Here is a 52,552-nt window from a genome sequence, read left to right as displayed (position 1 = left end):
CGCCACCCAGATCAAGTGGGGCCTGGACTACATGAACTCCCGCTACGGCAGCCCCGTCGGCGCCTGGAACTTCTGGCAGACCCACCACTGGTACTGAGCCGGCGGACACACCCCCGACGCACAGACGCATGCACGCTCGGCCGGAACCCCGGCCGGGCGTTTCGCGTACCCGGCTCCTCGGGAGTTCGTGCCGCCTGATGAACCCGCACATCGACGTCGCCCGGACCCTCCAGGTCGCCGAGGCGGCCGGGGTCGGCGACCCGGCTTGCACCGCGCCGGGTATCGCCGCCCTGCCGCGAGGCCGGCCCACCACCTGACCCCCGCCGGCACGGGCGGCTCAGCCCAGGCGCATCACGATGGTGATGGTCTTGCCGTCGGCCGACGGGCTGATCTCGACTCGTTCGGCGAGGCGTTGGATCAGCGGCCAGCCGAAGCCCCCCGGGTGCTCGGGTTCGGCCGGGCGTGCGAAGGGGGCGTGCGGGTTCGCGTCGCTGACGGCGAGGTGGAGGGCGCCGTCCACCAGGACGGTGCGAAGGCTGGTGATGCCCCCGCCGTGACGGATCGCGTTCGTGATGAGTTCCGAGGTGACCAGGAGGGCGTCCGCGGCCGTGACGCTGTCGAGGCTGACGCCCGCCTGGCCGAGCAGCTCGGCAACCGCGTGACGTGCGGCGGCCGGGGTGACCGCGGCCTGTGCGTGGTCACCCCTTCGGTCCGTCGAGCCGTAAGGGTCATCGGCTGTCGTGGGCAGGTTCATACCGACATCGCCTGCCCTTGGTGGTGACGGACACGTCGCCTTGACGTGCTGCGGTGGAGCGGGGTGCTCAGCATGTCATCGCTGTCTCCAGGCTGTCCGTCATACGGAAGGCGATGCCGGATCCGGTGACCTCGAACAGGCGGCGGACGACCGGCTGAAGGGGGCCGGCGAGAACGAGCGTCAATCCCGCTGCGGCATGGGTCCTCTGGGCTTCGAGCAGGATGTGGAGGATGGAGGAGTCCGCGAAGCAGGTTCCGGACAGGTCGACCACCGTACGACCGGCGCCACTTCTCGCGGCCTCGCCGAGAGCCCGTGCGGCTGCGGGCGCGCTGTCGTCGTCGAGGTCGCCGTGGAGGTGGACCACGGGGATGCCTTCGCGTCTGGTCACGGTGACCACGGGTTCGTTCTCGTCTCCAGTCATCCCGGCATTCTGCTACACCCCCGGACGGGGGTCCGCACCGGACGGGGTATCCGCACCGGCAGCGGGGTGACCGCGGACCCGCAGTCCCCTCACCTTCCACGCACAGCGCGTGCCCGTGGTTGCGGTGGCATCGGGTTCGTGATCCGGGCTCAACGAAGTCGTGCGACAGGGCAGTCGAACGTCGGGCGGGTACGACCGGCCTCCCCGGGAACCCCCTTGTGGAAGCGGGGGGCGGTCATTCGATGCACATCCGGTGCGAGCCGGCGCGATGCGGGGCGCGGTTGCCAACCGCGTGGTTCATGCAGGATGGTTGCCTGGGGGCAAGGGTTTCTTCTTCTAGGCAATTGAGGTGAGGGGTTCGCGCAGCGGACCCTCAACGTTTGGTGAATCTCGCCCCGGTAATCCCTCCGACCGTGCCCGGCTCTCCGTGGAGCGCGGCCCCCTACCCCGTGCTCGTGGCGGACTCCGGTTCCGTCGTGGTGTTCGTCAACGAGGCGGCCGGGCTGGTCTTCCCGGACGTACGTGCGGGATCGGCGTTGGTGGGCGTCGTGCCGACCTGGCTGTCCGATGCGCACGCGCGGCGCCTCGTTCCCGTCCCGGTCCCCGTCCCCGTTCCCGCACCTCGCCCGCCGGACTCCGCCCCGGATCGCATCGTCCAGGGTCAGGTGGGGGATCGCACCTACGAGGCGCATCCCACGGCGGGCGACGACGGAACGGTGGTGTGGTGGCTGGTCGATGACACCGACCACCGCCTGGCCCGCGAAGCACTGCGGATGGAGCGTGAACGCACCGCCTTCCTCACCGAGTCGTCGAACCTGTTCCTCTCCTCCCTGAACCTGGAGCGGTGCATGGACGTCGCGGCGCAGATGGCCTCCGAGCACCTCGCCGACGCCGCGCTGGTGATCGCCCCGTCCAACGGTCCCGAGCTGCCGGTGGTGACCTGCCTGCGGGGCGGGACACCGGCGTCGTCCCGTGTGGCCGGCGCGCCGGAGGAGGTGCCGGGGCTGGGTGAGGCGCTTCAGGGCTTCCCGCCCGTGCCCTCCCGCTGGATCGATCCGTCCACCGCTCCCGCCTGGTTGATCCCGGAGGGCTTCGGGGAGGTCGGATCGATCGTGATCACCCCGCTGCCCGGGCACGGCGTGCCCGCAGGGGCGTTGATCCTGCTGCGCGGGACCCGGAGCCCCGCGTTCACGGAGGCCGAGGAGGTCTTCGCCCGACTGTTCGCCGCCCGCGCCGGCGCCGCCATGTCGGCGGCCCGGTTGTACTCGGAGCAGGCGTCGATCACGGACACGCTGATGCGGGAGCTGTTGCCCCCGTCGTTGCACCAGGTCTCCGGTGTGGAATACGCGGGCGGCTACCGGCCCGCCAAGGACCACGAGCGCGTCGGCGGTGACTTCTACGACGTCCACCCCGCCGGAGTGGAGGGCGAGGCCTCCCTGATCGTCCTCGGGGACGTGTGCGGCAAGGGACTTGAAGCCGCCGTGATGACCGGGAAGATCCGTACCACCCTGCACGCCCTGCTGCCGATGGCCGACGATCACCAGCGGGTGCTGAGCCTGCTCAACACCTCGCTGCTGAACACGCACAACGCCCGCTTCGCGACCATGGTGCTGGCCTCCGCCGCCCGCGAGGGCAGCGCCGTGAAGCTGCGGCTGACCAGCGCCGGCCACCCCGCCCCGCTGATCGTGCGGGCCGACGGCCGTGTCGAGGAGGCACCCACTCAGGGCACGTTGGTCGGCGCACTGCCCGAGGTCACCGCCGAGACGGTGCCGGTGACTCTGGCACCCGGTGAAACGTGCGTGCTGTACACCGACGGGATCACCGAGGCGCGCGGAGGACCGTTGGGCGGCTCCATGTTCGGTGAGACCCGGTTGCGCCGGGCACTCACCGAGTGCGCGGGAATGCCCGCCGAGGCGGTCGTCGAGCGGGTCCACATGCTCGCCTCCCAGTGGGTGGGCGCCGGCCGGCACGACGACATGGCCGTCGTCGTCATCTCGGCTCCCCGTACCAACCACCTGAGCGCGGTGAACGGGCACACGCGGGGCAGGTTCACCACATGACGAGGGATCCGGCGAACCCGCCGACGCTCCAGGACCTGACGGAACGGCTGCGGAAGGCTGTGCACCGGGGAGACGAACAGGACGCGGCCACGACGGTCCGTCGGGCCCTCGAGGAAGGGACCGACCCGGAGGGCGTCCTGCTCGATGTGATCGCAGCGGTCCAGGGCCGCGTGGGCGAGGAATGGGCGGACAACCGGACCGGTGTCGCCCAGGAGCATGCCGCCACGGCCATCAACGACCGGGCGGTGGCCCTCGTCCCGCTCCTCCCCTCCGCGCCCACCGAGCCGACCCGGGGCCGGATCACGGTGGCGTGCGTCGACGGCGAGTGGCACGGCCTGCCGGCCCGTCTGCCGGCCGAAGTGCTGCGCCCGAAGGGGTGGCACGTCGACCACCTCGGAGCCCAGGTCCTCGCCGCCCGCGGCGTCCCTGCCAACAGCCTCCAGCCCACACTGGAACTCCTCGGCCGCGAGCTGAAGGACTTTCCCCGCGCCGCCGGCATCCTCCGATCCGGCTCCGCGCGCCTGACCCGTACCCCTCTCACCGCCGCCGGGACCCACCGATGACCAGCACACATTCCGCACCGCTCCACCTGACGTGCGTCAGCACCCACGACTCCGTGCGCGTCGAGTTGCGGGGCTCCCTCGACCGCCACTGCTGCGACGCCCTCCTGGACGTCGTCGGGGAACTGCTGGCCGAGCCCGTCGGCCTGCGCGTCCTGCGTCTGGACTGCACGGACCTCGCTACCGTCGACACGACCGGGCTTTCGGCGCTGCTGATGATCCGGCGCCGGACCGACGCGGCGGGCGTACGCCTCCACCTCGACGACCGGCCCGCACAGCTGGACCGCATGCTGAAAGTGACCGGTACCCTGGACCACCTCAACGCACCGGAGGTAGGAGGCCACTCCGGATCCTCCGCGGAGCAGAGACCATCCGCTGCTTCGGAGGAATCCATACCGGCCCGCTCCAGCCGCCCGGAAACCAGCAGCTGAACCACTCACGTGCTGACCCACCGCCGGGCGAACACCGTGTGAGGAACCACAGATGCCCGTACCGGCCCCGCTCCCCCGGCCGCCCCGCAGCGACCACGAGGCGGCCCGCTCGGTCAGCCACATCGTCGAACTCCTCGACGTCATGTGGGAGAACGCCCGCCAAGGCTCCTCGGCCGGCCCGGCCTCCGCCTCGCAGCTGCGCCTCATGTACGTGGTCGGCCGCCAACCCGGCATCCGCATGCGCGCCTTGGCCCATCTCCTCGACGCGGCCGCTCCGTCCATCACCCGGCTGTGCGACCGCCTCGAGGTCATCGGGTTCCTCGAACGACACCCCTGTCCGGGCAACGGCCGCGAGCTCACCCTCAAGCTGACCCCCGCCGGGGAGGAGCACCTGACGCAGATACGGGAGCGCCGCGAGCAGATGCTCGCCCACGCCCTCGACGCCATGACCGCCGACCACCGGCAAGCCCTCGCCACCGGCCTCGGCGCCCTCCGCCTGGGCATCGACGCGACAGCCGCCTTCCCCAGGCAGAAGAACCCCTCCGACTGAACGGCACCGCACCACCACGGGAGCGAACACCGCTCCCCCGTCGCGACGAACCCCGTGCGACCCGTCCGGTGTCAGGGACGCGTGCGTTGGTGCGGCCGTACCGAGGACGAGGGCACCGACGCGCTCCTCGAGCAGGTGGTGACCGAACTCGGTCCGCCCGAGAGCTCCCTGGGATGACTGCTCGGTACGTGCCGCATCCACCGGCATCCGGTGGGAAGCGGCGCGCCGGGACCTCCGGGCGCCGGGTTCGAAGGCCTTGAGAGCCGGCAGGTGGCCGGGGGTCCCGCCCCGGGGAGAAATCCGTTGGTGGAGCCCGCCGCACGACGGGATCATGGGCTGCCGCCGTGCCGCGCCCGGGGACGGCGGGCGTCGGTGGACGTCGGTGGACGTCGGTGGACGTCGGTGGAGTCGGCGTCGGTGGGCCGTCGTTCCGGGAGGAACCCGTATGACCGTTGTGCCGAAGGTCCGACGCGTGCTCGGCGACGGCCCGTTCGCGGAGATCGGAGAACCCGCGGTGGCCGTCGTCGACGAGCGCTCGCGGTGGGTCGCCGTGGGTGGGGACGTCGGGCACGTCCAGTGGAGCGGCAGCGGGACCGCGGACTCCCGGTGGACGGGGCACCGGATCGCTGTCCACGAGCGGGACGGGCTGCGGTGCCGGCACCTGGTGAGGTCCGTGTACCCCGTCCAAGCCCTCGCCTTCCACCCGGTTCTGCCCCTGTTGGCCGTCGGTACGGGGCGCTACGACGGCGGCTACTCGTTCGACGGCGAGTTGCTGCTGATCCACCTGGACTCCGGCGACGTCGTGTCCGCGTTGCGTCACCCGCGGGAGGTGCGCAGCCTGGAATGGCACAGCGGGACCGCGCTTCGGCTGGTCCTGGCACCGTGCGACGACTGGGACAACGCTCAGGCGCACGAGCAGGGGCACGCGGTGGTCGTGGCGCGCCCGGACTGGTGCGCAGTCGGGCAGAACTCGATCGGCGCCGACGAAGTCGCGGCCCCCGCACAGCCGTTCGCCCGGCCGGATCACGGCGCGGAGGCCCGCCGCGTCCTCGCGGACCTCGCCACCTCGGCCGGTCGACAGTGGTCCGTACGCCGGCGGGTGTGGGCGGTCGAGGGTACGGAGGACGGGCGCGTCCTGGCCGCTCTGGACGGGGTCCTGGCGGAGTCGTGGCTGCCGTCCGGAGAGCCGCAATGGACGGTCGAGGACGATGAGGGCGGCCGGCAGTTGCTTCCGGCCCCGGACGGCACATCGGTGTGGACGAACGCCGAGCGCCGCGGTCGCCGGACGGGACGGCACTGGAAGACGTCCGCGCCCCGGGTGGCCCGGATCTCGATCGATACCGGGCAGGTGCTGGAGACGCTGAGTGCGGGCGTGTTCACGGTTCTCGTCGCGGGCGACCGGAGAACGATCCTCAGGCCGTTGGACGGCCGCCGCCGCGGGGGTGCCTAACGACTGCTGATGTTCGATCTCGACGGCTCGCTGGACGGCCCGGAGGTCGGCCCGGCGTACGGCCCGGAAGTCGGCGGCTTCGACCTGTTCAACCATCCGTTCGCCGTCCGCCGCGCGAGCCGCCCGTACGTCCTGGTCGGCACCGACCCGGACGAGCCGCACAGGGACAAGTGGGTCACCACCCCGGGTGCCGATGGGACGTTGCGGCGGCTCTTCCCGCACTCCTGGGTGCCGTCGGAGCACCACTTCGGCGGTCCAGCCGTCGAGATCGGGCAGTCCCTGGTCTACGCCGGCGCCGTCCACCACGGGCAGGGGCTCCAACCCGGGGGCGCCTACGTCGTACGGCGATCCCTGGACGGCGCGGTGCGATGGCAGTACCGCACCGATCACCCTGCCACCGCCCTCGACACCGACGGGGACACCGTCTACGTGGCCTACAACTCCGGAGCGCTGGTGGCCCTGGACTCCGACGACGGATCGGTGCGATGGCGCACCCGGCTGGAGGTCGACGGTGCGCCGACCACCGCACTGTCCCTGGCTGTCGCACCGCGGGGGCACTTGCTGGTCGGGACCGTGGACGGCCGGATCCTGGAGTTCCCGCTGGGGTGGTGACGTCACGGGGATCGTCGCCGTGGGCATCCCACGGCCCCGCGTTCCGGTGTCGTCAGCCGTGCGGAGCCTTCGTGCCGCCGACTTCACGCCCGGCGACGGGCCCCGGCCGCCGCCGACTTCACGCCCGCCGACGGGCCCCGGCCACCGGGGCCGACCGCTCCCTCGGCTCGTGGCACGCCGGGCGGCTGACGGGCACCGCCCCCGGCGCGCTCAGGCCGAGTCGGCGGGCTGCGGCTGCGGGGCGGCCTCGGCGGCGGTGTACGAGGAGGCGAAGGTGAAGGCGCGCGGCGACGGCCCGTGGGCCCGCAGGTCCGCCAGTCGCTCCAGTGCCTCTCCGATGGTCGGGAGGTGACCGGCGGGAATCCACCAGAGGACCAGGTGCGCCTCGACGTGCCGTGCGAACCATTCACGACGACGCCGCATCACCTCCAAGTGCCCGCTCCGGTAGGCGAAGTCCCACAGGTCCTCCTGGGTCTCCCACACGGACATGTTGACGATGACGTCCTCCCCCGCCGGGCGTAGCTCGGTGGCATCGTCCGCCCCCTCCTCCACGAGCCGCCACACGAACCCGGGCGTGCCGTCGGCGGCGGAGTTGACCGGGTCGAGCATCTCGACGAACGGCGCCATGCGCGGGTCGTCCAGGGGATGGCGGAGCGTGGCGACGTTGAGCTGGGCGAGGTGCGCGGCAGGGCCGTGCGGGGATGCGGTCATGGCCCCATCCCAACACGGCCCGCATTTCTATGTCAATCAATGTTGTTTTTAGAATGCTCGACCACCACGCAGCACTCCCCCGGTCGGGCCTCCATGCGGGCACGGACGGCGCCGTCCGTGCCGAGCAGCCCCTCCAGCAACGCCAGGTTCATGCCGCAGACGAGCGGCGGAAAGCGTTCGGCGACTGTGTGGAAGGGGCAGTTGCGCATGCGGACGACGGGTGCGGGCTCCGCCCCGGCGCGCCCCTCGGCGGTTTCCCCGGCGCCGCCGGCGCTCCCACCGCCCTCACCACCACCCTCCAGGCGCGGTTCGTAGCCGCGGGCGGCCAGCACCTCCATCGCCTCTTCGAGACCGGCGCAGGGCGCCGTCGAACCGCGCAGGGCCTCCCCCCGCCGGCGCGCCGCCGCACGGAGCCCGTCATCCAGCCCCGCCTCCTCCGCGGCCTCGGCCAGCAACTCGGCGGCGGTGCGGTAGTCCCGCCCGGGCAGCGACACCGACCGCTCGACCCGCGCCCGCGTGTACACCTTGGCGGGACGGCCCGCCCCCGGCCCCGAGCGGCCCGTCAGCCGGCGGCTACCGGTATCCAGCAACCCGACGTCGGCCAGCTTGTCCAGATGGTGCGCGGCGAGCGTACGCGCCACCCCGGCCGCCTCGGCGGCCTCGTTGCGGCCGACCTCACGGCCCTGCGCCACCACGTACTCGTACAGGCGGCGCCGCACCGGATCCTGCAACACTGCGATCGCATCGATGTCCTCCACCTGCCCATTCTAAGAACGACGCAGGTTGGACATAGATCGACGGCAAGCCCCGTGCGCAGTCGGTCGCACGTTCGCGCGGCAGAGTCGCCGGCAACGACGCACCGAGCTCCTGGACTTCGCTCGGGTGCCCGACCGAGAGGGGTCCTTCCGGGCCGGTGGGCAGATCCGGCAGGTCCGGCAGGTCCAGCAGGTCCGGCAAGGTCCGGCAGGGGAAGATCGTCCGATCACGCAGCGCAGTGCCCGCCCCGGGCAACCGGAGCGGGCACTGCGCGCCGGTGACGGTCGCCGCCTACGGGTGGAAGTTGTTCCGGTCGCCCTGGGCGAAGGCCAGGACCTGCCCGCCACCGCCCTGGGATGCTGCGCGAATCTCCGGCTGTCCGGCTCCACCGTCCGTCGACACGGCCTTCGCGCCGGCGGGGGCGCTCGGGGCGGCGGAGGCGATCGAGGCGGTGCCGGCGAGGCCGAGGGCGGCGAGGGTCAGTCCGGCGGTGGCGAAGGTACGGGAAACACGCATGAGTCAGGCTCCTCTGATGGGCGGGGTCCGTCGATGCCGTGCCGTGAGGTGGCGGACCACGTCGAGTGGGCATTTCATCCGTTCTGCACCGACACCTCCAGGGAACCGCGTCCCCCGCTCCGCCCACGTCCTCCCATCGGCCCCTCGGCCGGACGAACGCTCGTCGCCCCCGGACGGGCGCGGCGGGTCACCCGGGGAGGGGCGGTAACGTCCCGCGCCGCGGGGAGCGCGCGGGTGGGGTTCCGTCCACGCCTGCGCGGGCGAGCAGGCGTACCACCGGCCGTACAGGCGTACCACCGGCCGAACAGGTGACTTCGGCCCGGCGGGCTCGGCCCGGCCAGTTGATCTTCGACAGAGTGAGGGACCACACCCCCACCCGATCGGAGCCCCCCGTGTCCCTGCGCGTACGCCGCACAGCCGTGGCCCTCGCCCTGTCCGCACTGACCCTGCTGCCCACCGGTACCCCGGCCGCCGCGATCCCGGTGACCCCGACCCCTACCCCTTCCGCCGCCCTCACGAAGGCCACTCCCACGACGGCCCAGGTGGACACCTTCCTCACCAAGTACCGGAGCGCGGTGCAGGGGTCCGGGCCGCAGGTTCCCGCCGAGGTGCGCGCGAGCCACCTGACGCCCGAGGCCAACGCGGCCCTCGATGAGTGGGCCGCGACCCACGACGCCGACCCCGTCTTCCGCGCGCAGAACGTCCCCGACTCGTGGACCGTGTCCGACGGCAGCAGCTCCCCCACCACCGCGACGGTGATCGTGACCCAGAACTGGGGCGACGGCACCACCTCGGACGTCCGGTACGACGTCCGGCTCCCCGACCTCCGGATCACCGGCCTGACCGACGCCCCGGCATGACCGCGCACGCCGGGACCCGACCCGGCCGGGCCCCGCGCTCCCGGCCGCGCCGGGCCACGCTCCGTACCCGCCGGCCGGCGGCCGAAATCAGTGAGCGAGGACCGCATCCACTCCGCCGCCCCTAGGGGAAGACTTCGCGGGACCGACAAGAGCGGACCTCGTCCGCAGGGCGGCCACCGCGAACCGTGCGGTCCGCTGCGAGAGAGCCCACCGGGACCGCTTCGACACGGCGACGAAGCCCTCCCGATCCGAAGCGCCCGCGAGAGCAAGGCGATGGCGAAGGCGGCACCGAAAGGGAACCTGTCGCCGTAGTCTTGCCGGGCGGCGCCTGACCATGGTGGCTGACCGGGGTGGACGGACGGTTCGATGGCAAAGGGCACGGCAGAGGTCACGGTGGAGCGCATGGACCAGGTGGTGTTCCCCGGCACGCTGCGCGCGGACGGGCTGCCGTCCGCGCTGTCGCACCCCAGGCGCCTGAAGGCGGTCGCGGCGACCGGTCTGCTCGACACCGGTCGGGAAGAGGCGTTCGACGACCTGGCGCACATGGCCGCGACGCTGACCCGGGCCGGGCGGGCGTTCATCACACTCGTCGACGACAAGCGCTCCTTCTGGAAGTCCTGCGTCGGCGTGGACGCCACCACGATCGAGGAGCGGCAGAACCCGGTCAAGGAGAGCTTCTGCTACTTCCTGGTCGGTCTGGCCGGCGAGCCCTTCGTCGTCGAGGACGCGCGCACCGACCCGAGAACCCGGGACCATCCGTCGGTCGCGCCGATGCGGATCGGCGCGTGGGCCGGGTATCCGATCCTCGGCCCGGCGGGCGAGGTGCTGGGCAGCATGTGCGTCATCGACGACGAGCCACGGCGCTGGGAGCCCGCCGAGCTCGTCTCCCTGTCCACGATGGCCCGCGCGGTCGGCAACGAGGTCAACCTCCGCACCTCCCTCGAGGAGGCGCAGGCCGCCCTGACGGCAAGCCGCGATCTGGCCCGCAGCCTCCAGGACAGCCTCCTGCCGCCCGCCCTGCGCCCCGTACCCGGCCTGGACACGGCCGCCCACTACGCCCCCGCCAGCGGGGACGCGAGCGTGGTCGGCGACTTCTACGACCTCTTCCAGGCCCGGGGTCCCTGGTGGACGGCCGTGATGGGGGACGTGTGCGGCAAGGGCACCGAAGCCGCCAAGATCACCGCTCTGGCCCGCTACACCCTGCGCGCCGACGCCGGTGAGCACCTGTCCCCGGCCGAGGTCCTGCGCCGGCTGAACGCGGCCATGCTCGCCCAGCGCGCCCCGCGGTTCCTGACGGCGGTCCACGCCACGTTCCGTAGGACGGAAGCCGGCGCCGCGGGTCGCCTGTGTCTGGCCGGGCATCCCCCCGCCCTGATCCGCCGGGCCGACGGTCGCATACAGCAGCTCGGCAATGCCGGTTCCCTGCTGGGCGTATTCCCCGGGATCGACATCAGCGACGTCCGTTTCCGCCTCGCCCCCGGTGACCTGCTGCTCCTGTACACCGACGGTGCCTGCGAAGCCCGCCCTGACCCCGACGCCCCCGGGAGAACGCGGGAGATGTTCGGCGAGGAACACCTGGCCCGTACGCTGGCCGGCACCACCGGCCTGGACGCGGCCGACACCGTGACGAAGATCGCCGCCGTCCTGGCGAACCACCACGACGGCTGGGCCAGCGACGACACCGCTCTCCTCGCCCTGCGCGTCCCGCCGAAGCCCTGACCCGGCCGGTCCGTCCCGATCGCCGCAGACGGTGACCGCCCGCCCCACCGGAAGAACGCACCGCGGGCGCGGCACGGCCGAACCGGCGGCGGATTCCGACCCCGCATCACCCCGTGACTCCCCCGGATCGGCGACCGGTACCCGACGCGCCCGGCCCCGAAAGCTGACACCCTGTTCGCGGCCGTGCGCGGGCCGGCATGCTGTGGCCATGGAAGACACGCACAAAGGGCACAACGCCGTGGCAATCGTCACCGCCGTCGGCGAGTACGACGCGGACACCGTGGGACCGATCGCCGAACAATTGACGGCGGCCGCCGCGACCCACCACACCGTCGTGCTGGACGCCTCGGCCCTGACCTTCGCCGACTCCTCCTTCCTGAACCTGCTGATCAGGGTCCACCGCACCACGGCGCTGCGCATCGCGGCCCCGCAGAGCCAGCTGCTGCGCCTCCTGGAAATCACCGGCGCCGACCAGGTCCTCGACCTGCACTCCACCCTGAACGAGGCGGCCCGGATGTGACCGGTCACGAGCGGCCCGAGTGAGACCCCGCGATCGGGCGGCGAGCCCTCCCCGTGACCGCACGGGCGACGTGTGCGAGGATCGCGTGGTCGATTCGACAGTGGGCAGACGCGGGGACATGGGACGGTCACGAGGCAACGATGAGCCGGGCGGACGGACGATCCGTCCGGAAGCTCCCGCCACCACGGCGCCCGCCCCACTCCCGGCAACCGCGGCCGACGCCCGCAGCCAGGTCGCGGCCCTGTTGCAGCGCGCCGGTCTCCCCTGGAACGCGCGCGCCGTGACGGACGCCCTGATGGTCACGACCGAACTCGTCACCAACGCCATCCGGCACGGCGGCGGCCTGGCCGCCTTCCACGCCGACGTCCACGAGGGTGCGCTCCGGGTCTCCGTGGCCGACCACAATCCCCAGCCCCCGATCACCCGCACCAGCCCGCCCGCCGGAAGCAGGATCGGCGGCTACGGCTGGCCACTGGTCCAGAGCCTCGCCTCTCACCTGACCGTCACTCCGCGCGGCGGCGGCAAGTCGATCACCGCAGACCTGAACCTCGGCTGAGCCCCCCGACAACCTCGCCGGAGCCCCCGCCGCGGGACCCCGTACCCGAGTGACGGGGCCGACGGGCGGGACCGGCACCGCGGTGCGGGATCCGTCGACGCCGCGTCGGGGCAGTGCCGCGGGCGAGTCGCCGGGTCGAGCCGATGCGCTCGGCGGCCGCGGCTCCTATCCGGCCGGTACCGGGGACGGGCTCGGGCAGAACTCGGCCTGCAAGAGGTCGGTGAACACGGTGATCGGGGAGTTCCAGTCGCCGTTGACGTTGACCGAGACCATGCGCGTGCCGTTGCGCGTTCCGAAGGTGTAGGTCCAGGAGCCGTTGATGGCGCCTCCCATCCCCCAGACCGTCACGCCGCAAGCCAGTTCCTGCGAGGCGACACCGAGCCCGTAGGTGGTGTACGGGATCCAGTTCTTGGTCGTGACCATGGTGAGCATCTCCTGCTGCTGGGCCGGGGGCAGGAGCCGGCCGCCCAGGAGTGCGCGGAAGAACCGGTCGAGATCGACGGTCGTCGAGATCATGCCGCCCGCCGCCCATCCCCACGACGGGTTGAGCTCGGTCACGTCGTGGATCCCGGCTTCGGGATCGGTCAGCATCAGCTTCGAGTAGTGGCGGGCGTGGGGTCCGTGGATCAGCGGATCGTCGCCGCCCGGCAGGTACGTCCCGGTCAGCCCGAGCGGGCGGGTGACGCGCTGCGCGATCACCTCGGCGAGCGGCCGGCCGGTCACCCGTTCCACGATCATTCCGGCGAGGAAGTAGCCCGTGTTCGAGTATCCCCAGTCGCTGCCGGGAGCGAACACGGGCGGATGGGAGACTCCGATGCCCACGATCTCCTCGGGGCGGTAACGGTCGAAGCGGTGCTCCAGGAACGCCGTGCCCGTACCCCGTTTCCTCATGACGTCGTCGTTGACGTAGTCGTGGATGCCGCTGGTGTGGTCGAGGAGCTGCCTGATGGTGATCCGCTCGGGTTCGTGGCCGGGGCCGCGCACGACGCCGGGCAGCCACTTCTCCACCGAGTCGTCGAGGGAGAGCCGGTGTTCGGCCGCGAGTTGCAGCATCACGGTGGCCGTGAACGTCTTCGTGGTGCTCCCGATGCGGAAGCGGTCCTGCGCCCGGCGCTGACGACCGGTCGTGGTGTCGGCCACTCCGGCCGCGCCGACCCACGTGTCACGGCCGTCCCGGACCCTGGCGAGGATGCCGGGCACACCCCCGCCGGCCACGGCACGGTCCAGTACGCGCTGAGCCCCGGCGTGGTCGCGAGGGGGTGCCGACGCGGATGCCGGCGGGGTCGCGATGGCGATCTGGGCGGCCACCGCGGTGGCGATGATCATCCGCAGCCCCGCGCGGATCCCCCGGCCGGGCGTACGGATCGCGCTACGGGCCGGCCGGCCACGGCGAGGGGCGAGCGCGGGGTGGGCGGTACGTCGAGCTGCGGTCGTCGTGTTCATGAAGGGATCGTCGGACCCTGACGCAGGGACAAGGTCAAGCCCCGTGCGACAGCGGGAGGCGGAGGCGGCGGGCAGCATCCGCGTCCCGATTTCTACCACAGGAAAGCTACGTAGCGTTCGTGGATGCGGCAACCGTCCCGCCCCGAGGAGGGAACCCACTGCCAATCCGATTCCCGCCACACCCGCTCAACGAGCCTCGATTGAACGCAACAGCCTCACACGTAGCGTTGCAATGGTTCGACCGTGGCCGCTACGCTGGGCACTTGTCGACCATGAGGAGACCGCAATGCCGGGAGGCAGGCTCACCCAGCAGGAACGCCGGCAGATCGAGCTGGGAGTGACAGACGGCCTCGCCTACGCCGAGATCGCCCGCGGGCTCGACCGCCCCACCTCGACGATCACGCGCGAAGTGATGCGGAACGGCGGCCCCACCGCCTACCGCGCCGACCTGGCCCACCGCGCGACCGAACGCCGTGCGCACCGCCGCAGGCAGCCCGTGCCCCGGGGGGCGGAGACGCCCGCGGAAGCCCATGGACGGAACGCCGAGGCGGTGCGCGAGTACGAGGAGGTGTTCGCGACCCTCTTCATGCAATCGGGGCTTCCCAGGATGACGGCCAGGGTGCTGGCGACCCTCTACACCACCGACACCGGCAGTCTCACCGCGTCCGAGATCGCCGGGCGCCTGCAGATCAGCCCCGCGTCCGTGTCCAAGGCGATCACGTTCCTCGAAAGTCAGGGACTCATCCGCCGGGAACGTGACGAACGCCGTCGCGAGCGGTACGTCGTCGACGACGACGTCCTCTACCAATCGACGATGGCCAGTGCCCGGGCCACGGCGCACCTCGGCGACGTCGCCCGGCAAGGGGTCGCCATTCTCGGCCCCGACACGCCGGCTGCCACGCGTCTGGAAAACATCGCGCGCTTCGTCACCTTCGTGTCCGAGGGCATCGCCCGGGCCGCGGACCAGGCCCGGGACATCCTCCACACGAAGCCCGAAGGGGCGTCGGGCGGCGCGCCCCTGCCCCAGGCGGACCAGGGGTAGGGAAGCGTTCGACCGGAACCGGCCCGGGCCCCGCCCGGGCCGGAGGAACGCCGTCAGCGAGAGCCCGGGCCCCGCGGGACGTCCAGGTCGAGGAGCGCGTTCGAGACCACCTCGGTGGGCGCGGGGTGGATCCACAGCGGGGTTCTCGCGAGCGCTCCCGCGTCGATCCCGAAGCCCATGGCGATCACCAGGGGTTGGATCAGGCTCGCGGCCTGCGGGCCGAGGACGTGAGCGCCGAGCAGTTGTCCGGTGCGCCGGTCCGCGAGCACCTTGCAGAAGCCGGCGCCGTCCTCCAGCGCCCAGCCGTAGGCGGTGTCGGAGAAGCGGCGCACGGAGACGGCGTAGTCGAGGTCCTCCTCCCTGCACTGCTGCTCGGTCCTGCCGACCTGCGCGATCTGCGGGTGCGTGAACACCCCTGCGGGGACGGCCTCGTGGGACCTGCGGATCTGGTCGTCGGGGTGCAGCAGGTTGTGCGCCACCACCTGGGCCTCCCGGTTCGCCACGTGCTTGAGCGGGAAGGGCGTGCTGACGTCGCCGAGGGCGAACACCCCCGGAGCGCTGGACCGTTGGAAGGCGTCCACGACGATCCGGCCGTCGTCGTGGAGGTCGATGCCGGCCTTACCGGCGTCGATCCGGTCGCTGTTGGGGGTACGGCCCACCGCGACGAGCAGGGTGTCCGCCTCCACGGTCGTGCCGTCGTCCAGCACCAGGCGCAGTCGCCCCGGCTCGCCCTCGACACGGGTCAGTGCCGTTCCCGTACGCACGTCGTACCGGTCGGAGGCGATTTCCGTGTAGGCGGTGGCGATCGCCTCGTCCTGCGCGGAGAGCAGCGTGTCCTCCTGCTCGATGACCGTGATGCGGCTCCCCGCGGCGTGGAAGACGTGCGCGAGTTCGGCGGCGACGTAGCCGCCGCCCAGCACCGCCAGGTGCCGGGGCGGGCGGTCCAGGCGCATCACCGTGTCGGAGGTTTCGTACGGCAGCCCGCAGTCGCGCACCGGCGGGGGTACGGCCGGGCGGCTGCCGACTGCGACGACGACCTGCTCGCCGCGGACCGTGACGGCGTCCGCGCCGCTCCCGATGGTCAGCGTACGGTCCCCGGTGAAGCGGGCTCGCCCCTTGATGACCTCGATGTTCGGGGCGTCCCGGCGACCCTGCTCCCCTTCGGCGGCCTGCCGGTCCAGGCGCCCGAAGACCCGCTCCCGGACCGCGGACCAGTCGACTCCGCCGAGCCGGGCCCGTACGCCGAACCGGTCGGCGGCGCGGATGCCGTCCACGAGGTCGGCGACGTGCACGAGCATCTTGCTGGGGATGCAACCGCGGTTCAGGCAGGTGCCGCCGAAGGGCCCCTCCTCGACGACGGCCACGTCCAAGTGGGAGAAACGGTCGTCCACGACGGCGTTGCCGGAGCCCGCCCCTACGATCACCAGGTCATGTGTACGCATCGGCGGAACGTACCCCCGCACGGCGACGGTATCCGCGAACGGCACGCCGCCGCGTCCTTCGCCCCGGCGGCGGCTGTCAGGAGGGCGGGAAGTCGGCGCACATGAGGCGGCGGGCGAGATGCGCCTCGAAGGTCCGCACCGGGTGAGGAAACCCGTGCATGCTCCCCCACCCGCCGGGGCATGAGGCAGCAACCGCGCCCCCGCCCGACCTTCCGAACGGAGTTGCCGCCATGCCCCTTTGGCTCACCGCACTTGTCGTCCTCGCCGCCTGGACCCTCGCGGCGACCGCACTCGGCCTCGCGTTGGCCCGCCTCATCCACCGCAACCCGGCCCGCGGCGTTTTCCCCGCGCTCCGGGAGGAGAGGGGCACGGTCACGTGCGCCGCGGGTCGGACGGCGAGGACCTGAGCGGGTCCTGACGCGGCCCGGGAGGGACGAGGACGCGGCGGCGGGCTCGGGCGGTGTTCAGCCGGGGACGGTCAGTCCCGGTCGACGTGCTCGCGGACGACGGTGCCCTTGGCTCCGTCGATGTCGTACGTGGTCTTGTTCCAGTCCGGGGTCACGATGTCGACCGACCAGACGTCGTCGTCGAGCTCCACGGCCGTGACCGTGCCCTGCTTGCGGCCGGTGCTGGTCCGTACCGCGTCCTGCAGGGTGGTGGTCGCCGCCTTCAGCTGTTCGGCGAGCTCGCTCTTGTCGTCCTCGTCCTGCCCCGACTCCACGCGCGAGCGGGTCACCGCCCCGGTGACCGCGTCGACCTGGACGTCGTGCGCGGTACCGTCCTGGGCCGCGACGGTGACGTCCCACACCGGGGACCCGGCTGCCGGGGTGGAGGCCCCCGGGCTGGGGGTGCCGGCGGGGGTGGCCGTACCGGCGCCGCGGGCCTTGGTCAGCTCGATCTCGACGATCCTGCCCTGGGGGACGCTGCCGACCGCGGTGTCCGCGGCCTGGTTCCACGCGATCTTCGCCGCGGGCACCAGGGCCATGCGCTCGCGCTGGTCCTCGGTCAGCGCGCCGGCGCTGCCGGACGGGGTGGCCTGCGCCGACGTGGGCGCTTGTGGGGCGGCCGCGACGGGATCCTGGCTGCCGCGCCCACAGGCCCCGGCCAGCAACGTGGAGGAGACGGCCAGGCAGACGGCCAGCCCGCGGATTCGCATGAGAGTCTTCATGGGTTCCACTCAACCGGCGTCCCCCGATCCGGGCAGGAGCCGCGCCGGACCCCGCCCGATCGCGCCTCGCACCGCATCCGAACAGCCGAACACCAGAGCACGGACAGCGGAATCCGCAGGACCGGGGCGATGGGGCCCTCGGGGGGCCGCGCGGCCGGCCCGGCCCCCCGAGGGTGCTCTTCAGGACGTCACAGGATCTCGATGGAATCGACCTTGGGAGGACGGTTCGGGAAGGTGATCTCGGTCCAGCGGTTGATCCGCACCGAGTCGCCGTTGGCGTCGTAGTAGATCAGGTCGTTGTTTCCGGTGGAAATCTTGTCGACCCACCAACCGCCGAAGCCGGTCCGTCCCTTGTTCGCGTAGCAGTCCACGCTCTGCCGGCCGCCGTCGTGCGACCAGATCTTCAGGAAGTTCTCGCCGCCCCGGCACTCGACGTGATCGATGGCGAAGGCGTTGCCGGGGAGGGTCAATGTGAGCGACGCCGCCGCGACGAACGCCACGCCGACCGATCGAACGATCCTTTTCGACTTCATGAGCACGATGTCTCCTTCACGGAAATCGAGCGGAAAGGGCGCCCCGCGCCTACGGGCACGACGAACACCCACACCACGAGAGCCGCCGAAACGACCTTCGCGGTTGCACATCGAGGTTCCCGCGCCGTCGATGTTGTCTGCAATCAACTCCGCCACGTAAGGCCGGAATTCGCACCATGATGTCCGATTTGAACCTCTGGTCGCCAGTTGAAACGTTTGAGCACATCGGCATCAGGCCGATGCGGTTCAAAACGCCCCGACGCACGCCGATATGATCCTGCGCCCGCCCCAGAGCGCCCCTCGCATCTCCCGGAGCACCGGACCCGAACCCGATGCGGTCGACGCATCCGGGTCATCACGAAGGCGAAGTCGGTGATCGGTCGGAGATCGGTCGGTGACCGGTAGGGAATCAGGCATCGTCGCCGTGGGTGATGACCGCCCGGTGGGGGCGCCGGCCATGGTGCCTGCCACCCGTCCGTCCCCGGTTGATCGCCCCGGGGTGGGGTAGCGGAGCGGCATGGCGCCCCAGAACGACACATCCTCCCCCGTGACCGGATACGTGCAGCCCGAGATCGACGTCTCCTCGCTGACCGAGGTGCTCGACGGCGAGTACGCCGGGATCCGTGACCTCGTCCGCACCAATCTGGCGGAGTACGCCTCCGTCCTCGAAGAGGCCGACGCGCTCGACATCGACGCGTATCGCGAGCGGGTGCGCGAGATCGTCGTCGATATGGCCGCGACGGGCCAGACCGGCATGGGCTTCCCCACCGAATACGGCGGGGGCGGCGACGTCGGGGCCTCGATCGCCGCGTTCGAGACGCTGGCCTTCGGAGACCTGTCGGTCCTGGTCAAGGTCGGCGTGCAGTTCGGGCTCTTCGGCGGCGCGATCCTCCACCTGGGCACCGAGCGTCACCACAAGGCCCACCTCCCGGACCTGATCACCGGAGAACTCATGGGTTGCTTCGCGATGACCGAGACCGGACACGGCTCCAACGTCCAGGCGCTCGGCACCGTCGCGACGTACGACCCCGCGACCCGGGAGTTCGTCATCACCACCCCGGACGACCGGGCACGCAAGGACTACATCGGCAACGCCGCCCGGCACGCCCGACTGGCCGTCGTCTTCGCCCAGCTGGAGGTGGCCGGCCAGTCCCGAGGCGTGCACGCCTTCGTCGTCCCCCTCCGGGTCGACGGGCAGACCGCCCCTGGCGTCCGGATCGAGGACGACGGGCGAAAGATGGGCCTCAACGGCGTGGACAACGGCCGTATTTGGTTCGACGACGTGCGCGTGCCGCGCGAGGCACTGCTCAACCGGTTCGCCGACGTCACCCCCGAAGGCACTTACGAGAGCCCGATCGACAACCCCAACCGGCGCTTCTTCACCATGCTCGGCACGCTGGTGCAGGGCCGGGTCAGCGTGGCCGGCGCCGGAATCAACGTCGCCAAGGTCGCGCTGGCCGTCGCCACGAAGTACGCCGTACGCCGACGGCAGTTCGAGGCCGCCCCCGACTCCGAGGAGCAGGTGCTCCTCGACTACGGCCTGCACCAACGCCGCCTGTTGCCGCTCATCGCCCGGACGTACGCCCTGCACGCCGCGCAGGACGTCGTGCGCACTCAACTGCACGCCGTCTTCTCCGACATCGAGAACGACGCGCAGGCGCGCCGCCGGCTCGAATCCCGGGCCGCGGGCATCAAGGCGCTCGGCACCTGGCACGCCACCCGGGTGGTCCAGGAGTGCCGCGAGGCCTGCGGAGGCGCCGGCTACCTCGCCGTCAACCGGTTCGCCGCCCTCAAGGGCGACAGCGACGTCTTCACCACCTTCGAGGGCGACAACCACGTCCTTCTGCAGCTCGTGGCCAAGGGGCTGCTCACGGATCACGCGAGCGAGTTCGAGGACCTCGACCAGCTGGGCATGGTCCGCTACGTCACCAACCTCGCCGTCGAGACTGTCATCGAGCGGACCTCGGCCCACAAACTGCTCGAACGGGTTCGTGACCTGCTGCCCGGCGGCGACGAGTGGGACCGGGAGGCCGGCCTGCTCGACTCGGAGTACCAGCTCGCCATGGTCCGCTTCCGTGAGGAGCACATGCTCGCGGGACTGGCCCGACGGATCAAGCGAGGGATCGACCAGAAGCGCGATCCGGGCGCCGTCTTCTCGCAGGTGCAGGACCATGTCATCGCACTCGCCCACGCACACGTCGAACGGCTGGTGACGGAGGCCTTCGTCGACCAGGTGCGGGCGCTGCCCGAAGGGGGCGAGAAGGAGGCGCTCGCCCTCCTCTGCGACCTCTTCGCCCTGTCGACGATCGAGGCGGACCGGGCCTGGTTCATGGAGCACGGCCGGCTCACCGTCCAGCGTTCCAAGGCGATCAGTCGCGAGATCAACGACCTCTGCCGCAAGGTCCGTCCGCTCGCGGTCGATCTGGTCGACGCGTGGGGCATCCCGACCGCCATGCTGCGGTCACCGGACCTCGTGGGCGGCTGAGCCGCGGCCGACCCGGGGCGACTCGGTTCGCCCCGGGTCGGCGTTCTGGTCCGCGGCAGGGAGCCGCGTCGGCTGCGCTTCGGGCACGACACCGCCTCGGCCGGTGGTCGGGACCTCCGTACGGGGTCCTGGCCACCGGCCGAGGCGGTGTCGGTGCGCGGCTCAGATCATGAACTGGCCACGACGGCGCCGAGGACCATGCCTCCGACCAGGCCGACGGCGCTCACCACTATGGCGATCGTGGCGAGCCGCTCGTGGCGGACGGCTTTGGCGACGATGGCCAGGACCAGGCCGATCACACCGAACACGATCGGCAGGAAGATCAGGGAGATCACGCCCAGCACGATCGCGACGATGCTCAGCGCGTTGCCGGTCGACGCGGCGCTCGGGGCGCCGTCGGTGCCCTGTCCGGTGGGCTGGTTGCCGTACTGCGTCGTCATCTTCCGCTCCTTCGAAACGATCACCCGAAGAGCCGTCCAAAGGCGGACCGGCCTAGCCCGCCAATACCCCGAAGTCCGGTATCGATGCAGCCACTTGGGTGCTCGACGCGAGGTCCGCGACTCCCGCCACGGATTCGAACAACGAGTAGGGCATTCCGTCACGGATGGCGGGCGCGTGGTCCAGGACGTCGCGCAGCTGCGTGATCATGCCGGTCGAACGCGGCACGCCACCAGCGGCGGGTGGCGGGGCGACCGCCTCCAGCCCTGGAGGGGCGCCGGGGGGGGTGGCCCGGGCCGCGTGCGGTCGGGCGGTTCCAGGTGCCGCGTGCGCGGGCTGGGCTCAGGCTGGAGACATGCCCGATCAGACGGAGATCGTGATCCACCCCGTGTCGCCCAAGGGCGGGCGGAAAGTGACCGTGCACGCACTGGGCGTGGACGCCGACCTCGGACGCGCCCACACGCCCGGTGACGTGTCGGAGTTCCTGCGTCGCGCCGGCTTCGAGGACGTGGACCTCTCCGAGGACGGCCCGATCCGCTGGGAAGGCGGCGGTCCCGAGGTCTGGAGCGTCGGCATCTGACCCCCGCCTCCCCCGGCAATGCCGGGGAACCCCTCCGGACGGCATGCGCCGTCCGGTCGACCGGGCGGGGACGGCGATCACGACGGCGGATCCGAACTGCCTGCGAGCGCGAGTCGTGAACCCGCGTCCAACGGGAACCCGGACGCGGACCGGAACTCAGACGTGGGCCAGGAAGCGGCGTACGGCGGCGTGGACTCCCTGGGGGTCGCGCAGCTGGAGGAAGTGGTCGGCGTTCAAGGTCTCGTGGGTCGTACGGGGGCGGCGGGCGGTCATCTCGGCTGCGTGCTCGGCGCCGAGGACCTGGCTGTCGGTGCCCCGCAAGAGGAGGGCCGGGCAGGGAGCGGCGAGCCACTGTTCCCAGTGGTCGCCGTGGACCGCGGTCTCGGAAGTGACCGTGTCCTGCGGGTGGAAGGGCAGGCGCCATCCCCCCTCGGGCAGCGGGCGCAGGGCGCCGCCCAGCATGGGGGCGGCGGGGCCGAGGGCCGCGAGGAGCTCGTCGCGGGTGCTTGCCGTGTAGGGGAAGGAGAGTACGAAGGCGAGTGCGCTCGCCTCCCCTGCGGGAAGGAGGGCGGCGGTGTCGAGGTTGATCAGGGCGTCGACGCGCTCGGGGAGTTCCGCGGCCAAGTACGACGCGTTCACGGCGCCCAAGGAGTGCCCGAGGACGGTGAACCGGTCCAGGCCGAGGTGGTCGACGAGGGCGCGCAGGTCGGTCACGTAACCGGCCCGGGTGTAGTCGGGGGTGCGGTCGGAGTCACCGTGACCGCGCTGGTCGGGGGCGATGACCCGCCACTCGGAGCCGAGCGCGGCCGCGAGAGCGGAGAAGGAAGCCCCCTCGGAGAGGTGGCCGTGAAGCGCGAGCAGCGGGCGTCCGGTCCCCCCGAAGTCCAGGTAGGAGAGGCTGCGGCCGTCCAGGTCCAGGGTGGCGCGGGCGGCGTGAACGGCGGCGGCGGGCGTGGCGGTCATGGCTGACTCCTCGTGACGGAACGTGGTGGGTCATCGGGAGCCGACGCGGTGGCCGTCCCCATGACCAGAATCATACGCACGTATATGACGACTGTTCAATACGGTTGTATGGATGGATCGGTGGCGCCGCAAGCGGTCACGGGACGTGCGGGCGCGGACACGACCCGCCGCCCGAAGAATTGCCGGCGCCTCCGAGCGTTTGGCGGCGGCGGTTCAGGACACACGCGCGGTGACGGTGGACGCCTCAGGAGACGGGCTTCCACCGCGGCTGGGTGACCGCAGGCGGCTCCCTCTCCCCCCTGGGAGCCGCCTGCGGCCCGCCCGCCCCCAGCCCCTTCCTCGGCCACCGCCGCGCCGGACGCCAGGACGTCGTGCATCCCCTTTGCACGGGGAAAATCCGGGGGAGCGGACAGCCGCGCGCTGCTACGGTCTGGCGCCATGAGCTGGCTACCCGATAACTTCGTCCACCCCGTCCTGGTACCGCTGCCGGGCGGTGGCCACCACCTGCGCCCGATCCGGGAGGCGGACACCCCGCTCGACTATCCGGCTGTGATGGGTTCGCGCGAGCGACTGTGGACCATCTTCGGCCCGGCCTGGGGCTGGCCCGCGGCCACCATGACCTACGAGGCCGACCGGGCCGACCTGTTGCGGCACGAGAAGGAGATCGCCGCACACCAGTCCTTCAACCACGCGCTGTTCGACGCGGCGGAGACAGCTCTGGTCGGCTGCGTCTACATCGACCCACCGGAGAGGGCCGGCGCGGACGGCGACATCTCCTGGTGGGTGGTGGACGAGCTGGTGGGCAGCAAGGTCGAGCAGGCCCTCGACGCGCTGGTGCCGCAGTGGATCGCCGCCGACTGGCCGTTCGAGCAGCCCCGCTTCCTCGGCCGCGACGTCTCCTGGTCGGACTGGCTCGCCCTGCCGGAGCATCCGGACGCATGAGGGGAGACGCCGGATGTCCCTCTCGTTCCGAGCTGCACCATGCCTGACCGGCAGCACTCAACGGATCACGGGATCACGTCCGGTTGGGCTACGGCTCCTCAGTCCGTCGGCTCTTGGGGCTTGGGGTCCTTGGGCTCCGCGGCTCCCCCGGCCTTGTCCTGCGGTTCCTCGCGGGGGCCATCGCCGCCCTCGGCCTCCCACAGATCGGGAGCCGAGACGCCCAGCGGGGGGAGGTCAGGGGTGAGGGGCTTGTCGTTCTCGGGAACCCGGGCAGGAAGTTCCGGTTCGGGCGCTCGGGATGCGGTGGCTTCGCCTTCATCAGTCATACAGCCCACCTGCCCCGCAAACCGATCCGAACACCCGCCCGAGAGGCGCCTTGAAAGCCGGACCTGAACGATCGACTGCGATGCCGGTGCGGCAACGGCGCCCGGCAAGGCTCCGAGCCGTGTGCCGAGCCGTGTGCCGGAGCCGAGCCCCTGGTCATCGGGCTGGCCGGGGAGTCGCTCCCCCGGTTGCCATGTCGTGCGGGTACGCGGTCACGCGTGCGGGGCGTGGCGGCTGTAGCCGTCCACGCCCCGCACGCGTGAGGGGAGTCAGTTGGCGAGCATGCCCTCGCGAAGCCGGGTGAGGGTGCGGGTGAGGAGCCGGGAGATCTGCATCTGGGAGATGCCCAGGCGCTCCCCGATCTGTGCCTGCGTCATCTCCTGGCCGAAGCGCATCTGCAGGATGAGCCGCTCGCGTCCCTCGAGCTTCTGCAGCAGCGGCGCGAGGCTGTGGATGTCCTCGAAGAGCTCCATCGCCGGGTCGTCACTCCCCAGCACGTCGGCCAGCGGGCGCGGGGCGGTGTCGGAGGATTCGTTCTGCTCGTTGTCGAGGGACTGGCTGGAGTGACCGTTGGCGGCGACCAGGCCTTCGATCACCTCGTCGTCACTGAGCCCCAGGTGGTCCGCCAGCTCACGGACCGTCGGCGCGCGATCGAGCACGGCGTGCAGGTCCTCCTTGCCGCGTGCCAGTTCGATGCGCAGCTCCTGCAGGCGGCGCGGGACGCGGACGGCCCAGGTGGTGTCGCGGAAGTGCCGCTTGATCTCCCCGGTGATGTAGGGGAGGGCCAGGGTCGTGAACTCGTTGCCGAGGGTGGGGTCGAAGCGGTCGATGGCCTTGATGAGGCCGATGGTGCCGACCTGGATGATGTCCTCGATGTCCGTACCGTCGGTGCGGTTGCGGAACCGGCGGGCCGCGAACTGGACCAGGGACAGGTTCATCTCGATCAGCGTGTTGCGGACGTACTGGCGCTCGTGGGTGCCCTCGTCCAGGGTGCGGAGCCGCTCGAAGAAGGTCTTGGAGAGGGCCCGGGCATCGGCCGGGGCGACCTCCCGGGCATCAACGATGCGGGGAAGCGGCTCGGGGAAATCGGTGGTGGGCTCCACCACGGTCTCGGTCGGCGCGGTGGCGAACTGCGTGGACAGAGCGTTCATTTCGGATCCCCGATGCAATCGACCTTGTGGCCGAGGACTCCCCCCGGACGTTGCGGCCCCTGTGGCCGCTGACCGATCATCGCCCCTTCGACACACACCCGTCAAGCAATACGCGAAATGCATTTCACGAGTTGTGCTGCCGTGCACTCAGGAGCGGAACGCCCCTCCCCCACAACGCTGACGGATGCTCATGACCTCGGCGGACGGGAGACCGTCCCGCGGGCCGCGCATCGAGCAGGATGGACACCATGGTCGATGACGGGAACGCGGGCTTCACGCTGCCGCGGGGTGCGACGGGCTGCTTCACGCCGAAGGAAGGTCCCCTTCCGGAAATCGACCTGCGCGCGTTCCGCACCGCGCTGCATGCCGCCGCCCGCGCCGCCGAGGGCACGGTGGTCGAAGTGGAGGAACAGGCGTACCCCCGGACCTTCCACGCCGATCGTCGATCGCACGGGCGGGAGCGTGATCCTCTGCCACGCGCATCACCCTTGGATCGCCTTCGCCCAGGAACGCCGGGACTGGTACCGCCAGGAGTTCTGCTCCGCTCCACCGTGGGCGCACGCCTTCACCGAGGCAGGCTTCGTGGTTCTGAGCAGCGAGCAGCTCGTCATGCCGCTCTCCGACGTGAACACTTCCGTGCTGACACCGGGCGAGTGGCGCCAGGTCCGGCTCTACGACACCACCACGTTGGGCGGGGTGCTCTTCAACGCATGGGACGGATGACCGAGTAGCCGGAGAACGACGAGTCGAGCGTGTGCGGGCAACCGGTGTTCCGCTTCGACGGGAAGCCCCGGCGTCGAAGTGCCTCCCCCTCGGGAGAGGCCGGGGCCAAGGCGTCGACCACCACGTCGGTCGCCTCCTTGACCCCCTACCGGCCCGCTCAGAGGGATCCGACGACCTTGCGGGGCGTGACGCGGACGACGACGCGTTCGCTGTCCTGCGCGGAGGTGGGATTGAAGTCGGCGTAGTCCTTGCCGGTGTACTTGCGGGAGAGCGTGTCGATCAGCTCCTGCCCGCCCTCGGTGGTGAGCCGCGCCGTCCCGCGGATCTCCGCGTAGGTGTAGGGGGCGTTGTGCGGATTGACGAGTACGGTCACCCGGGGGTCGCGGCGCAGGTTCTTCTCCTTGCGGCGTCCGACGGTGGTGGAGAAGAGCAGGTCCTCGCCGTCGCGGGCCAACCAGGTGACGGACACCTGCGGGCTGCCATCGGGCTGGATCGTGGCGATGGAGGCGAAGACCGGAGTCTCGTCGATGATCTGCTTCAGGTCGTCGGAGAGCACAGCCGTCACGGTCGGGTTCCTTTCGGAGGGATACCGCCCACGGGGCGGACAGCACGACCAGCTTGGCAGAAACCATCACGAACTGGACGACTGCACCCAAGGGCGCGGCGAGGGACGGTCCGGCGTGACGGCCGCGGCGCCGCGGCGGGATCCGGGTGGACGGGCCGGGTCCGGGTGGACGGGCCGGGTCCGGGTGGACGGGCACCGGGCAGGCGCGGACAGCCTTGGACAGGCCCCACCCCCTGACCGGCCTGGGAAGTGGACACCACCTGGCGCCAGCCTGTGTGCCGTGCACGTCGCCACACGGATGCGCACACATACGCACACGCACACCTACGTTCTCCAAGGAGTCTTCACCATGACGTCCCGTCCGCCCCGTGCCCTGACCGTGATGCTCGCCGCCGCGGCCTTCTGCGCGACCACCGCCGCCACCGCCACGACCGCCCACGCCGCACAGAGCGCCGAACGACGCGCACCGCGGATCGTCACCGACTGGGCCCGCGCCTGGAACGGCACCGACTCCCGGGCGCTCGGCGCCCTGTTCACCGTTGACGGCACCTACACCGACCAGGCCGTGGGCATCACCTTCCGCGGCCGCGAGGAGATCTCCGGTTGGAAGGCCCGCGCCGACCGCCTCATCGACAACGTCCGCGTCACCGTGCGCACCGCGCACCGCGACGGTGACCGGATCACCGTCGAAGCCATCTACTCGGGCCGTCTCAAGGGCGCGCCCAAGCCCTTCGCCGTGCCGATGACCACCCTCCTCGACGTCGACAAGAACCGGTGCCGCATCACCTCCGACGAGGACCACTACAGCCTCGCCACCGTCCTCGCCCAGTCCGGCCTGCCCGCCGACTGGACCCCGCCCGCCTCCTGACCAGTGGTGGAGCGCGAACCCGCGCAGTGGTGGCACCGACCGGGCAGGGCCTTCGTCCTGCCCGGTCAGGTGCGGGGTGGGGGTCCGGGGAGGCTGCCCGGGGCGTAGGGCATCATCAGGTTCCTGTGCACCGCTCTTCGAGGGATCAGATGATGAGACGCTCCGTACCCGCGGCCTTGGCCGTCCTGCTCGTAGCCGCCGCCACGGCAGGCTGCGGCGGGCAGACTTCGAAGGCGGTCGCCGAAGGTTCGGCGACGCCGGCCCTCCCCGCCACGAGCAGTCCGGCCGCCCCGGTCAAGGCGCCCCCGCTCTCGGAGGAAGAGGCGCGGGGCATCGTGAAGGACCTCACCGCAAAGGTCGAGGCCGACAACTTCGACGCCGAGTACTGGAAGGGCATAACCGAGGGCCCCCTGCTGGAGCAGCAGCTCGCCGTCGTGGAAACCAGCAGGAAGTACGGCACCGAGCGGCCGTCGGTCCCCAGCGACTCCCCGCCGAAGAACGACTCCGCCGTGCACATCTGGAGCACCGGCAAGGACGACGGCAGCGATAGGTGGATCCTCGGCGCCCACGAGGTGGAGGGTCACACGGTCGGCGAAGCCAAGGGCGAGACCGTGCTGCGCTGGTCGCTCTTCCACCAGCAGCGCACGGGCGCGCCCTGGCTCGCGGCCTTCCTCGCCCGCGCACCCGAGACGACGGCCCTGCCCGGGGTCGCCGTCGGGCCCGACGGCCGAGCGGTGACCGGCGCAGACGCGGCGGGGCTCGCCGCCGACCCCGCGAAGGTCTGCGGGCAGTACGGCGACTACCTGCACACCGACACCGGTGCGGGCGGCGTCAAGTGGAGTCAGGACGTCGCCGACGTGAAGGCGGCCTCCGCCGCAGGTCTCAAGGCCATGCGCAAGGACCTCGGCAAGGGTGCCAAGCTCGATGTCGCCGTCGACGTCAACCGCGCCCCGCACGGACCCGTCTGGCGCACCACGGACGGTGGCGCGCTCGTCGCCTGCACCGCCGTCAGCAAGGTGTACACGGAGCTCGGCCCGGGACGTGCGACGACGTTCAGCAGCAGCGGCTGGGCCGGTACGACGGGCATCCCGTGGGCCTCCTACACCCAGCGGATCATGGGCCTGACCGTGCTGAAGGTTCCGGCGGGCGCCTCGGGTGAAGTGTCCGTCGCGGCCGAGTCGAACCTGCCGTACTCCTTCGAAGGCACCAAGTCCACCGGCTGACCGATCCGACGGGCATGCGGGGCAGCCGGACGCCGGGTGTCCCGCCCACCCGGGCATCGGCCGGGACCACTTCCTGACCACTTCCCGAGCACTTCCCGACGAATCACTCATGCGATGTCCGTTCGGAAGCCATAGCATCGCGCCATGCCCCATACGCCGCCGTCCCGAGTCGAGTTGTGCCCGCTCACCCTCGCCGACGAGGAGGAGTTCTGCGCGCTCGTGAGAGCCAGCACCGAGCTCCACTCGCCGTGGATGCAACTACCCGCGACCGCCGCACAGTTCCGGACCTGGATGAGCCGCTTCGACGACGGCGGCAACGAGGGCTTCGTGATCCGCGTTCGCGACGGCGGTGCGGCTGCCGGCCTGGTCAACATCAACTCGATCATCCGGGGCCGGTACCAGGGCGCGTCGCTCGGCTACGCGGCCTTCGCCCCGTCCGCGGGCCGGGGTTACCTGACCGAGGGGCTCACCCTCGCCCTGGAGTACGCCTTCACCGACCTGCGGCTCCACCGCCTGGAGGCCAACATCCAGCCGGGCAACAAGGCGTCCTTGTGCTTGATCCAGCGACTGGGTTTCGGCTATGACGGCCTGTCGCCCGCCTACCTCTACATCGAGGGGGCCTGGCGCGACCACGAACGTTGGTCCCTCACCGCTCCCGCTCCCTGGACGCCCGACCCTTCTCTTCCCGAGTTCTAGGCACGGCCTCGGCGGGACTCGATCCCGCGCGCCGCCAGGATTCCCGGCGCCTCGGGGATCGTGTGCTCCCACGCGCCCCCGTCCGCGAAGACCTTGAGGTTCGGCAGCCCGGTCATCGTCCGGGGACCGGACGTCGAAGCGGTCGCCCTCGCCGTCCCCGGCCCGCAACGTGGCAGCGGAAGCAACCTGTACGGGGGTTCGCGCGTCATGCAGCCGGGGGGTGGGTCCACGGACTGTCCCACCGGGGTCCATTCCGCCCGGTTCGCCCCGGCTGCCGACGCCCGTCGCCTGCTCCTGCTCCTGCTCCTGCTCCTGTCACGCACCGTGCACCACGCACCACGCACGTCGAGAGGTTTCCCATGCCCGTGGTCAGTCCCGAATTCAGCGTCCTGTCCGAGGACTTCGCCGCCGACCCCTACCGCTGGTTCGCCCGGCTGAGGGGGCGGGCCCCGGTGCACCACGAGCCCGTCATCGACAGCTACTTCGTCTCCCGTTACGAGGACGTCGAACGGGTGCTGACCGACCACGAGGCGTTCACCACCGAGACCCTGCAGGTGCGCGCCGAGCCGGTGATGCGCGGGCCGGTCCTCGCCCAGATGACCGGGGCCGAGCACACCGCCAAGCGAAAGATCGTCGTACGGAGCTTCACCGGCCGGGCCCTCCGGCACCAGATGCGCGCCATTCGTTCCAACGCCGCCGAGCTCATGGCTCCGTTCCTCCCCCGCGGTCGCATGGACCTGGTCAACGACTTCGGTAAACCCTTGGCCATCCATGTGACGCTCGACGTGCTCGGGTTGGACAAGAGGGACGGGCAGCGGGTGGCCGCCTGGCACAGCGGGGTCGCCGAGTTCATCACCAGCATGGCGCTCACTCCCGCGCGCCGCCGGCACTGTCTGGACTGCGCCGAACAGTTGGAGGCCTACCTCCTCCCCGTCATCGAGCAGCGGCGCCGCCATCCCGGCGAGGATCTGATATCGCAGCTGTGCACCGCCGAGTTCGACGGCATCGCCATGAGCAACCGTGACGTCACCGCCCTGATCATCAACGTGCTGGCCGCGGCGACCGAACCCGCGGACAAGACCCTGGCCCTGCTCTTCAAGCACCTCATAGACCACCCCGAGCAGTTGGCCCGGGTTCGTCGGGATCCGGAGCTGCTGCCCGCCGCGATCGCCGAGACCCTGCGCTACACCCCGCCGGTCCAGCTCATTCCCCGCCAGGCTCAGGAGGACGCCGTGTTCGCCGGTGGGACCGTCCCGGCGGGTGCCACCGTGTTCTGCATGATCGGCGCGGCGAACCGTGACCCCGACGCCTTCACGGCCCCGGACACCTTCGACATCCACCGCCCCGACCTGGGCACCGCGCGCTCCTTCACCGCGGCCGCCCAGCACCTGGCCTTCGGAACCGGGCTGCACCAGTGCGTCGGTACCGCCTTCGCTCGCGCCGAGATCGAAACCGTCGCCGCGATGCTCCTGCCCCTGCTCGACGAGGTCCGGTTCAGCCCCGACTTCCGGTACCGCGAGACCGGCCTCTACACCCGGGGCCCCGTCGCCCTGCCCCTGGACTTCACTCCCGTCCGTGCGGGCGCCACCGCCCGCGACTGACCTCCCCCTCGCTCCCCACCCCACCTCCTCCCTCAGGCGAAGACAGCGATGACACACACCGACATCACCCGAGCCCTCAACGACCTGCTGTTCACCCCGGGCCTCGACCTCTCCGAGGCCATCGACAGGCACTTCACCCCCGACTACCGTCAGCGCACCAACGGTGTGTGGAGCGACCGGGCCGACTTCACCCAGCACATGACGCGTCTGCGCTCCCTGGTCCGCAGCGGACGCATCGAGGTCCACGAGGAACTCCGCGACGGACCGAAGTACGCCGACCGTCATACCGTCACCATCAGCCTGCACAACGGGCGCACCTCGCGCACGGAGGTGTACCTCTTCGCCCAGCTGGCTCCGGACGGACGCTTCCAGCGTGTCGAGGAGACCACTCTCCTCGTCGAGGGCCATGCCGACGACCGGGACCTCGGGCTCATCAAGTGAGGCCGGCGGCCCTTTCTGGGCATCCAACTCTGCATGGAACCACGGCATTTGCCGGGCAGCAGCGCTTCGCACCCCGCACCCCGGCGCGGGACGGCTCCGTTACGATCTCCACCGGAGTAGCGGCCCCGGAGGCGGAATCGGCCTCCCGAGCGCCGGGTGCCACACCTCATTCCCACGAGTGCGCTGCCCGGCCCCGGCCGTCGGAGCCGGGGCGTGCACTCCTCAATCGCTGGATCAAGGGGGTTGGCCGCCATGGTGTCCGTGGGGGAAAGACTGAGCAGGGCCCGCGTGCGGGCCTTCGTCGGTCGGGACGAGGAACTCGGGCGCTTCCAGGAGGCTTTGGCCGGGGATCCGCGGGCGCCGTTCGCGTTCTACGTGTGCGGGCCGGGCGGTATCGGGAAGTCGACGCTGCTGCGGCGGCTGGCGGACCACGCGCGTACGGCGGGCCGGCTGCTCGTCGAGCTCGACGGCCGGTTCGTCAGCCGGGACCCGGCCGATTTCGAGCGTGCCGCCGGGCCCTTCCTCGACGTTCCGGGCACGGTCCTGTTCGTGGACTCCTTCGAGCACTGCCAGTGGCTGGAGAGCTGGCTGTGGCACCACTTCCTGCCCCGCGCCGCGGACGACGCGCTGGTCGTCCTGGCCGGACGGCGCGCCCCGCAGCCGCAGTGGACCGCCGACCCCGCCTGGTCCACGCTGCTGCACGTGACCGAGCTGGAGCCGTTCTCCACGGAACAGGCCAGGCACCTGCTGGTCGCGGCGCAGATCCGGCCCGAGCTACGGGACCGGGTGCTCCGCTTCGCCGGTGGCAACCCGCTGGCCCTGTCCCTCGCGGCGGCGACGGGGTCGGCCGGCTGCGGCAGTGAGGAGATCTGGGCCCCGTCCGCGGACGTCCTGCGCACCCTGCTGGCGGGGTTGATCGGTGAGGTGCCCACGGCCGCGCACCGCCGCGCGCTGGAGGTGGCGGCGCAGGCGCACTCGACGTCCGAGGAACTACTCGCCGCGGTGTTGCCCGCCGAGGACGCCCATCTGCTCTTCTCCTGGCTGCGGGACCTCCCCTTCATGGAGTCCACGCTCCGAGGGCTCCACCCGCACGACGCCGCGCGCGAGACGCTGGCCGCCGATCTGCGCTGGCGTGCGCCCAACGCGTTCGAGACGATGCGCCGGCGCTTGGCGGACGAGTACCTGCGGCTCCTGCGCGAGGGGCCCGAGGACCGGGGATGGACGGTCACCGATGAGCTCTTCTACCTCTTCCGGGAGGGCGAGACCCTGGCGCGGCTCCGCACCTGGTCACGCGAGGACGAGGTGCACGACCGTCCGCTGCACCCGGACGACCTCGAGCTCGTACTGGGCATGGCCGAGGAGACCGAAGGGCCCGCCTCCGCGGAACTGGTCCGGTACTGGGCGCAGCGCCAGCCGCGGGCCTTCAGCGTCTACCGCTTGGTGAGCACGGGCCGGATCGTGGCTTTCACCGCGCGCCTGGCCCTGCCCTCCCCTCCCGACCCGCAGGACCTGGCCACCGACCCGGTCGTCGCCGCCGCCTGGCGGTACACGGATGCCACCGATCCGGTGAGGGACGGCGAACACATCGGCGTGAGCCGTTTCACGATCTACCCCGAGAAGTATCAGGTTCCCTCGCGGGTCATCGACCTGAGCAGTTCCCGGGCCCAGGCGGAGGCGGCCAGGGCCCGGGGCCGGGCGTACGGTTTCGCCGTGTACCAGGACGCCGAGACCTGGGGCGAGCGCGTCAAGGGCACCCTCACCGACACCGGGGCGCGCCCGCGGGTCGGTGCCCACACGTACGGGGTGTTCGGGGTCGACTGGCGTCGGACACCCGTGGAGACGTGGCTCCAGCGGTTCATATCGGCCACCGACATGAGCGACGTCCCCGTCCGGTCCGGGCCGTCGCCGCTCTCGCGCAACGCGTTCGACCAAGCCGTGCGCGAGGCCTTGGCGCACTGGCGCGATGCGAGCGGCTTCGCCGCCTGCGCCCTGCTGCGGACCCGGCTCGCGGCCGACTTCGACGAGCCCGTCGCCGCGTTGCGCACCCTGCTGCGCGAGGCCGTCGACGACCTCGCGCGCGACCCGCGCGGGGTGCGCGCCCGCGAGGCCCTGGCCGCGGGCCACTTCTCCGGGGCGCCCACCCAGGAGGCGGCGGCCCGTCGCCTGGGGCTTCCGTACGGCACCTACCGGCGCCACCTGCGCCAGGGCCTGGACCTGCTCTGCGAGGCCCTGTGGCAGCGGGAGCTGCACGGCTCGGGGGGTGCGTAGCGGGCGGTTCCCCGGGCAGGGTCGGGGCATGACCACGATGCTCGGCGCCTTCGTCATCGGCACTCCCGACCCACCCGCACTTGCCGACTTCTACCGGGCCCTGCTGGGCTGGGAGGAGGTCGAACGAGAGCCGCACCGGGTTCGGCTGCGCTCCCCGGAACGGGAGCGCCCCGGCCTCAGTTTCCAGCTGGAGGTCGACCACGCTCCCCCGGTGTGGCCGCAGCGGCCCGGTACCCAGCAGATGCAGGCCCACCTGGACCTTCAGGTCGACGACCTGGAGGCGGAGACCGAGCGCGCCCTCGCCCTGGGCGCGACGCCGGCGGAGCATCAGCCGCAGGACGGCGTGCGCGTCCTGCGGGACCCGCACGGCCATCCCTTCTGCCTGTTCCTTCCGGGCCGTTGAGGCCCTGACCGCCGCCCCGCCACGCAGCCCCGGTCTGCCGCCCGGCGGCGGCCGGTCAGTGCACCTCGATTCCGATGAGGCAGGTGTCGTCGTCGGTGTCGGAGGCGGTGTGGGTCAGCATGTTGTCGAGCCGCTTCTCCAGGGAGTCCGCAGTTCGGGACGCGACGGTGAGCAGCTGGGACAGCGAGTCCGTGACCGCGATGTCGCGGCGTTCGACGAGGCCGTCGGTGTACATGAGCAGGACGTCGTCCGCCTGGAGTTGTACTTCTTCTTCCACGAAGGTCGGCTCGGGCAACGCTCCGAGGAGCATGCCCCCGGTGAGGGGGAAGGCCTTCGCCCGGGTGCCGCGGACCAGGACGGGTGGCAGGTGGCCCGCGCGGGCCCATCGCAGGGTGCGGGTCTCGGGGTCGAAGATGCCGCAGACGGCGGTGGCGGTGAGGTGGCTGGTGAGGTGGAAGGCGACGCTGTTGAGCCAGGTGAGCAGTTGCGCGGGGCCGGCCCCGGTGACGGCGAGGCCGCGCAGGGCGTTGCGCAGGACGACCATGCCGGTGGCGGCCTGGACGCCGTGGCCCGCGACGTCTCCGACGCTGAGGAGGACCTTGTTGTCGGGCAGGACGACGGAGTCGTACCAGTCGCCGCCGACGAACGCCTCGGTTTCCGCGGGTCGGTAGCGGACGGCGATGCGCAGTCCCGGTACCTCCAGGGGGGCGGGGGCGGGCGGCATGATCGCGTGCTGGAGCTGGAGGGCGAGCCGGTTGCGGTCGGCGGATTCGGCTTCGCTGTCGGCGAGTTGATCGCGCGTGGCGGCGAGGGCCACCTCGGTCCAGTGCTGGGACGAGACGTCCTGGCAGGCGCCCCGGATCGCGTGGAGCCGGCCGCGGTCGTTCAACACGGGCTCGGCCACCATGCGGATGTGGCGGGTGATGCCGTCCGGGCGCAGGAGACGGAAGTCGACGGATGACTCGCGTTGGCGGTGCAGGAGGGTGCGCAGGAACCGGCCGATGGAGTTGACGTCGTGGGGGTGCGCGTGGGCGGCGAGGTCTTCGAGGGCCACGGGGGAGGCTGTGAGGGGGAGGCCGAAGAGGGTGAAGAGCTGACCGTTCCAGGTGGTCTTCCCGGTGGTCACGTTCTGCTCGAAGCCGCCGACTCTGCCCAGCCGTTGGGCGTGTTGCAGCAGGCTGGCCAGTCGTGCGGTCTCGTCCTCGATCTTCCAGATGAGCAGGAGCGCCGCACCGTGCCGGCTGATGCCCACGTCGGCGACGGTCGTCAGGGGGACGTCGCCGACGAACGCGGTCAGGGCCGTACTGAGGACCTGGCAGGCTTCCCCGGTGGCGTAGACCCGCTCCAGCGTGTCGAAGAGGCCGCCGCCCTCGGCGGCGGCCGGGTACGCCTCCAGGAAGCGGGCTCCGGTGACGAGGGACCGGGGTCGCCCGGCGGGGTCGACGAAGCGGCTGTTGGTGTGGTGGATGCGGAAGTCCGCGAGGCGGCCGTCGTCGTCGAGGGCGGGGGTGAGGACGAGGGCGGGGTCGTGGAGGTGGTCGGTGAGGTCGGTGAGTTCGGCGACGGCTCCGGGGTGGGGGGCGTCACCGGCGGTGCCGGCCGGGTGGGGTGACTGCTCCTCCAGGGTGTGGGCGCACAGCTCGGCCAGGGCCTCCAGCTGGCGCAGGACCTGCGGGGGCTGTGGGGGCAGGGCCTGGGGCCAGGCGATCTCCAGGACGCCGTGGATGCGTCCGCCGGTGCCGGAGGGGACCATGACGCGTCCCCCGTCGGGGTGCGGCCGGCGGCCGATGGTGGGGATGCCGGCCTCGGACAGGCTGGTGACGACCGTGAGGTCGCGGTTGGTCAGCGCCAGACGGGCGCAGGTGGCGACCTCGGGCGGTACGTACCGCCAGCGGGCGGCGTCCTCCTGGGTGAAGCCGGCTTGGCCGACCAGGGTCAGGGAGGAGTCGGCCGCGGCGATCCAGATCGCGACGCCGTGGGCGCCAAGGGGGCGCAGCGCGTTCTCCAGCAGGGCGGTGGCCACGGCTTGTGCGTCGCCGGCGGCGAGCACGCTGCTTTCGGCCGTGCGCAGCCGTACGGCCGGCGCCGTGGTGTCGGGTGCGGGGATCCCGACGGCGGTTTCCAGGAAGTGCTGCGCTATTTCGCTGACCCGGTCGCGGGCTGACTGGTTGATGATGTCGACGGCCAGCGCGAGGACGGTGGTGCCGGACTGTTCGGCCAGCGTGGTCAGCTGCCGGGAGGCTTCGGTGGGGCCGCACCCCAGGCGTCCCACCAGGATGCCCTTGGCCATCTCGACCAGGGCTCGTCCCTCGGCGGCCGACTGGGCGTCCAGCGCCTCCTGGCGCAGCCGCTCCACGGTGGCGGCGAGTCGTCCCGCCCCGTGCGGTTCGGCGCCGGACGGCAGGGCCGGCGGTTCGGCGTCGGACAGTGGTCGGGGTGCGCGCGTGCCGGGCACCGCCGGGGCGGCGGTGTCCGTGACGGTCCGGTCGTGCGGCTGGGGGGCGAGGGATTCGTCGGGGGTGGTGTTCACCGTGCGTCGGGTTTCTCCGTGGCGTGGACTGGGGTGGCGGGGTCAGGCGCGGGGGGCGTCCGGGGTTCCTTGCGAGGGCAGCCAACGGCGCAGGCGCAGGATGAGGTCGTTGGCGTCGACGGGCTTGGTGACGTAGTCGCTGGCCCCGGAGGCGAGGCTCTTCTCCCGGTCCCCCGGCATGGCCTTGGCGGTGACGGAGATGATGGGCAGGTCGGCGTACCGGGGCATGCGCCTGATCTCCGTCGTGGCCGCGTAGCCGTCCAGTTCCGGCATCATCACGTCCATGAGGATCAGGTCGATCCCCGGGGTGCTGGTCAGCGTCTCGATGCCCTTGCGGCCGTTCTCGGCGTGGAGGACCTGCAGGCCGTGCAGTTCGAGGATCCCGCTGATCGCGTACAGGTTGCGGGGGTCGTCGTCGACGACGAGGACGGAGCGTCCGGCCAGGCCGGTGTCCACGACGGGGTGCTCGGGTGCGGGGAGGTCGGCGTCGAGGCGTACGAGGGGCAGGACGTCTCCGGGGCGTTCCGCGAACAGGTGCAGGGCGATGCGTTCGCGCAGCTCGTCGAGGCTGGAGAGCACTTCGAGCGGCTGGGTGGTGGCGCGCAGCGCGATCTCCTCCTGCTGCGCGCGCGTCATGCGGCGGTTGTCGTGGGCGAGGACCGGCATGGAGGCGAGGGCCGTGTCACCCGCGAGGTCCTGGAGGAAGCGCATGGCTTCGCCGTCGGGGTCGAGTTCGAGGACCACGCAGTGGAACGGTGACTGCGCCAGGACGTCGGCCGCGTCCGCGGCGGTGACGGCGGTGACGACCACGGGTTGGTCGGCCGGACCCGCGGTCGCGCGGCCGGCGGTCAGGTCGGCCGCGGCGCTCTCGGCGACGAGGCTCAGGAGGCCGTTGCTGCGCTGTTCGATCACCAGGAGGCGTCGGGGGTGGCGGGCGTCCTCGGTCGGGGCGCTGTCGCCGTGCTGTTCGCCGGGGTCGCCGTCGGACGCTTCCAGGGCCGGGGCGGCCGTCTCGCGATCGGCGAGGTCGGGGCGTGAGACGGGAAGGTAGAGGGTGAAGGTGGAGCCTTCGCCCGGGATGCTGTGGGCGGTCACCGCGCCGCCGAGGAGGCGGGCGATCTCCCGGGTGATGGACAGGCCGAGGCCGGTGCCGCCGTACTTGCGGCTGGTGGTGCCGTCCGCCTGCTGGAACGCGGCGAAGATGACTTCCAGCTGCTGCTCCGCGATCCCGATGCCGGTGTCGATGACCCGGAAGGCCACTACGGATCCGGACTGGGCGAGCTCCGCGGGGACCTCCGCCGGGGAGGCGGGTTCGATCCGTACCTGGACCTGGCCGCGTTCGGTGAACTTCACCGCGTTGGAGAGCAGGTTGCGCAGGATCTGTTGCAGGCGCGCGTCGTCGGTGAGGAGGTCCACCGGGACGCCCGTCGCGGTCGTGATGTCGAAGTCGAGACCCTTTTGGCTGGTCAGGGGCCTGAACGAGGCTTCGACGTAATCGAGCAGCTTCTTCAGCGAGACCCGCTCGGGGTTGATGTCCATCTTCCCGGCCTCGACCTTGGACAGGTCGAGGATGTCGTTGATGAGCTGGAGGAGGTCGGAGCCGGCGGAGTGGATGATGCCCGCGTACTCGACCTGCTTGGGGGTGAGGTTGCGGCTCGGGTTCTGCGACAGGAGCTGGGCGAGGATCAACAGGCTGTTCAGCGGGGTGCGCAGCTCGTGGCTCATGTTGGCCAGGAACTCCGACTTGTACTTGGAGGCCAGGGACAGCTGCTGGGCCCGGTCCTCCAGTTCCTGGCGGGCCTGCTCGATCTCCAGGTTCTTCGTCTCGATGTCGCGGTTCTGGGTGGCGAGGAGGGCGGCCTTCTCCTCCAGCTCGGCGTTCGAGCGTTGCAGTTCGTCCTGCTGGACCTGGAGCTGCTCGGAGCGGGCCTGGAGCTCGCCGGTGAGGCGCTGGGACTCGCCGAGGAGTTCGTCCGTGCGGGCGTTGGCGACGATCGTGCTGACGTTGACGCCGACGGTCTCCATCAGGCGGCCGAGGAAGTCGCGGTGCACGGGCGTGAACGGGCTGAAGGAGGCCAGCTCGATGACGCCGAGCACCTGGTCCTCGACGAGGATCGGCAGGACGATGAGGTTGGCGGGGGCGGCGGCGCCCAGCCCGGAGGAGATCAGGTAGCCGGGCGGCACGTTGTCGGTGGCGAGGATGCGGCGGCTGCGCGCGGCCTGCCCCACCAGGGTTTCGCCGTGCTTGACCCGCTGGAGGCTGTCGGCGGGCCGGCCGTAGGAGCCGATCAGGGTGAGCCACGCCTGTCCGTCGGCCTCTTCGCCGAGGTAGAAGGCGCCGTAGCTGGCGTCGACGAGGGGGGTCAGCTCGTCCATGACGAGCTCGGCGACGACCGCCAGGTCCCGGTGTCCCTGCATCAGGCCGGAGATCTGCGCCAGGTTGGACTTGAGCCAGTCCTGTTCCTGGTTGGCCCGGGTGGTCTCGCGCAGCGAGCCGACCATCGAGTTGATGTTGTCCTTGAGTTCGGCGACCTCGCCGGAGGCGTCGACGGTGATGGACCGGGTGAGGTCGCCCTCCGCGACGGCGCTGGCGACCTCGGCGATGGCGCGGACCTGCTGGGTGAGGTTTCCGGCGAGTTCGTTGACGTTCTCGGTGAGCCGCTTCCACGTCCCCGAGACGCCCTCGACCTCGGCCTGACCGCCGAGGCGGCCTTCGCTGCCGACCTCGCGCGCCACGCGGGTGACCTCGGCTGCGAAGGAGGACAGCTGGTCGACCATCGTGTTGATGGTGGTCTTCAGTTCCAGGATCTCGCCGCGGGCGTCCACGTCGATCTTCTTGGAGAGGTCCCCGTTGGCGACGGCGGTGGTCACCAGCGCGATGTTGCGGACCTGGCCGGTGAGGTTGTTCGCCATGGAGTTGACGTTGTCGGTGAGGTCCTTCCAGGTGCCGGCGACGTTGGGTACCCGGGCCTGTCCGCCGAGTCGGCCCTCGGTGCCGACCTCGCGCGCCACGCGGGTGACCTCGTCGGCGAACGCCGACAGCGTGTCGACCATCGTGTTGATCACCCCGGCCAGTGCGGCGACCTCGCCCTTGGCCTCGACGGTGATCTTCTGCGACAGGTCGCCGCGCGCGACGGCGGTGGCGACCTGGGCGATGGAACGGACCTGGCCGGTCAGGTTCGAGGCCATGACGTTGACGTTGTCGGTGAGGTCCTTCCAGGTTCCCGAGACCCCCCGCACCGTGGCCTGACCGCCCAGGTTGCCTTCGGTGCCGACCTCGCGGGCCACGCGGGTGACCTCGTCGGCGAACGCCGACAGCTGGTCGACCATCGTGTTGATGGTCTCCTTCAGCTCCAGGATCTCGCCGCGCGCGTCGACGCGGATCTTCTGCGACAGGTCGCCCTGCGCGACCGCGGTGGTGACCTCCGCGATCGAGCGGACCTGCGCCGTCAGGTTGTCGGCCATGAAGTTGACGGAGTCGGTCAGGTCCCGCCAGGTGCCCGAGACGCCCTTCACGTCGGCCTGACCGCCGAGCCGTCCGTCCGTGCCCACCTCGCGGGCCACGCGGGTGACCTCGTCGGCGAACGCCGACAGTTGGTCGACCATCGTGTTGATGGTGGTCTTCAGTTCCAGGATCTCGCCGCGCGCGTTCACCCGGACCTTCTGCGACAGGTCGCCCTGCGCCACCGCGGTGGCGACCTGGGCGATGGAACGCACCTGCGAGGTCAGGTTCCCGGCCATGAAGTTCACGGAGTCGGTCAGGTCCCGCCAGGTGCCCGAGACGCCCTTCACGTCGGCCTGACCGCCGAGGATGCCCTCGGTTCCGACCTCGCGGGCCATGCGGGTGACTTCTCCCGCGAACGCGGACAACTGGTCGACCATCGTGTTGATGGTGTTCTTGAGCTCCAGGATCTCGCCGCGCGCGTCGACGGCGATCTTCTGGGACAGGTCGCCCTGGGCGACCGCCGTGGTCACCTGGGCGATGTTGCGGACCTGGTCGGTGAGGTTGCCGGCCATGAAGTTCACGGAATCGGTGAGGTCGCGCCACACGCCGGCGACGCCGGGGACCTCGGCCTGGCCGCCGAGGCGTCCCTCGCTGCCGACCTCGCGGGCCACGCGGGTGACCTCGTCGGCGAAGGAGGACAGCTGGTCGACCATCGTGTTGACGGTGTCCTTCAGCTCCAGGATCTCCCCCCGGGCCGCGACGTCGATCTTCTGCGACAGGTCACCGCGCGCCACCGCCGTGGCCACCTGGGCGATGTCGCGCACCTGGGTGGTCAGGTTGCCGGCCATCGCGTTGACGGAGTCCGTCAGATCGGCCCAGGTACCCGACACCCCGGGCACGACGGCCTGACCGCCCAGGGTCCCCTCCGTGCCGACCTCCCGGGCGACACGCGTCACCTCCGAGGTGAACAGGGACAGTTGGTCGACCATCCCGTTGAAGACCGTTGCGATCTCCCCGAGGAGGCCATCGGCCTCGTCCGGCAGCCGGGTACCGAAATCACCGTCGCGCACCGCCGTCAGCCCGGCGAGGAGCTGACGCAGTTCCGGCTCCCCCACCGCCCCCGTCGCCCCAGCACCCGCGCGTGTTTCCGCCGGCTTGCTCATCCCTGCCCCATCTCAGTCTGCCCTTGGGCCGCGCCGCGATCCTCCGGCGGGCCGGGGACAAGTCCACCACACCCCGCGCGAGCTCCGAAGCACAGTCCTGTTAACTCCGCACCGCCGCCGGCCCACCGTGCCCCGGATCCGCCGGGTGGGCGCCGAGCCGGCCCGCGAACCACCGGGCGGCGGCGAGCACCCTCGGGTATCGGGGCTCGATCGGAAGGGCCCGGGACGTGGCGGGCAAGCGCCCCCAAAACAGCCGCGTCGGCGACCGTTTGGGATCGGCCGCGGTGGATACACGCGAGGACACGGGACGTTCCGGAGCACGGGGAACCTCTCGCAGCGGACCTGGGTCGCGGGGCCCTTCCCCCCCGGCCTCGCGACCGGGTCCGGTCGTACCGCGCTCTGCCGCCCGGCTCCGCACGGCGCTCGGACACTCCTCAGCCCCTCGACGCGGGCACCGGGGAACCGACAAGCCCCCGGCGACGACGCTCCAGCGTCGCCCCCGGGCTCCGGAGTCCTACGACAGCGGTCCGGTACGTACGACGACCGCGGCCCCGGGGGTACCACGACCGGGCCGGCCACACCGAAACCGGCCGTCGGCGATCAGCCGGTGGTCGGTTTCGGTGCGGGCAGGGTCGCGGCGCGGTCGGCGACCAGGCGGATCGCCGCGATCGTGAGGTCCGGGTCGTGGAGCTGGACGTAGTGGTCGCTGCCGGTCGCCAGCAGGTGCGGGGTCTGCGGCCGCAGGCCCACCAATGCCTGCTGGGCCTTGGGCCAGGCCGTTTCGAGTGTGGCGAGCAGACCCTTGTCCATGGCGGCCGGCGCCGCGAAGGGTGCCGTCTTGCTGAGCACCGCGACCGGGACCGGTGGTAGCGGGCCGCCCCGGTCGATGGCGTCGACCCCGCCGTCGATGTCGACCTGTTCGAAGTCCGGGTCGCCGTCGAAGGACGTACCGGGGTGTCGCAGCGATGCGACGTACGCCGCCCAGTCCGCCCCCATCGCCGGCTTCAGCCCGGGCCCCAGGGCGTCCACCAGGACCAGCCCGCGCGTCCGGTCGGGGTGCTCCTGCGCGTACCGCAGGGCCAGCATCCCGCCGAAGGAGTGCCCCACCAGCAGGTAGGGGCCCGGTACCCGGCCGGCGCTCAGCACCCGGTCCAGGTCGCCGACCATGTCGGGCAGCGCCCGGGTTCCCCGTACCGGCGTGCTGCGGTTGGTGAGCGTGGGTGGCTGGGTGTAGCGGAGGGTGCCGGGCCGGTCGTACGTGCACACCCGGGTGAACGCGGCGACGCCGGGCAGCACGGCGGGGGTTTTCGGCACGGGCGGGGTGGTGTCGGTCAGCGACCACGGGTCGGCCGACTCGTGGAGGCCGGACAGCAGCACGACGGTGGGGCTCCCGGAACCCGAACATTGCAGGTGGAGGCTCCGTCCGCCGCCGATGTCCACCGACCGACCGGCGTCCCCGCCATCGGGCCCGGGCGTTGCCGCCGCCAGGAGGAGGGCACCCGCCGCGGCCGCCAGCGCACCACGCGCACGCCATCGCATGTGCCCATCGTCCCCCGCGCCGGGCCCGGCCGCCTCCGGGCGCCGGGCGGGGTCTCACGATCGGTGGTGCGCGTTACCCGCCGGGTCGGGCGACGGCCCCGTTGTCCGCGGCGGCGGACTTCCCGAAGACCTTGACGGCCTGGTAGTAGGTCCAGGCGGTCGAGTCGCACGAGGTGCGACCGGCTCCCGAGTAGGCGGCGCAGACCCGCTTCAGGTCGGCGTGGAAGGCGTCGTCGAGCCGCGCCTTGTTGGCGCTGAACGCCCCTGCCGCCTTGTAGTTGCGGTAGCCGAAGTCGTGTCGGGCGCAGGACATCCGGAACGGGAAGCCCAACGGGTTGTCCGGGGAGGACGAGCAGTAGTCGGTCGACCAGTCGAAGCCGTAGGCCGACCAGGCGGCCCGGTCGCCGCGGGCGGCGACCCAGGAGTTGTGAGCGGCGGCGCTGATCTGCGTCCAGCCGCTCAGGACCTGGGGCTTGTCGGCCGGGGCGGCGGCGGCCGATGTGGCCAGGGCGACGACGCCGGCCGCCACGGCGGCGGTCACGGCGGTGAGCTGACGACGCAACGGGATCCTCCGGGAACGGTGCGCCGGGAGCCCCCGGCGCCGATGCGCACGAGTCCGGGAGCCCCCGATGTCTCGAACGCTCAGGTCTGGCACTGCTTCGTGGCCGCGGGTGACCAGCCGCTCCAGGCGGCGCCGTCGGCGCGGGCGTGCACGCGGATCTCGACCCGGACGGGGCCGCACACGCGGGTCGAGCTGCCCACCTCGACGGGCCCGATGGCCTCGCCCGCCCGGACGTGGGTGCGACCACTGCCGAGCTTCTCCCAGTGGCCACCGTCGACGACGCGGAAGAACGCCTCGTAGGCGACGTTCACCGCCTTCGTGCCCGTGTTGCGCGCCTTGATGTGTGCCGTGATCTCCCGCGTGGGGAACCGACCGGCTGAGCCCCGTTGGGCGCTGATGCAGCCGTTGATGGCCACCCGGCCGGTGGATACTCCGCCGCCGCAGGCGATGGCCGCCGCGTGGGCTTCGGCCGGCAGGGTGAGCAGGGTGAGCGCGGCCGCGCCCAGGATCGTTCCGGTGCGCCTCAGGTGCAATGTCCCGTTCCCGTCCATGAGTCCGTTTCGTCTGGGAAGACCATGGCGGGTTCCGGGGTACGAAGTGCAGGGCCCCGGGGGGTCTTTCACTCAAAGGAGGACAAAGAGCCGCACCGTCGATCGCGTTGTCATACTTTCGGGCGGGTCGGCGGCGCACTCCACCCCCTACCTCCGGGGTGTGACCCGGATCACCCCCCGGGGAAAACCCTCCGCCCCGGACGTACGTCTAGCAGGTGTGAAACGAGTGTGGGCGGCAGCGCCGCAGGAATGTGACGAGGAGCGCCTCCTCCGACGCGTGGCCCGGGGCGACCGGGCCGCCTTCGAGGAGTTGTACCGGCGCACGTCGCCGTGGCTGGCGGTACGACTGCGGCGCCGTTGCGACGATCAGCAGATCGTCGCCGAGGTCATGCAGGAGACGTACCTGGCGGTGTGGCGGGCCGCGGGCTCCTTCGCCGGGAGCAGGACCGGGGGAACGGCCGTGGGATGGCTGTGGACGATCGCGGCCCGTCGGCTCGTCGACGCGTTCCGGCGCCGGGCCCACCACGCGCAACCACCGCTCGCCTACGCCCCGCTCGCCGTGGCACCCGCCGCCGAGGAGGAGGCGCTGCTGGCCACCGTGGGCGGTGACGTCGGGGACGCGCTGCGGCGCCTGGCTCCGGAACTCAGAGAGGTGTTGCAGGCCATGGTGCTCGACGGACTGTCCGTCCGGGAGACATCCGTTCTGCTCGGACTGCCCGAGGGAACGGTCAAGACCCGCGCCCGCAGGGCCCGGATCGCGATGCGGGAGGCGCTGGCATGACCGGGGAACACGCGTCGGCACGGCTCATCGACGGGTACGCGCGCGGCGACACGCGTCTCGCCGTGGACGAGGTGTGGGCCCTGGAGGCCCACTTGGAGGGGTGCCCGGTCTGCCGTGACCGGCTGTCGGCCGCCGTCACGACGCAGGCGCCCGCCGTGCTCGCGCTGACCGAAGCCGTCTGGTCCGATCTCGCGCCCCGGCTGGCCTCGGCCGTCCCCGCGCCGCCGCGGCGCCGCCGGGCACGACTGAGGACCTGGACGACTCCCGCCATGACGCCGTGGTTGGCCATGGTCGTGGCCGTGACCGTGCTCGCGCTGCTGCTGGACCTGATGGAACCCGGCTCCGGCCGGGTGTCGCTGGTGCTGCTGCTCGCGCCCGTCCTGCCGGTGGGCGGGGTGGCCGCCTCCTGGTCGCGCGGGCTGGACCCGGCGTACGAGTTGACGGCGTCCACGCCCAGGGCGGGCCTGCACCTGGTGCTGCGGCGCACCGCCTCCGTGCTCGCCGTGGTGATCCCCGCGCTGCTGGCGGGAGGCTGGTCCACGGGGGTGTCGGCCGCCCAATGGCTGCTGCCCTGCCTGGCCTTCACGTCGATGACGCTGGCCCTGGGCGCGCTGATCGGCGTGACCCGCGCCGCGGTCGCCCTGGTGGCCGCGTGGGTCGCGGTGGTGGTGGCGCCGACCCTGGTCACCAGCCGTACGGCGGTCGCCCTGCAGGCGGACGGGTTGCCGGTGTGGGGATTGCTCCTCGCGCTCGGCGTCGCCGTCGTGATCGCCCGCAGGGGCGCGTACGCCGACCTGGGAGCCCACCGTTGAACGTGTACGCCCCTTCCCGACGCCCCCGAACGACCGCACGAGAGAAGAGGAAGAGCACGATGCCCTCAGTGAGCAGGGACGACATCGCTCCCACCCCGTACGCCTGGGAGATCCGGGCGACCGGGCTACGGGTCAGGGTGGGACGCGACCGGATGGCCGTCGACGGTCTCGATCTGTCGCTGGGCACCGGCGTACACGGTCTCCTCGGTCCCAACGGGGCGGGCAAGACCACCCTCATCCGGGCACTGGCCACCGTGCTGCGACCGGCCGGGGGTGAGTTGGAGTTGCTCGGGGAGTCCGTGGGCGGGCGGGGCGAGTTCCGTGCGCTGCGCCGCCGCATCGGCTACCTGCCGCAGGAGTTCGGCTACTACAAGCGGTTCACCGTGCGCGAGTTCGTGGAGTACATGGCGTGGCTGAAGGAGGTGCCGACGGCGGACATCCCCGCGGCGGTGCAGCGCGCCGTGGAGCGGGTCGGCCTGGCCGACCGCGCCGACGACCGGATGAAGACCCTGTCGGGCGGGATGGTGCGGCGGGCCGGCATCGCCCAGGCCATCGTCAACGACCCGTCGATCCTGCTGCTGGACGAACCGACGGTCGGCCTGGATCCGGCGCAGCGGCTGCGCCTGCGCGAACTGCTCCTGGAGTTGGGGACGGACGCCTGCGTGCTCGTGTCGACCCATCTGGTGGAGGACGTGGCGGCGGCCTGCACGGACGTCGTGCTCTTCGCCGAGGGCCGGCTGGTCTTCCAGGGCACTCCGGGCGAGCTGGCCGCGGCGGGCGGCCCGGAACACGTGGGCGACAGCCCGCTGGAGCGCGGTTACTCGGCTCTGTTGGTCGACCCGGTACGGACGAGGGGGGCCTGGTGAACCTCCGCATCCCGCTCATCGAACTGAGGCGCTCCGTCGCCCCGTGGGCCGGCGCCGTCGTCCTGGTGGCCGCGCTCGCGTTCCTGCACCTGCTCAACGGGCCGTGGTGGAACGGCACCGCGCTGTGGACGGCCCAGTGGACCTCCATGGCCATGTGGACCCGGTACCCGCTGGTCTTCCTGTGGCCCGTCGCCGTGGGACTCGGGGCCCTCCAAGGGCTGCGCGACCAGCGCTCACGGATGTCCGAACTGCTCACGAGTACCCCGCGCCCCGCGCGGCACCGCGCGGCCGCCCTGGCCGGCCCGACGGCGTTCGCGCTCGTGTCGGCCTTCGGGCTGATCGTCCTCCTGGGTGCGGTACGGGTCCTGGCCGGCGACGCCTCGTACGCGCACCTCGGTTGGCTGCCCATTTCCCTGGTGGGGGCGCTCGCCTTGGCCGCGGGGGCCGTCCTGGGCATGGGGATCGCACGGGTCGTGCCCTCCGTGCTCACCCCGCCCGCACTGGCCGTGGGCACCTTCCTGCTCGCGAGTTTCTTCCGGCAGACCACGGACGGAGCGCTGCCGACCGCCGCCGTGCCGAACCGTCTGTCGCTGCTGTCGCCGACGGTGGCGGAGGCACGCGAACCGCTCCTGACACTGGCCGTCCCCGTCCACCTCGGGCAGACGGTGTGGCTGCTCGGCATGGCCGCGACGGGCCTCGCGCTGCTGGCCGCCGCCACGCCGCGCGGCCGGCTGCTCGCCCTCACCCCGCTGCTGGCGGGCGGGGCCGTCGCGCTGCTCGTATTCCCGGCCGCCCCGCGCGGTACGTACGTCCTCGATCGGGCCGCGGCGGCGCAGGTGTGCGACGGGCCGGTGTGCGTGACGGCCGCCCAACGGGCCCGGCTCGACGACCTGTCGGGTCCGGGCAAGGAGGCGCTGCGCCTGCTGCGCGACGCCCTGGGCGACCGGGCGCCCGTCGCCGTCCACGAGGCCACCCTCCCGCGCGCGCTCGGTGACACCCCGGAGCGGGCGCCCGGGTTCCTGCTCGTCGACTTCGACGACGGGATGCTCGGCGGCGCGCGCGGGGAGGGGCTGACCCGGGCCCTGGTCGCCCAGGGCTTGGCCCCGGTGTGCTTCCCCCGCAGCAACACCGAGAGCGGCACCCTGCCGGACGCCGCCGCGCAGAGCATCGGTGCGGCCTGGGTGCTCGGTGGGGAGCCCCGGCCGCTCGACGGGACCATGCACCGGGCGAGCGACCAGGACGCCCTGACCCGGCCGGTGTGGGAACGGTTCACGGCGCTCGCGCCCGCGGAGCAGCGGGCGCGGATCGGCGCCATGCACACGGCAGCCGTCTCCTGCTCGGGCGACGCGCTCGACGCCCTGACCGGCGGTGCGCCGCGGTGAGGTGGCTGACGCTGTACGCCCGTTCGCGGCAGGTGCCCGCCTCGCTGGCCGCGTTGCTGATCAGCGCGCCGGTGGTGTGGGCCCTGTCCGGGATCGGCGGTGGGGGCCCGTGGGATCCGCGCGCCTCCACGCTCCTGCTCGCCGCGGGTGCGACGGCGGTCTCCGTCGGGCTGGGCGGGCAGGACCTCGCGCTGGACCGGACGGCCGCGATCCGCTGGATGCCGCGCAGGGCGGCGCACGTACTGCTCTGCGGCGCGCTGATCGGCGGGGTACTGCTCGCGGTGCGGACGTTGAGCGGGCAGCCCGCCTCCACCGCGTTCGTCCTGCGCAACAGCGCGGGACTGATGGGCCTCGTCGCGCTCGGGGCGGCCTGGTACGGGAAGCAGTACGCCTGGATCCTGCCGTTCGCCTGGATGTCGGTCTGCTTCGTCGCCCCGTCCGCGCCGGACGCCGCGACGCAGGTCCTGACCTGGATGCTGCTGCCGCCGGACGCGGCGGTGGGCGCCTGGACGGCCCTCGTCCTGGCCGTCACGGGCATGACGGCGTACGCCGTCGGGGGCCCGAGGCGTTAGAGGGTGCGGACCCGCCCGGACGGGGGCTCGCCGCGTCCGTGGCCGCTCGACCCGCGGGAACGCTGTCGGGCCCCGGCCGTCCGGGCGCGTCGGCGCCGGACGCGGTGGGGCTGTCCCCACCGTCGGACGGGGGCGGGCCGCAGTGAAACGGCGTCGACCGTACGGCAGGGTGAGCGGGACGGCCCCGATCGCCGCTGCGGCCGGTGCGCCGGGCGGTGCGGGCCGGGGCGTGCCGTCCGGTCGTCAGCCGCCGCTCCTGCGGGGCCGGCGGGCCGCCGTCCGCGCACCCGATCGAGCCCGAGGAGCCACCTTGCCCGGCCCAGCAGCCCCCTTCCGGCGGGCAGTCACCCCCGCCCGCGCCCTCGCGGCGCTCGTCGTCCTCGCCGCGGCGCTCCTCTTCGCCTTCGTCGTCGCCCCGCGCACCTTGGCGGCGCGCGGAGCGCACCAGGAGTTCGCCGGGCAGGGCGACCTCGTCGCCGCCTCGGGTGAAGCCTTCGTCGGGTACTGGGGTTCCGGTGGCCGCGCCCTCACACCGGACCTGGAGCGGCTCGTCGACTACTGGTACCGCTACCACGTGGCCAAGGGCGTGATCGCGGCGCTCCTGCTGATCGTGCTCGTGCTGGTCGGCGTTCTCCTGTGGAAGGCGTTCCTGCGGACCGGCGGTGACGGCGCGGTGGGCCGGACCGTCCTCGCGTCGGCCGGGGTCCTCGACGCCGTGCTCGTACTGGCCGCCGCGGCGGCGGTGATGGCCAACGTCCAGGGCGCTGCCGCGCCCCTCTCCTCGCTGTTGTCGATGCTGCCGACCGGTGGCGGCGGGGAGATCGGCAGCACGATCGACCAGATCGGGCCGCACCTGGCCGGTGCTTCCGGTACGGGTGGGCGGACCCCGCCCGCGCTGGGGGCGATGGTCGACGACTTCTCATGGTTCCACGCGGTGATGGCCGTGATCGCGGGGGTCGTGGCGGTGGTCTTCGCCGGGATCGGCGTGTGGTTCCGCACCCGGTTCGCGAGGGCTCGGTCGTCCGACCGGCGAACGAGGCGCCTGTGGGCGGCGTTCGGCGCCCTGGCGGCCCTCTCGACCCTGGTCATGGTCGTCGTCTGTGTCGCCAACGTGTCCACCGCGGCGCGTCCGGAGCCCGCGCTCCTGGCCTTTTTCGAGGGCGGCACGCTCTGACGCCCCGATCACGCGCCGGCCCGATCACGGGCCCGGGCTCGGGTTCAGGGGCGTTCGCCGTACTGGAGCACGCCGCCGACCGAGAAGCAGAGGGCGCCCAGCAGGGTGCCCCAGTTGGCGATGTCCGCGTTGAGCTCGCTGCCGGTGATCCGGGGGGTGAAGGCGGCGAGCGCGGAGATCATGAACAGGACCGAGCCGAGCTGGTTGACGGCGACGATCCACCAGCCGAGGTCGCGCGCGAGCACCCGTACCCGACCGTGGCAGACCTCGACGAACGACAGGTGCCCGGACACCAGGAAGAACACGCACCCGATCACGTCGGGGGTCCAGATCAGCCGGTTGATCTGCTGGACGCTCAGGCCCTGGAGGAACGAGTCCAGCAGGTTCACGCCGAACACCAGGGTGCCGGCGAACAGCGCGAACACGCACAGCCAGTCCAGGTGCATCGGTTCGTAGCTCCACCACCGCCACCGCCGGGTGACCAGGGCGTCGGCGCCCTCGGGGACGTGCCGGGGGGCGTTGATCACCTGGAGCAGGGAGACGTAGCCGCCCGCGTTGAAGAACAGGCCGCCGGCGAAGTAGACACCGGCGCTGGTCATCGCGTCGCCCGATCCGAACTGGGCGATGGTCGCCCCGGCCGCGAAGAGCGCGCCGCCGAGCACGAAGGCGACGGCGGCGATGGAGTTCAGGCGGCGCAGTCGTACGAGGCTCACGGCGTCGGCGCGCGCGTGCCGGGCGGTCGGCGCGCCCGGTGCGCGCACCGCGAGCACCCCCCGGCGGCGGGCCTGGCGCGACTCCCAGACGGCTTCGGCGCCGTCGGGCAGCCGCCAGGTGCGCCTGGTGGTGAATGGTCCGGCGCCCTCGACGGCGCGTAGTTCGGCCTGTCCCACGGGCCGAGCCTAGACCGCGCGCGCGGCCACCCCCTTGAGCGAAACACGGCAGTCGCCGCGCGCGGGGGCCGCGGCGCTCCCCGACCTGCCGCGGCCCGGCGCGGCCCTTCGGGTCCCGCCGCCTCCCTCGCCGCCGGCTCAGCTCGGGACGAGCGCGGTCCACTGCTCCCGGGTCGGGCCGTCGGGCCGGGGCGAGAAGTCCGGGTGGGCGGCCAGCCAGGCGGTGACGTGTCGGTCCACCTCGTCGGTGCCGTAGGCGTCGGCGGCCGGGCGCACGAGGTGGCGCACCTGGGCGCGGGCCCTCATCACGACCGGGTCGTCGAAGGCGCAGGCGGCCCGGGCGGCGGCCCACCGGTCCTCGGAGGGTGGTGAACTTCCCGCGAGACGTTGCTCGTTGGCGCGGTCGGCCCTCACCTGCGCGTCGTACCACGGCCGGAGTTCCCGCGTCGTCCAGGTGTGGTAGTCGGTGGGATCGTCCGCGATCCGGTCGACGTGGGCGGCGAGGTACTGGGCCGCGCGCAGGCCGAGGGCCGCGCCGTGGCCCAGGGTCGGGTTGGTGTGGATGAGGCTGTCCCCGGCGTTGACCAGGCCGGTCACGACGGGCCCGTCGTCGTCGGCCAGCCCGGTCCAGCGGTTGTCCAGGCCGGCCATCGCCAGGACGGGCGACTGCGGTTCGGGGGCCAGGTCGAGCCAGGCCGCGGTGGCGGGGAACAGGCGGGCCGCGGCCTCGAACACGGTCGGGTCGGTGAGCGCGCCGCGGATCGGATCGCCCGTGGAGAGCACCAGGTTCACCGCGAAGGTGTCGTTGTCGGAGGGGAAGACGCCGCCGAGCGCGAACGGCGCGGCCGAGCCGGTCATGACCCGGCCGGGGTCACGCGGACCGTCGGCGCGCAGGCGGTACCAGCGGCACAGGTAGGCGATGCCGGCTCGGTGGCTGTCGACCACGGGCGGACGGCAGCCGGCCGCCGTCAGCCAGCCGGGAACCGGCGAGCGGCGACCGGCCGCGTCGACGACGAGGTCGGCCGCGTACGCGTCGGTACCCACCCGTACCCCGGTGACGCGGGGCGGGCGGCCCTCCTCGATGGTGAGGCCGCGCACCTGATGGCCCCCTCGCACGTCGACGGCGCGTTCCCGCCGCACGGCCGCCGTCAGGGCGGCCTCCAACACGATGCGACGGGTGCGCAGGTTGATCAGGTCCTCATCGCCGGTCCGGTAGGGGGGATGCTCGCCGAACCAGTCGAAGTCGTGGTACTCCCGGGCCCCGCGCGCCAGCAAGTCCTCGTGGACATCGGGGATTTCGGCACGCAATACGGTGCGCACGGGGGCGAGGAACGAGTGGGGCTGGACGGCCTGCGGTGTCCGGGGTCTGTGCCAGTCGTAGAAGTCCCGGTTCAGGTCCTCGCCGGCCGCCCTCGTGTCCCGCTCGAACAACGTGACCGCGTGGCCCCGTCGGCCCAACATGAGCGCCGTCCCCAACCCACTGATTCCCCCACCGATCACCGCAACCCGCGCCACTGAGCTCCCCTTCGCGTCGTGTTGCGGCACGAGCGTACTACGGGACGATCTTCGACCGGACGCGCTGCCGTCCCTCCCCGTACGGGACGTGCCGTGAGCGGTGGCCCGGTCAGGTTTCCTCGAGCGGGCCGCTCACCACCAGGTTTCCGTCCGGGGTGCGGTGCGCGAGCCGGCCCGTGCGGAGGTAGCCGTCGGGGGTGAAGGTGCGGGCGTTGTGCTCGGGCGCCCGGTAGTGGCCCCGGGGGACGTGCGGGCCGCGGGCGAGGAGTTCGCCGCTCTCGCCGTGGGGCACGGGCTTGCCGTCGGCGTCGACGATGTGGAGTTGGTCGTCGGGCGAGAGCGGGCGGCCCTGCGTGCCGAGCACGGCCTCGTCCGGATCGCCGGGACGGGTGAGGGTGAGCGGGCCCTCGGCCATGGCGAAGGCCTGCTGCACTCCACAGCCCAGGGCGTGGCCCAACCGCTCGACGGTCGACCGGTGCCCTTGGGCGCCGCCGATCTGTACGAGGCGCAGGCTGCTCACGTCGGCCCGGACGGTCGGGAGTACCTCCAGCCAGCGCTGGGCGAGGTCGGGTTCCACCGAGGTGACGGTGACCCGCTCCCGTTCGACGGCCCGTAGGCACGCGGCGGGATCCCGGTCCTCCCGGTCCTCCTGGCCCTCGATCAGGACGACGGCGCCGCCGACCGAGAACGTGCCGACGATGCCGGGGCAGCCGAAGCCGAAGTGGGAGGCCGCGGGCAGCGCGGCGAGGTACACGTCGTTCTCGGTGAGCGACACCAGCTCGGCCGCGGCGCGCGCCTGGTAGGCGTAGTCGTCGTGGGTGCGCGGCACGAGGTGGGGCGTCCCGGTCGCATCGCCGGCCGGCAGGAGGAACGCCACCTGGCCGGCGCTCCGCGACGGCGTCGGCTCGGGCGGGGAGTCGATGGAGTCCAGCGGGAAGTAGTAGCAGCCCGCCGGGTCGGTCGTGAAGCCGCCGTACGGGGACGCCGTGCCCGGC

General features: G+C 72.1%; 51 protein-coding genes and 2 pseudogenes (1 of these 53 cut by a window edge). 30 read left to right on the top strand and 23 right to left on the bottom strand.

Annotated features, from left to right (window positions below):
* Positions 1–97, top strand: a pseudogene (locus tag ACFY0I_RS12385) (lytic transglycosylase domain-containing protein); the annotation flags it as partial.
* 240 nt (positions 98–337) lie between these two features.
* Here ACFY0I_RS12385 and ACFY0I_RS12380 read toward each other — a convergent pair.
* Both ACFY0I_RS12380 and ACFY0I_RS12375 read right to left on the bottom strand, forming a co-directional pair.
* On the bottom strand, positions 338–754 hold the full coding sequence (locus ACFY0I_RS12380) for an ATP-binding protein (RefSeq protein WP_388893562.1): 417 nt from the start codon (positions 752–754) through the stop codon (positions 338–340).
* Positions 755–821: 67 nt separating this feature from the next.
* Complete coding sequence (locus tag ACFY0I_RS12375) at positions 822–1,175, bottom strand: STAS domain-containing protein (RefSeq protein WP_388893560.1); 354 nt, start codon at positions 1,173–1,175, stop codon at positions 822–824.
* A 449-nt stretch (positions 1,176–1,624) separates the two neighbouring features.
* Here ACFY0I_RS12375 and ACFY0I_RS12370 point away from each other — a divergent pair, with 449 nt between their 5' ends.
* From ACFY0I_RS12370 to ACFY0I_RS12345, 6 genes and pseudogenes are all read left to right on the top strand, one after another.
* A complete protein-coding gene (locus ACFY0I_RS12370; protein WP_388893590.1) occupies positions 1,625–3,235 on the top strand; it encodes a PP2C family protein-serine/threonine phosphatase in 1,611 nt (536 codons plus the stop codon).
* Positions 3,232–3,642, top strand: a pseudogene (locus ACFY0I_RS12365) (B12-binding domain-containing protein); the annotation flags it as partial. The gene ACFY0I_RS12370 and the pseudogene ACFY0I_RS12365, both read left to right, overlap by 4 nt.
* A gap of 152 nt (positions 3,643–3,794) precedes the next feature.
* Entirely contained in the window at positions 3,795–4,226 is a 432-nt protein-coding gene (locus ACFY0I_RS12360) for an STAS domain-containing protein (protein WP_388893557.1), read from the top strand.
* 52 nt (positions 4,227–4,278) lie between these two features.
* Entirely contained in the window at positions 4,279–4,776 is a 498-nt protein-coding gene (locus ACFY0I_RS12355) for a MarR family winged helix-turn-helix transcriptional regulator (protein WP_388893555.1), read from the top strand.
* Between the two features lie 445 nt (positions 4,777–5,221).
* Positions 5,222–6,226 (top strand): hypothetical protein, encoded by a 1,005-nt coding sequence (locus tag ACFY0I_RS12350; RefSeq protein ID WP_388893553.1) that lies wholly within the window; start codon positions 5,222–5,224, stop codon positions 6,224–6,226.
* 9 nt (positions 6,227–6,235) lie between these two features.
* Positions 6,236–6,838, top strand: coding sequence for a PQQ-binding-like beta-propeller repeat protein (locus ACFY0I_RS12345; RefSeq protein ID WP_388893551.1), 603 nt, complete (start codon positions 6,236–6,238; stop codon positions 6,836–6,838).
* 210 nt (positions 6,839–7,048) lie between these two features.
* On the opposite strand, the gene ACFY0I_RS12340 is transcribed toward ACFY0I_RS12345, so the two are convergent.
* From ACFY0I_RS12340 to ACFY0I_RS12330, 3 genes are all read right to left on the bottom strand, one after another.
* Entirely contained in the window at positions 7,049–7,549 is a 501-nt protein-coding gene (locus ACFY0I_RS12340; protein WP_388893549.1) for a DUF3291 domain-containing protein, read from the bottom strand.
* 32 nt (positions 7,550–7,581) lie between these two features.
* Entirely contained in the window at positions 7,582–8,307 is a 726-nt protein-coding gene (locus ACFY0I_RS12335; RefSeq protein WP_388893547.1) for a helix-turn-helix transcriptional regulator, read from the bottom strand.
* A gap of 289 nt (positions 8,308–8,596) precedes the next feature.
* Positions 8,597–8,821: a hypothetical protein gene (locus ACFY0I_RS12330; protein WP_388893545.1), complete on the bottom strand. Its 225-nt coding sequence runs from the start codon at positions 8,819–8,821 to the stop codon at positions 8,597–8,599.
* A 392-nt stretch (positions 8,822–9,213) separates the two neighbouring features.
* Here ACFY0I_RS12330 and ACFY0I_RS12325 point away from each other — a divergent pair, with 392 nt between their 5' ends.
* From ACFY0I_RS12325 to ACFY0I_RS12310, 4 genes are all read left to right on the top strand, one after another.
* The gene (locus ACFY0I_RS12325) at positions 9,214–9,681 is read left to right on the top strand and encodes a hypothetical protein (RefSeq protein WP_388893543.1); all 468 of its coding nucleotides are present in this window, start codon (positions 9,214–9,216) and stop codon (positions 9,679–9,681) included.
* Positions 9,682–10,047: 366 nt separating this feature from the next.
* Positions 10,048–11,400 carry a PP2C family protein-serine/threonine phosphatase gene (locus ACFY0I_RS12320; protein ID WP_388893541.1) on the top strand — a complete coding sequence of 451 codons (1,353 nt, stop codon included), beginning with the start codon at positions 10,048–10,050 and terminating at the stop codon, positions 11,398–11,400.
* 208 nt (positions 11,401–11,608) lie between these two features.
* Positions 11,609–11,920, top strand: a complete 312-nt coding sequence (locus ACFY0I_RS12315) for an STAS domain-containing protein (RefSeq protein ID WP_388893540.1) — start codon at positions 11,609–11,611, stop codon at positions 11,918–11,920.
* Between the two features lie 118 nt (positions 11,921–12,038).
* Positions 12,039–12,476: an ATP-binding protein gene (locus ACFY0I_RS12310; protein ID WP_388893538.1), complete on the top strand. Its 438-nt coding sequence runs from the start codon at positions 12,039–12,041 to the stop codon at positions 12,474–12,476.
* A gap of 165 nt (positions 12,477–12,641) precedes the next feature.
* Here the strand turns inward: ACFY0I_RS12310 and ACFY0I_RS12305 are convergent, their stop codons facing one another.
* The gene (locus ACFY0I_RS12305) at positions 12,642–13,919 is read right to left on the bottom strand and encodes a serine hydrolase domain-containing protein (protein ID WP_388893536.1); all 1,278 of its coding nucleotides are present in this window, start codon (positions 13,917–13,919) and stop codon (positions 12,642–12,644) included.
* 286 nt (positions 13,920–14,205) lie between these two features.
* Here ACFY0I_RS12305 and ACFY0I_RS12300 point away from each other — a divergent pair, with 286 nt between their 5' ends.
* Complete coding sequence (locus ACFY0I_RS12300) at positions 14,206–14,961, top strand: helix-turn-helix domain-containing protein (RefSeq protein WP_388893534.1); 756 nt, start codon at positions 14,206–14,208, stop codon at positions 14,959–14,961.
* A gap of 53 nt (positions 14,962–15,014) precedes the next feature.
* Here the strand turns inward: ACFY0I_RS12300 and ACFY0I_RS12295 are convergent, their stop codons facing one another.
* Positions 15,015–16,403 (bottom strand): mycothione reductase, encoded by a 1,389-nt coding sequence (locus ACFY0I_RS12295; RefSeq protein WP_388893532.1) that lies wholly within the window; start codon positions 16,401–16,403, stop codon positions 15,015–15,017.
* Positions 16,404–16,633: 230 nt separating this feature from the next.
* Between ACFY0I_RS12295 and ACFY0I_RS12290 the strand changes: the two genes are divergently transcribed.
* Positions 16,634–16,810 carry a hypothetical protein gene (locus ACFY0I_RS12290; protein ID WP_388893530.1) on the top strand — a complete coding sequence of 59 codons (177 nt, stop codon included), beginning with the start codon at positions 16,634–16,636 and terminating at the stop codon, positions 16,808–16,810.
* A gap of 71 nt (positions 16,811–16,881) precedes the next feature.
* Here the strand turns inward: ACFY0I_RS12290 and ACFY0I_RS12285 are convergent, their stop codons facing one another.
* On the bottom strand, positions 16,882–17,571 hold the full coding sequence (locus tag ACFY0I_RS12285) for a PepSY domain-containing protein (protein ID WP_388893528.1): 690 nt from the start codon (positions 17,569–17,571) through the stop codon (positions 16,882–16,884).
* A 188-nt stretch (positions 17,572–17,759) separates the two neighbouring features.
* Complete coding sequence (locus ACFY0I_RS12280) at positions 17,760–18,104, bottom strand: beta/gamma crystallin domain-containing protein (RefSeq protein WP_388893588.1); 345 nt, start codon at positions 18,102–18,104, stop codon at positions 17,760–17,762.
* Positions 18,105–18,621: 517 nt separating this feature from the next.
* Between ACFY0I_RS12280 and ACFY0I_RS12275 the strand changes: the two genes are divergently transcribed.
* Positions 18,622–20,589, top strand: a complete 1,968-nt coding sequence (locus tag ACFY0I_RS12275) for an acyl-CoA dehydrogenase family protein (protein ID WP_388893526.1) — start codon at positions 18,622–18,624, stop codon at positions 20,587–20,589.
* A 167-nt stretch (positions 20,590–20,756) separates the two neighbouring features.
* Here ACFY0I_RS12275 and ACFY0I_RS12270 read toward each other — a convergent pair whose 3' ends face one another.
* Both ACFY0I_RS12270 and ACFY0I_RS12265 read right to left on the bottom strand, forming a co-directional pair.
* Entirely contained in the window at positions 20,757–21,029 is a 273-nt protein-coding gene (locus ACFY0I_RS12270; protein WP_388893524.1) for a hypothetical protein, read from the bottom strand.
* Between the two features lie 52 nt (positions 21,030–21,081).
* Positions 21,082–21,255 carry a hypothetical protein gene (locus ACFY0I_RS12265; RefSeq protein ID WP_388893522.1) on the bottom strand — a complete coding sequence of 58 codons (174 nt, stop codon included), beginning with the start codon at positions 21,253–21,255 and terminating at the stop codon, positions 21,082–21,084.
* Positions 21,256–21,382: 127 nt separating this feature from the next.
* Between ACFY0I_RS12265 and ACFY0I_RS12260 the strand changes: the two genes are divergently transcribed.
* Entirely contained in the window at positions 21,383–21,607 is a 225-nt protein-coding gene (locus ACFY0I_RS12260; RefSeq protein WP_388893520.1) for a hypothetical protein, read from the top strand.
* Positions 21,608–21,763: 156 nt separating this feature from the next.
* Here the strand turns inward: ACFY0I_RS12260 and ACFY0I_RS12255 are convergent, their stop codons facing one another.
* Positions 21,764–22,570, bottom strand: a complete 807-nt coding sequence (locus ACFY0I_RS12255) for an alpha/beta fold hydrolase (RefSeq protein WP_388893518.1) — start codon at positions 22,568–22,570, stop codon at positions 21,764–21,766.
* 438 nt (positions 22,571–23,008) lie between these two features.
* Here ACFY0I_RS12255 and ACFY0I_RS12250 point away from each other — a divergent pair, with 438 nt between their 5' ends.
* Positions 23,009–23,512 carry an N-acetyltransferase gene (locus tag ACFY0I_RS12250; RefSeq protein WP_388893516.1) on the top strand — a complete coding sequence of 168 codons (504 nt, stop codon included), beginning with the start codon at positions 23,009–23,011 and terminating at the stop codon, positions 23,510–23,512.
* Positions 23,513–23,610: 98 nt separating this feature from the next.
* On the opposite strand, the gene ACFY0I_RS12245 is transcribed toward ACFY0I_RS12250, so the two are convergent.
* Positions 23,611–23,838, bottom strand: coding sequence for a hypothetical protein (locus ACFY0I_RS12245; protein WP_388893514.1), 228 nt, complete (start codon positions 23,836–23,838; stop codon positions 23,611–23,613).
* Between the two features lie 267 nt (positions 23,839–24,105).
* A complete protein-coding gene (locus ACFY0I_RS12240) occupies positions 24,106–24,987 on the bottom strand; it encodes a SigB/SigF/SigG family RNA polymerase sigma factor (protein ID WP_388893512.1) in 882 nt (293 codons plus the stop codon).
* A 462-nt stretch (positions 24,988–25,449) separates the two neighbouring features.
* Between ACFY0I_RS12240 and ACFY0I_RS12235 the strand changes: the two genes are divergently transcribed.
* Positions 25,450–25,710 (top strand): hypothetical protein, encoded by a 261-nt coding sequence (locus ACFY0I_RS12235; RefSeq protein WP_388893510.1) that lies wholly within the window; start codon positions 25,450–25,452, stop codon positions 25,708–25,710.
* Between the two features lie 157 nt (positions 25,711–25,867).
* Here ACFY0I_RS12235 and ACFY0I_RS12230 read toward each other — a convergent pair whose 3' ends face one another.
* Positions 25,868–26,275: a PPOX class F420-dependent oxidoreductase gene (locus tag ACFY0I_RS12230; RefSeq protein ID WP_388893508.1), complete on the bottom strand. Its 408-nt coding sequence runs from the start codon at positions 26,273–26,275 to the stop codon at positions 25,868–25,870.
* Positions 26,276–26,624: 349 nt separating this feature from the next.
* On the opposite strand from ACFY0I_RS12230, the gene ACFY0I_RS12225 reads away from it, so the two are divergent.
* The 7 genes from ACFY0I_RS12225 (at position 26,625) to ACFY0I_RS12195 (ending at position 33,775) form a co-directional block, all read left to right on the top strand.
* Positions 26,625–27,143: a nuclear transport factor 2 family protein gene (locus ACFY0I_RS12225; protein WP_388893506.1), complete on the top strand. Its 519-nt coding sequence runs from the start codon at positions 26,625–26,627 to the stop codon at positions 27,141–27,143.
* A gap of 152 nt (positions 27,144–27,295) precedes the next feature.
* The gene (locus ACFY0I_RS12220; RefSeq protein ID WP_388893504.1) at positions 27,296–28,366 is read left to right on the top strand and encodes a hypothetical protein; all 1,071 of its coding nucleotides are present in this window, start codon (positions 27,296–27,298) and stop codon (positions 28,364–28,366) included.
* Positions 28,367–28,510: 144 nt separating this feature from the next.
* Positions 28,511–29,062 carry a GNAT family N-acetyltransferase gene (locus tag ACFY0I_RS12215; protein ID WP_388893502.1) on the top strand — a complete coding sequence of 184 codons (552 nt, stop codon included), beginning with the start codon at positions 28,511–28,513 and terminating at the stop codon, positions 29,060–29,062.
* A gap of 359 nt (positions 29,063–29,421) precedes the next feature.
* On the top strand, positions 29,422–30,663 hold the full coding sequence (locus ACFY0I_RS12210) for a cytochrome P450, cyclodipeptide synthase-associated (RefSeq protein ID WP_388893500.1): 1,242 nt from the start codon (positions 29,422–29,424) through the stop codon (positions 30,661–30,663).
* A 48-nt stretch (positions 30,664–30,711) separates the two neighbouring features.
* Entirely contained in the window at positions 30,712–31,104 is a 393-nt protein-coding gene (locus tag ACFY0I_RS12205; protein WP_388893498.1) for a nuclear transport factor 2 family protein, read from the top strand.
* Positions 31,105–31,365: 261 nt separating this feature from the next.
* Positions 31,366–33,372, top strand: a complete 2,007-nt coding sequence (locus tag ACFY0I_RS12200; protein WP_388893496.1) for an ATP-binding protein — start codon at positions 31,366–31,368, stop codon at positions 33,370–33,372.
* 28 nt (positions 33,373–33,400) lie between these two features.
* On the top strand, positions 33,401–33,775 hold the full coding sequence (locus ACFY0I_RS12195) for a VOC family protein (protein WP_388893494.1): 375 nt from the start codon (positions 33,401–33,403) through the stop codon (positions 33,773–33,775).
* 55 nt (positions 33,776–33,830) lie between these two features.
* Here the strand turns inward: ACFY0I_RS12195 and ACFY0I_RS12190 are convergent, their stop codons facing one another.
* The 5 genes from ACFY0I_RS12190 to ACFY0I_RS12170 form a co-directional block, all read right to left on the bottom strand.
* On the bottom strand, positions 33,831–36,305 hold the full coding sequence (locus ACFY0I_RS12190) for a SpoIIE family protein phosphatase (protein ID WP_388893492.1): 2,475 nt from the start codon (positions 36,303–36,305) through the stop codon (positions 33,831–33,833).
* 42 nt (positions 36,306–36,347) lie between these two features.
* The gene (locus tag ACFY0I_RS12185; RefSeq protein ID WP_388893490.1) at positions 36,348–40,913 is read right to left on the bottom strand and encodes a HAMP domain-containing protein; all 4,566 of its coding nucleotides are present in this window, start codon (positions 40,911–40,913) and stop codon (positions 36,348–36,350) included.
* A gap of 600 nt (positions 40,914–41,513) precedes the next feature.
* Positions 41,514–42,452: an alpha/beta fold hydrolase gene (locus ACFY0I_RS12180; protein ID WP_388893488.1), complete on the bottom strand. Its 939-nt coding sequence runs from the start codon at positions 42,450–42,452 to the stop codon at positions 41,514–41,516.
* Positions 42,453–42,525: 73 nt separating this feature from the next.
* Positions 42,526–43,014, bottom strand: a complete 489-nt coding sequence (locus ACFY0I_RS12175) for a phospholipase (protein WP_388893486.1) — start codon at positions 43,012–43,014, stop codon at positions 42,526–42,528.
* Between the two features lie 80 nt (positions 43,015–43,094).
* Positions 43,095–43,565, bottom strand: a complete 471-nt coding sequence (locus ACFY0I_RS12170) for a hypothetical protein (RefSeq protein ID WP_388893484.1) — start codon at positions 43,563–43,565, stop codon at positions 43,095–43,097.
* A gap of 277 nt (positions 43,566–43,842) precedes the next feature.
* Between ACFY0I_RS12170 and ACFY0I_RS12165 the strand changes: the two genes are divergently transcribed.
* The 6 genes from ACFY0I_RS12165 to ACFY0I_RS12140 all read left to right on the top strand — a co-directional run bounded on the left by ACFY0I_RS12165 (position 43,843) and on the right by ACFY0I_RS12140 (position 49,152).
* On the top strand, positions 43,843–44,346 hold the full coding sequence (locus ACFY0I_RS12165; RefSeq protein WP_388893482.1) for an RNA polymerase sigma factor: 504 nt from the start codon (positions 43,843–43,845) through the stop codon (positions 44,344–44,346).
* Positions 44,343–45,158: a zf-HC2 domain-containing protein gene (locus ACFY0I_RS12160; RefSeq protein ID WP_388893480.1), complete on the top strand. Its 816-nt coding sequence runs from the start codon at positions 44,343–44,345 to the stop codon at positions 45,156–45,158. Before ACFY0I_RS12165 ends, ACFY0I_RS12160 begins: the two co-directional genes overlap by 4 nt.
* A 59-nt stretch (positions 45,159–45,217) precedes the next feature.
* On the top strand, positions 45,218–46,024 hold the full coding sequence (locus ACFY0I_RS12155) for an ATP-binding cassette domain-containing protein (RefSeq protein ID WP_388893478.1): 807 nt from the start codon (positions 45,218–45,220) through the stop codon (positions 46,022–46,024).
* The gene (locus tag ACFY0I_RS12150) at positions 46,021–47,406 is read left to right on the top strand and encodes a hypothetical protein (RefSeq protein ID WP_388893476.1); all 1,386 of its coding nucleotides are present in this window, start codon (positions 46,021–46,023) and stop codon (positions 47,404–47,406) included. The genes ACFY0I_RS12155 and ACFY0I_RS12150 overlap by 4 nt, the downstream gene beginning before the upstream one ends.
* The gene (locus ACFY0I_RS12145) at positions 47,403–47,978 is read left to right on the top strand and encodes a hypothetical protein (protein ID WP_388893474.1); all 576 of its coding nucleotides are present in this window, start codon (positions 47,403–47,405) and stop codon (positions 47,976–47,978) included. The genes ACFY0I_RS12150 and ACFY0I_RS12145 overlap by 4 nt, the downstream gene beginning before the upstream one ends.
* Positions 47,979–48,288: 310 nt before the next feature.
* On the top strand, positions 48,289–49,152 hold the full coding sequence (locus ACFY0I_RS12140) for a hypothetical protein (RefSeq protein WP_388893472.1): 864 nt from the start codon (positions 48,289–48,291) through the stop codon (positions 49,150–49,152).
* A gap of 44 nt (positions 49,153–49,196) precedes the next feature.
* On the opposite strand, the gene ACFY0I_RS12135 is transcribed toward ACFY0I_RS12140, so the two are convergent.
* The 3 genes from ACFY0I_RS12135 to ACFY0I_RS12125 all read right to left on the bottom strand — a co-directional run.
* Positions 49,197–50,042 carry a hypothetical protein gene (locus ACFY0I_RS12135; RefSeq protein ID WP_388893470.1) on the bottom strand — a complete coding sequence of 282 codons (846 nt, stop codon included), beginning with the start codon at positions 50,040–50,042 and terminating at the stop codon, positions 49,197–49,199.
* Positions 50,043–50,180: 138 nt separating this feature from the next.
* Positions 50,181–51,557 carry an FAD-dependent oxidoreductase gene (locus tag ACFY0I_RS12130; protein WP_388893468.1) on the bottom strand — a complete coding sequence of 459 codons (1,377 nt, stop codon included), beginning with the start codon at positions 51,555–51,557 and terminating at the stop codon, positions 50,181–50,183.
* A 109-nt stretch (positions 51,558–51,666) separates the two neighbouring features.
* A protein-coding gene (locus tag ACFY0I_RS12125) for an AMP-binding protein (protein WP_388893466.1) crosses the window boundary here: on the bottom strand, positions 51,667–52,552 show its 3' portion. 485 nt of this gene lie beyond the right edge of the window; only the last 886 of its 1,371 coding nucleotides appear in the window; its start codon lies beyond the right edge, outside the window; it ends in the stop codon at positions 51,667–51,669.

Source organism: Streptomyces sp. NPDC001568 (assembly GCF_042893755.1).
In the GTDB taxonomy this organism is placed as follows: Bacteria; Actinomycetota; Actinomycetes; order Streptomycetales; family Streptomycetaceae; genus Streptomyces.
The sequence above is the reverse complement of the archived record's forward strand: the minus strand, read 5'-3'. Positions and strand labels throughout refer to the sequence as shown.

Excerpts from the sequence above, each read along its gene's own strand:
- ACFY0I_RS12275 (WP_388893526.1), top strand. The coding sequence starts at position 18,622 with ATGGCGCCCCAGAACGACACATCCTCCCCCGTGACCGGATACGTGCAG.
- ACFY0I_RS12320 (WP_388893541.1), top strand. The coding sequence starts at position 10,048 with ATGGCAAAGGGCACGGCAGAGGTCACGGTGGAGCGCATGGACCAGGTG.
- ACFY0I_RS12170 (WP_388893484.1), bottom strand. The coding sequence starts at position 43,565 with ATGGACGGGAACGGGACATTGCACCTGAGGCGCACCGGAACGATCCTG.
- ACFY0I_RS12290 (WP_388893530.1), top strand. The coding sequence starts at position 16,634 with ATGCCCCTTTGGCTCACCGCACTTGTCGTCCTCGCCGCCTGGACCCTC.
- ACFY0I_RS12280 (WP_388893588.1), bottom strand. The coding sequence starts at position 18,104 with ATGAAGTCGAAAAGGATCGTTCGATCGGTCGGCGTGGCGTTCGTCGCG.
- ACFY0I_RS12305 (WP_388893536.1), bottom strand. The coding sequence starts at position 13,919 with ATGAACACGACGACCGCAGCTCGACGTACCGCCCACCCCGCGCTCGCC.
- ACFY0I_RS12380 (WP_388893562.1), bottom strand. The coding sequence starts at position 754 with ATGAACCTGCCCACGACAGCCGATGACCCTTACGGCTCGACGGACCGA.
- ACFY0I_RS12295 (WP_388893532.1), bottom strand. The coding sequence starts at position 16,403 with ATGCGTACACATGACCTGGTGATCGTAGGGGCGGGCTCCGGCAACGCC.
- ACFY0I_RS12330 (WP_388893545.1), bottom strand. The coding sequence starts at position 8,821 with ATGCGTGTTTCCCGTACCTTCGCCACCGCCGGACTGACCCTCGCCGCC.
- ACFY0I_RS12255 (WP_388893518.1), bottom strand. The coding sequence starts at position 22,570 with ATGACCGCCACGCCCGCCGCCGCCGTTCACGCCGCCCGCGCCACCCTG.
- ACFY0I_RS12210 (WP_388893500.1), top strand. The coding sequence starts at position 29,422 with ATGCCCGTGGTCAGTCCCGAATTCAGCGTCCTGTCCGAGGACTTCGCC.
- ACFY0I_RS12310 (WP_388893538.1), top strand. The coding sequence starts at position 12,039 with ATGGGACGGTCACGAGGCAACGATGAGCCGGGCGGACGGACGATCCGT.
- ACFY0I_RS12225 (WP_388893506.1), top strand. The coding sequence starts at position 26,625 with ATGACGTCCCGTCCGCCCCGTGCCCTGACCGTGATGCTCGCCGCCGCG.
- ACFY0I_RS12270 (WP_388893524.1), bottom strand. The coding sequence starts at position 21,029 with ATGACGACGCAGTACGGCAACCAGCCCACCGGACAGGGCACCGACGGC.
- ACFY0I_RS12160 (WP_388893480.1), top strand. The coding sequence starts at position 44,343 with ATGACCGGGGAACACGCGTCGGCACGGCTCATCGACGGGTACGCGCGC.
- ACFY0I_RS12205 (WP_388893498.1), top strand. The coding sequence starts at position 30,712 with ATGACACACACCGACATCACCCGAGCCCTCAACGACCTGCTGTTCACC.
- ACFY0I_RS12215 (WP_388893502.1), top strand. The coding sequence starts at position 28,511 with ATGCCCCATACGCCGCCGTCCCGAGTCGAGTTGTGCCCGCTCACCCTC.
- ACFY0I_RS12355 (WP_388893555.1), top strand. The coding sequence starts at position 4,279 with ATGCCCGTACCGGCCCCGCTCCCCCGGCCGCCCCGCAGCGACCACGAG.
- ACFY0I_RS12260 (WP_388893520.1), top strand. The coding sequence starts at position 21,383 with ATGCCCGATCAGACGGAGATCGTGATCCACCCCGTGTCGCCCAAGGGC.
- ACFY0I_RS12180 (WP_388893488.1), bottom strand. The coding sequence starts at position 42,452 with ATGCGATGGCGTGCGCGTGGTGCGCTGGCGGCCGCGGCGGGTGCCCTC.
- ACFY0I_RS12250 (WP_388893516.1), top strand. The coding sequence starts at position 23,009 with ATGAGCTGGCTACCCGATAACTTCGTCCACCCCGTCCTGGTACCGCTG.
- ACFY0I_RS12155 (WP_388893478.1), top strand. The coding sequence starts at position 45,218 with ATGCCCTCAGTGAGCAGGGACGACATCGCTCCCACCCCGTACGCCTGG.
- ACFY0I_RS12300 (WP_388893534.1), top strand. The coding sequence starts at position 14,206 with ATGCCGGGAGGCAGGCTCACCCAGCAGGAACGCCGGCAGATCGAGCTG.
- ACFY0I_RS12185 (WP_388893490.1), bottom strand. The coding sequence starts at position 40,913 with ATGAGCAAGCCGGCGGAAACACGCGCGGGTGCTGGGGCGACGGGGGCG.
- ACFY0I_RS12340 (WP_388893549.1), bottom strand. The coding sequence starts at position 7,549 with ATGACCGCATCCCCGCACGGCCCTGCCGCGCACCTCGCCCAGCTCAAC.
- ACFY0I_RS12220 (WP_388893504.1), top strand. The coding sequence starts at position 27,296 with ATGAGACGCTCCGTACCCGCGGCCTTGGCCGTCCTGCTCGTAGCCGCC.
- ACFY0I_RS12360 (WP_388893557.1), top strand. The coding sequence starts at position 3,795 with ATGACCAGCACACATTCCGCACCGCTCCACCTGACGTGCGTCAGCACC.
- ACFY0I_RS12240 (WP_388893512.1), bottom strand. The coding sequence starts at position 24,987 with ATGAACGCTCTGTCCACGCAGTTCGCCACCGCGCCGACCGAGACCGTG.
- ACFY0I_RS12195 (WP_388893494.1), top strand. The coding sequence starts at position 33,401 with ATGACCACGATGCTCGGCGCCTTCGTCATCGGCACTCCCGACCCACCC.
- ACFY0I_RS12285 (WP_388893528.1), bottom strand. The coding sequence starts at position 17,571 with ATGAAGACTCTCATGCGAATCCGCGGGCTGGCCGTCTGCCTGGCCGTC.
- ACFY0I_RS12375 (WP_388893560.1), bottom strand. The coding sequence starts at position 1,175 with ATGACTGGAGACGAGAACGAACCCGTGGTCACCGTGACCAGACGCGAA.
- ACFY0I_RS12350 (WP_388893553.1), top strand. The coding sequence starts at position 5,222 with ATGACCGTTGTGCCGAAGGTCCGACGCGTGCTCGGCGACGGCCCGTTC.
- ACFY0I_RS12315 (WP_388893540.1), top strand. The coding sequence starts at position 11,609 with ATGGAAGACACGCACAAAGGGCACAACGCCGTGGCAATCGTCACCGCC.
- ACFY0I_RS12245 (WP_388893514.1), bottom strand. The coding sequence starts at position 23,838 with ATGACTGATGAAGGCGAAGCCACCGCATCCCGAGCGCCCGAACCGGAA.
- ACFY0I_RS12345 (WP_388893551.1), top strand. The coding sequence starts at position 6,236 with ATGTTCGATCTCGACGGCTCGCTGGACGGCCCGGAGGTCGGCCCGGCG.